Source organism: Solirubrobacter soli DSM 22325 (assembly GCF_000423665.1).
In the GTDB taxonomy this organism is placed as follows: Bacteria; Actinomycetota; Thermoleophilia; order Solirubrobacterales; family Solirubrobacteraceae; genus Solirubrobacter; species Solirubrobacter soli.
The window spans coordinates 1-56644 of the sequence record NZ_AUIK01000034.1; the positions used below are offsets into that span (position 1 = coordinate 1).

The following is a 56644-nucleotide window of genomic DNA, read 5'->3' on the forward strand; positions in this document are numbered from 1 at the left end:
CGGTGTTGAGGAGTGAGAATCCCTGTGCCCGGGTTGACGCCGTCGAGGCTTGGTGCGCGGAGAGCCCGTGCGACAGCGTGGCGTGGGGACCTGTGGAAGTGTTGATTGCTGCTTCGAGCGCGTAGGCCAGACTCATGCTGGGAGGTCTCCTCCGGGCGATCGGTATCCGGCGTCCTGAAAGGAGCGGGCGATGGATGTGGTGGTACAGCGGTGCGCGGGTCTTGATGTGCACCGTGACAATGTCGTGGCGACCGTGCGCGTGCCCGGCACAGGGCGGCGGCGAGTCGACCAGCAGACGCAGACGTTCAGCGCGACGCTGACCGGCCTAGCGGCGCTCGCCGAGTGGCTGGCGCAGTTCGGGGTCACGCTGGTCGGGATGGAGGCGACCGGCGTGTATTGGAAGACCGTCTTTCAGGCGCTGGAAGACCGCTTCGAGTGCTGGCTGCTCAACGCGCATCACCTGCGCAACGTGCCCGGGCGCAAGACCGACGTCAAGGACTCCGAATGGATCTGCCAGCTCGTCCAGCACGGGCTCGTGCGTCCGAGCTTCGTGCCGCCTCCGGAGATCCGCCGGCTACGCGATCTGACGCGGCTGCGCAAGGCCCAGGCCAACGAGCGAGCGCGTTCGATCCAGCGGCTGGAGAAGGTTCTCCAAGACGCGGGGATCAAGCTCTCCAGCGTCGCGTCGACGACCTACTCCAAGTCGGCGCGGGCGATGCTCGACGCTCTGCTGGGTGGCATCAACGATCCCGAGCAGCTCGCCGAGCTGGCCAAGGCCCGGATGCGCCAGAAGATCCCGCAGCTGCGCGAGGCGCTCGCCAGCCGCTTCCAGATCGAGCACCACGGTGTCATGGTCGCGCAGCTGCTCGCGCACATCGACACGCTCGACAGCGCGATCGCCAACCTCAGCGACCGGATCGCCGCCGTGCTCGCCCCGCACCAAGACGTGATCGAGCGCCTCTGCACGATCCCCGGGGTGCACGTCCACGCTGCCCAGGTCCTGATCGCCGAATGCGGCCTGGACATGACGCGCTTTCCGACGGTCAAGCACTTCGCGTCCTGGGCCGGCGCCTGCCCGGGACATCACGAGTCTGCCGGCCGCCGGCGCTCGGGCCGCACCCGTCCTGGGCCGCGCTGGCTCACCGACATGCTGACCGAGTGCGCCAGAGCCGCCGTGCGGACCAAGGGCACATACGTCGCCGCGCACTATGTCCAGCTACGCGGCCGCCGCGGCGAACCGATCGCGCTCGGCGCGATCCGCCACGACCTGCTCGTCGCCTACTACCACGTCGTCCGCGACCGCGTTCCCTACCAGGACCTCGGAGCCGACTGGCAACACAAGCGCTACTCGCCCGAACACCGCGCTCGCCGCCTCCAACGCCAACTCGAAGCGCTCGGCTACAAGGTCGAACTCGAGCAACTCGAACCCGCCGCCTAACCACACACCCCCGCCGCCCCCGACAGCCGGCCGAACCCCGGCCCGAACACCGCTGCCCTAAACCGCTCTCCTATTCGGGGATTCACAGGCCAGCCCCGTGGAATAGGGACATTCTCGGCGGGGACGCAGTCGGCCGCGGGGCACAGAGTCGCCGGCAGCGAGCTGAGAGCCGAGAGAGACATTCTTTGCCCGAATCGGGGTCTCGACGGCTTGAACGCCGATGACTGCTGACCCCGGACCACTCGACGAGCCGCTCCTGACCGCGCGCGAGGTCAGCAAGCTGCTTGGCGACATCCCGCCGAAGACCGTGTTGCAGTACGCGCGCGAGGGCCGCCTGCCTTGCTTGAAGATCGGCCGGCACGTGCGGTTCGTGCGGAGTGAGCTCGATCGCGCATTGCGCACGCAGCGCCGGCCCGCGACGCGCGTGTAGAGATCCGATTGCCCAAATCGGCCTCTCGGCGGCTTGAGCCGCCGATATGGCCGCTGCTGACCCCTTGCCGCCGCCGCGAGGCGACGAAGCTGAGCTCTTCCGCCAGTTCAACGGGCCTCTGATGGCGCACATCTCCGAGGTCGTGCGATTCACCACGACGCACACGGTGGAAGACGCGTGTGCTTACGCCTGGTCGCAGTTCATGCGCTACCAGCCCGAGCGCGATCATTGGCAAGGCTGGTTGGTTAAGACCGCGCAGCGCCAGGCGTGGGCGTTGGAGCGCGATGTCATCCGCGAGTGGGTGAAGGCGAAGAGTCTCGGGGTGCGACATGCCTCCAAGGACCATTCCGAGCCCGACGAGTACGAGCTGCAAACCGACATGCATGACGCGATTGCGATCGTGGGCGGCCTACCTCAGCGGTTGCGAGAGGTCGCGCTGCTTCGCGCGTTCGGGCTGTCGCACCCCGAGATCGTCGAGGCGACTGGCCTTACCGCCCGCCGTGTGCAGAAGCTGATCACCCAGGCCAACTATTTGATGGACGAGCACGTGGCCGATCGACGGCATTCGGAGAATCCGTCGTCGCCACGGGCCGAGCGGCTGTACCGACTTGAGCGAGACACCCCGGCATGGCTCGTCGCCGAGATCGGTCCGCCTGTCCGTCCAACTGTCAGAAGGGGCGGGACCGAGGCACGGCGAGATTGGCGACGAGCCGCGCTTGCGTTGGACGACTACCGATCCGCGATCGGACCTGAGCGATTCGGGATGGAGCGTCTTGCGCCGCCGGCAAACCGTTCTCTGCGGCATGTCTACGCCGCCGCGCTATTTGCCGTGCGTGACATGGCTCGGCATCGGGACGCCAGTCTCGAGCGCTGACGCAAGAACTTTGCCCAGATCGGTGTCTCGGCGGCTTGAGCCGCCGAGATGGCCGATTCACATCGCTTCCCGCCAGCCCGCGGTGACGAGGCCGAGCTGTTCCGAGCTTTCAACGACCGGCTCATGCGCACGGTTGCTCGAGCCACGCTGTTGACGACGCCGCACACCATCGAAGCATCCCATCGACGAGATCGAGCTTGCGAGCGACGCGCCCTCGCCCGTCGAAGAGGTCGAGATCCAGCACGATGTCGACGAGGCGTTGGGCGTGATCACGCAGCTTCGGCCACGGCTACAGCGTGTCGCGCTGCTCAGAGCGCTGCAGTTCTCCAAGAGTGAGATCGCGGACCTCACTGGAGACAGCGTCGGGCGCGTGGACAAGCTCGTGTCCACAGCCAGCCAACAGATCCAGGAGATCCTGAGCGCACGACTCCCAAGTCGGCAGCAGCTCTCCCCGCGCGCCGAGCGGCTCTGGGACCTCGAGCACGAATCTCCGCGGTGGCTCGTCGACCAGATAGGTCGTCCCCCGCGGCCGTCGCGGAAGGGTTCGGGCTCCGTCGAGCTTCGTCGCGCGTGGCGTCGTGCGGCGATTGCCCTCGACGACTACCGCCGTGCAGTCGGCGCGGAGATCTTCGCGTCCTCCGGGCTCTCGCAGCCTGCTGATCGCGCGCTCGAACCTGCGCACGCCAAAGCGCTCTGTGCCGTTGATGACCACGCACTGCTGCGAGGCTCTGGACGAGAGCGCGAGCATGAGCGCTAAAGGGGGCCAGTTTCGCGTACCCGTCACTTCTCCGGGGCATGGATCTGCCCACGCTGGTTCCGATCGAGTACCACGGGGAGCTGGTTGCGCTCGTGTCCCTGCGGCGCACCCACATCATCTCACCGCGGCTTCTCAGCGCCCAGGTCGGCGACAAGGACCTGCAGTTCGTCGCGCTCATGTGCGCGTGCTGCGCCGAAGTCTTGGCCGGTGGCATTCCTGGCCCGTATACGGACGCTCTCGGCGCGGAGTGGGCGGAACGCGTGCTCCGGGCCTCAGCTGCCAGCGAGCTATGAGTCCGTCGGTCCGTTTCCTCGGTGACGAGCTTGACCTCTACGGCGAGTTCAACCACCTGCTCGTCCAGGAGTTGATGCGCGACGTCCGCTTCACCAGGGAGATCGCCGAGGACGCTGCCGCCGAGGCATGGATCTATTTCTTTAGGACCCAACCCGACCGTGGCGACGGCCGATGGCGAGGCTGGCTCATCCAGCGAGCGGAGCGCGAAGCTATCCACCTGGCGGCGCTCGAACCTGGTGTCGGATCTCGTATCGAGAGAAGGGCCGAACCGGTCGATCCTCACGATCTACATGAAGAGCGCCTCGACTTCGTGGCCGCCATGCAAGAACTCCGACGGCTGCCACCCCACGCGCGCGCCGCGGTCCTGCTCTCCTCGCAGGTCTCGACTCAATCGGACGTCGCGAGGCTGATGCGGATCAGTCGATCGCGCGTCGCGCAGCTTCTCGCGGGTGCCGCACGACGAGTGGCGAGTCGTGGCGATGTCACCGACGACGACACACGGCCTCCGACGCCGCGAGCAGCCACGCTTCGGGATCTGCAGGAGGCTCCTCCGCCGTGGCTGACGAATGCCATCGGCCCTTGCCCGCAACGGGGAACGAACGACGCAGTGCTCGTTCTTGCCTGGCGACGCGCAGCGCTCGCGATCCATGACTACCGGTCCAGCCATCGGCACTGTTCGGCTACTGAAGCGATCGGCGAGCTGCCGGCCGCGCAGGACGCGCGTGCAGACTACCTCCGCGCCGAGCGGGCATTCGTCTCGTCGAGCAGGAACGCTCGCTCACGAACCGGCCGTTCGGCCGTGGCTGCTGAGGCGCCGCCCCCGATGCCCTGGGTCAGTGAACGGCTTCGTCCTGTGCCGAGGCGAGTCCGAACAGAAACTGGATGCTGCTGGCGACGTCGAGCGCCGGACCGGCACCGGCCGGCGGCTCCGAGCCTGTGATGGCGAGGTCTTGCTCGAGGACGAGCCAGCGGTCGTATCCGGAGCGCCGGAGGGCTTCGACGACCTCGGCGATCCGGGCATCGCCGGTGCCGAGCGGTTGGAACAGGCCGGCTTGAACCGCCTGTACGAGTGAGAGCTCGCCTGACCGGAGACGTTCGACGATGTCCAGGCGGACGTCCTTGAAGTGGACGTGGCCGATTCGATCGCCATGCGCGCCGACGAACTCGACCGGATCGACGCCTCCGATCAGCAGGTGCCCCGTGTCGAAGCACCAGGGCACGTTTGTGTGCTCCAACGCAAGTTCCACGTCCGCGGCGGTTTCGAGGACCGTGCCGGCGTGCGGGTGCAGCACGAGTTCGACGCCCTCGGCCGAGGCGACGTCGGCGAGGTTCGTAACGTGCTCGCCGGCGCGGGCCCAGCTGTCCGCGTCCAAGGGCGCAGGGGCGGACCACCGAAGGTCTTGCACGGTTGCCGCAACGAACAGCTCGCCGCCTGTACTCGCGAGATGTGCGGCTGCTCGGCGCGCGTACTCGACGTCTACGGCGCGTTCGTGCACCACCACGGGCACGAAGCCGCCGACCAGCTGCAGCGCGTAGCGGTCGAGGAGCGCACGAGCCGCCGCGCTGTCTTCGGGGAGCCAGCCCAGCGCCCCGAGTTCGGTCGCCGCGATCCCGAGATCGGCCATCTCGGCGAGGACGCGGTCTGGTGGCAGTTGCAAGCCCCAGCCGGGCACCTCGCAGACGCCCCAGGAGATCGGGGCCGCCGCGAGTCGGCCTGGCAGGCCGCCGTCGATTTGTTCCTCCATGGTCCGTTCCTCTCCCGCTCTCTTGCGGCACTACGCTAGCACGTGCTAATAGTACGTGCTAGGAGCCGTTCAGCGAGAGAGGAGGGTCCGCAATGAAGCCATCGATCGGCGTTGCGGTCATCGGTGCCGGCATGGCCGGACGCGCGCATGCACAGGGGTATCGCAGTGCACAATCGGTCTACTCGCTGGCGCCGTACGACGTGCGCCTGGTGGCCGTCACGGATCTCGACGAGGCGCTGGCGACCGACGCGGCGCGTCGTTACGGCTACGAACGAGCGGAGACCGCGTGGCAGGCGATCGCGGAGGCCCCCGACATCGAGGCGGTCAGCGTGGTCGTGGCCAACCCGGTCCACCGGGAGGTCGTCACCGGCCTGCTGGAGGCGGGAAAGCACGTGCTCTGCGAGAAGCCGCTTGCGCCGGACACGGCGGACGCAGCCGCGATGGTCGCGGCGGCCGATCGTGCGTCGTCGATCGCTCGCGTGGGGTACACGTTCCGTTTCACCCCGGGCGTACGCGCGATCGCCGAGCTCGTGCAGTCGGGCAGCCTGGGCAAGCCGCTGCACTTTGCCGGCCAGTACTGGACCGACTACGGGTGTGACCCGCTGGCGCCGCTGACTTGGCGCTACAAGGGCGGTCTCGGCTCAGGCGTGCTGGCCGATATCGGCTCGCACATCGTCGACGCCGGTGAATTCGTCTGTGGTTCGGTCCTCTCGGTCGGAGGCGCGAACCTGAGCACACACGTCACGCGGCGGCCGTTGCCGCTCGGTCGCGTGACGGGGCACGACCACGGTGCGGTGAGTGGCGAGACCGGTGCGGTCGAAAATGAGGACGACGCGAACTACTCCGTGCGCTTCGCAGGTGGCGCTACGGGCTCGATCGGCATCTCGCGGATGGCTTACGGGCACCCGAACACGCTGCACTTCGAGGTCTTCTGTGAGCGTGGCGCCGCCGTCTATGACGCGCGTACGCCCGCAGAGATCCTCTTGGCCGACGAGCGGTCGGCCGGGGCAGACAACGGCTTCCGCCGCGTGCTGCTCGGCCCGAGCCACGCCCTGGTCGGCCAAGGGCTGCCGTTCGACGGTGCCGGGATCGGCTTCGGCCACAACGACGCCTTCGTGTTCCAAGCCCGCTCGTTCTTGGACGAGATCGCCGGAATCCGCGAGCTCCCAGGCTGCCCGTCACTGGCACACGGCCTGCACAACCTCGAGATCCAGGAAGCGGTTGTCGACGCGGCTGCGACGGGCGCGCGCATCAACCTCGACGCCGAGGCGGTGCTGTCGTGAAGTTCGGGTTCAACACGGACAGTCTCGGCGCGCTGCCGCTGGAAGGAGCACTGGATCTGGCCGCCGGGCTCGGTCTTGACTGCGTGGAGTTCGCCACCGGTAACTGGTCGTCCGCGCCGCACGTCGATGTCGACGAGCTGCTAAACAGCGCGTCCGCTCGCGACCGGCTGAACGGCCTGCTGCGCGAACGCGGCCTGCAGATCAGCGCGCTCACCTGCTCGGGCAACCAGCTCGCTCCCGGCGAGTCCGGAGCAGCGCACGACGACGTCACCCGCAAGACGATCCAGCTCGCCGCCGAGCTCTGCGTCTCGCGCGTGATCCTGATGTCGGGTCTTCCCGCCGGGCCGGGCGACACCAACCCGAACTGGGTCGTGGTCTCGTGGCCCCCTGAGGCGTACACGCTGCTGGAGTGGCAGTGGAACGCGATCGCCGTGCCCTATTGGCGCGATCTCGTGGCCTTCACGCACAACACCGGCGACATCCGCCTCTGTGTCGAGCCGCACGCCGGCCAACTCGTCTACAACGCGCCGACGCTGCTGCGCCTGCGCGACGCGGTAGGCGACACCGTGGGCGCGAACCTGGACCCGAGCCATCTCTTCTGGATGGGCGCTGACCCACTGGCAACGGTGCGCGAGCTGGGCGAGGCGATCTATCACGTGCATGCCAAGGATGCGCGGATCGAGCCGGCGGCGGCCGTGCGCACGCTGCTGGAGACGATCCCGCTGTTCGACCCGGATCGGGCGGCACGAGCGTGGAACTACGTGACGCTCGGCGATGGTCACGGCGAGGCGTTCTGGCGCGCGTTCGTCGACGAGCTCCTCGCTTCCGGGTATGACGACGTCCTCAGCGTCGAGCACGAGGATGCTGCGTTGCCGCCGGAGGACGGGATCCGCAGGTCGGTCGAAGTGCTACGGCAGACGGCGAGCCAGGGCGGTCGAGCCGCGGACGATCAGGTGCGGCGGTAGGACGATCTCGCGACCGTCGACGGGGCGCTCCTCGAGCCGTGCGATCGCCCGCTCGACGGCGAGGCGAGCCATCTCACGCGCGTCCTGGGCCACGGTGGTGAGGTTGACGTGGGCGAGCCGCGACAGGCGGTCGTCGTCGTAGCCCACGAGTGAGACATCGTCGGGGACGTTCACGCCGGAGCGGATCAGGGTGTCGAGCACGCCGACGGCGCAGCGGTCGTTGAAGGCGAGGACGGCCGTGGGCAACGTGTCGCCGGCGAGCAGGGTCTGGGCGGCCGCGTCGCCGTGCTCCTCTGTGAGTCCGCCGGGGAGGATCCGGACGTGCTCGGCGAGGCCGTGGCGGCGCATCGCGGCGCGGTAGCCGCGGCGTCGCTCGGTGCTGCTTGGTGCCTGACCACCGTCGATGTGGGCGATGTCGCGGTGCCCGAGTTCGACGAGGTGGTCGATCGCCTGTCGGATGCCACGCTCGTCCGCGGTGTGCACGAGGTCGACGGGCACGTCACGAACCTTGCGTGCGACCACCACGACCGGGAGCCGGCGCGCGAGTTCCGCGAGGCGGGCCGGCGGCAGCTCGGGGCCGAGCAACAGCAGGGCTTCACAGCGGTCAGCTAGCAGCGTCTGGAGTGCGTGCTCCTCGTCCCGCCGCGGCGTCCTGGCGCTGAGGACCACGTCGTAGCCGTCGCTCTCGGCGGCTGCGTAGATCCCTTCCACGAGGTCTGCGTGGAACGTGTGCTGGACGCCGAACATCACGCCGAGGAGCTGGGAACGCGTGCTGCGCAGGACGGCGGCGCGGGTGTCGCGCTGGTAGCCGAGCTCGGCGGCGGCTTGGAGGACGCGTTCGCGCGTCGCGGCGCTGGCGCCGGGCTGGTCGCGGATGACCAGGGAGACCAGCTGCCGCGAGACGCCGGCGCGTGCCGCGACGTCGGCGGCGGTCGGGCGCTTGTTGGCCTGCGGGCGGCTCACGACTTCATCGTCGCACTCGCGGTCGATGGGTGAATCCTCTAGCACGTGCCAAAAGAGTACTTGACAGGCGCGACGTGACTCTCTACCTTCTCGACCTAGCACGTGCTAATGGCTCGTGCCAGAGAGAGCGGATTCAAAGTCTGCGCCGAGGAGAGGCTGGTCGTTGTGAACGCCTGGCGACGTGTTCGTCGCCCGAGCGGCCGCTTCCGTGTGCAGTGGAGTTGCGGAGGAGCTATGCCCGAACCCGAAACGCCGGCGTTCCCGTTGGCGGTGTGCGCCGAGATGGTGTTCCAGGACCTGCCGTTCATCGAGCGCGTCCGGCGCATCGACGAACTCGGATTCCAGGTCGAGATCTGGGACTGGACCGTCAAGGACATCGACGCGCTGGTCGCGACCGGCGCGACGTTCTCGTCCATGACCGGCTACACCGAAGGCAGCCTGGCTGACGCAGCCGGAGGCGAAGCGCTGCTGCGGACCGCCGAGCAGACGATCGAGATCGCACGCCGGCTCGGATGCACGCGGCTCGTCGTCCACGGCACGCAGCTCGATTCCCGCGGGCTGCCCGTCGCCCCGGTCGAGAACGTCACCCCGACGATGTGGCTGACCGCCTATCGCACGCTCTCGCGGCTGGCAGAGCTCGGCGAGCGCGCCGGCGTGACCTTCTGCCTGGAGAACCTGAATCTCGCCGTCGATCACCCCGGCGTGCCGTTCGCGCGCGCGGAGGACACGCTCGCGCTGGTGGAAGCAGTCGGCAGCCCCGGCGTACGGATGATGCTCGACCTCTACCACGCGCAGATCGGCGAGGGCAACCTGATCGAGCTGCTGCGCCGCGCGGACGGGCTGATCGGCGAGGTGCAGGTCGCCGACGTCCCGGGCCGTTGCGAGCCGGGCACCGGCGAGGTCAACTACCCCGCGATTGCGCAGGCCCTCGAGCAGCTCGGCTACACGGGCACGGTCGGCCTGGAGGCATGGGCCTCGGGTGACGACGAGCTGGCCCTCGAGCGCTTCCGCGCGGCATTCACACCGTCCATCGTCGAAGCAGGAGCAACCCGATGAACCCCGTCCCACGCCCTGTCGGCGTCGGGCTGATCGGCGCCGGCGCGATCGGCTCGTTCCACGCGGAAAGCCTCGCGCGCCGGATCCCGGAAGCCGAGCTGGTCGCGATCGCCGACCCGGCGCCCGGCGCCGCCGAGCGCCTGGCGAGCTCCCTCGGTGTCACCGGCTTCACGACCGACTCCGCCGAGTTGCTCGCCGATCCGGTGGTCGAGGCCGTGGTGATCGCGGCTCCCGCGCGCTTCCACGCGGACCTCATCGAGGCGGCTGCAGCGGCTGGCAAGGCCGTGTTCTGTGAGAAGCCGACGGCGCTGACGCTCGCCGACGCCGATCGCGCGATCGCCGCGGCACGGGTCGCCGGGGTGCCGCTGCAGGCCGGGTTCAACCGCCGCTTCGATCGCGCGTTCCGCGCCGGGCGCGAGGCAGTGATGTCAGGGCGCCTCGGGACGCCGCAGCTGCTGCGTTCGCTGACGCGAGATCCGGGCTTGGGCGATCCGTCGCCGATTCCGCCGTGGACGATCTTCCTGGAGACGCTGATCCACGACTTCGACGCGCTGCGCTACCTGAACCCGGGCGCCGAGGCGGTCAGCGTCTACGCCGTCGCTGATGCGCTCGTTCGCCCCGACTTCAAGGAGCGCGGGCTGCTCGACACGGCGACGGTTGTCGTGCGCTTTGACAATGGCGCGATCGCCACGGCTGAGGCCAGCTTCCATGCCGTCTATGGCTACGACATTCGCGGCGAGGTATTCGGCTCGGAAGGCATGGCGCGGATGGGTGACGCCCGTCGCAGCAGCACGGCGATCTACGACGCCAGCGGGATCGCCGCGGACACGGTCCGCAGCAACGTCGAGCTCTTCCACGACGCGTACACCGAGCAGCTCGCGCACTTCGCGCGCTGCGTGCGCACCGGTGAGGAGCCCGAGGTCACCGGCGAGGACGCACGTGCCGCACTGGCCATCGCGCTGGCCGCGATCCGCTCGGTGCAGAGCGGGCAAGCGGTGAACGTGGCCGAGACGTCTGTCGCCACGGTCGGCTAGCTCAGATCAACAAGAGGAGAGAGAAGAGATGAAGCGCATGATCAAGGCCCCGCTGCTGCTGATCGCGGCGGTGTTCGCCATCGTCGTCGCCGGGTGTGGGGAGCAGAAGGACGCCAACGGCAACGCGGTCAATTCGACGAACACGAGCAACGCCTCGACGGCTGGCTCGTCACAGGACAGCGGCCTGACGATCGCGATGGTCACCCACTCCGACGAGGGCACGTTCTGGACCACGGTCAAGAACGGCGCCGAAGCGGGCGCCAAGCAGGAGGGGGTCAAGCTGATCTGGAGCCCGTCCAACAACGACCCGCAGAAGCAGGCGCAGCTGATCGACGCCGCGGTGTCACAGAAGGTGGACGGCTTGGCGGTCTCGGTGCCCAACGTGGATGCCATCAAGGGGTCCCTGGAGAAGGCCAAGTCGGCCGGGATCCCGATCATCACGCTCAACTCGGGCATCAACGACTACAAGACGCTCGGCGCGATCACGCACGTCGGCTCGGCCGAGCTCATCGCCGGCAACGCCGTCGGCACGCGGCTCAAGACCGAGGGCTACAAGAAGGTCCTCTGCGTTATCCAGGAGCAGAACAACATCGCGCTGCAGCAGCGCTGCCAGGGCGTGAAAGAGGGCTTCGGCGGCTCGGTGACCAACATGCAGGTCAAGGGCACGTCGGACCTCGCGACCACGCAGACCGAGATCAAGTCCAAGCTGCAGGCCGACAAGTCCTTTGACGCCGTCGTCGCGCTCGAGACGACCGTGGCCGAGACGGCCAAGACCGCGATCAAGGGCTCTAACTCGAGCGCCAAGCTGGCCACGTTCGACCTCAGCGCCGACGTCCTCAAGGACATCGCGGCCGGCAACATCCTGTTCGCGGTCGACCAGCAGCCCTACCTGCAGGGCTACCTGCCGATCGTGTTCCTGAAGCTCTTCAAGACCAACGCCAACAGCGTCGGCGGCGGCCAGCCCGTGCTCACCGGTCCCAGCTTCGTGGACAAGAGCAACGCGGCGACCGTCGAAAAGCTAGCCGCGGCGGGCACGCGATGAGCCCGAAGGTCGCTCCCGCTCCCGCCGCCGTCGCGGCGCAGGAAGCCAAGCCGGTCGGCGACGAACGACTGGCCAACATCAGCCTGCTGCACCGCGCACTGCGCCGCCCGGAGATCGGCGCACTGCTGGCAGCGATCGTCGTCGCGATCTTCTTCTGGAGCCAGAACAGCCTGTTCCTGCAACTGGACGGGATCGCCAACTGGACCGACGTCGCCGCCACCATCGGCATCCCGGCCGTGGCCGTGGCGCTGCTGATGATCGGCGGCGAGTTCGACCTCTCGGCCGGCGTGATCACCGGCTCGGCGGGCTTGTGCGTGGGCATCCTGGCCACCGAGGTCGGCATGAACATCTGGCTGGCCATCGTTATCACGCTGATCGCCGCCGCGGGCATCGGGTTCCTGAACGGCTATATGGTCATGCGGACCAAGCTGCCGAGCTTCATCGTCACTCTGGCGACGTTCTTCATCCTGCAGGGCGTCAACCTCGGCGTGACCAAGGCCATCACCAACCAGGTCTCGGTCACCGGACTCGACACCGCGGCGGGCTACGACGGCGCCAAGAAGATCTTCGGCGGCACCTTCTGGGCTCCGCACGACTTCCAGATCACGCTGATCTGGTGGCTCGCGATCACCGCGATCGCGACCTGGACGCTGACGCGCACCCGGGTCGGCAACTGGATCTTCGGCGTCGGCGGCGACGCCAACGCCGCCCGCAACGTCGGCGTGCCGGTGGTGCAGGTCAAGGTCACGCTGTTCGTGATGACCTCGTTCGTGTCGGCGCTGACGGGCATCATGATCGCGCTACGCCTCGCGTCGACCCAGGCTGGCCAGGGCGTCGGCGAAGAGTTCCAATACATCATCGCCGCGGTCGTCGGCGGCTGCGTGCTCACCGGCGGCTTCGGCTCGGCGGTCGGCGCGGCGCTCGGCGCGACGATCATCGGCATGGCCTTCATCGGCATCCAGTTCTCGGGCTGGAACACCGACTGGCGGTTCCTCTTCCTGGGCGTGATCCTGCTGATCGCGGTCCTGGTGAACACGTACATCCGCAAGCGCGCCGAGGGGGTGCGGGGATGAGCACGCTGCTCGAGGTCCGCGACGTCTGCAAGTACTTCGGCAACGTCGTCGCCCTGAAGGACATCACCGTCGGCGTCGAGTCAGGCGAGGTCACCTGCGTGCTTGGCGACAACGGCGCCGGCAAGTCGACCTTCATCAAGATCCTCTCCGGCGTGCACCAGCACTCTGAGGGCGAGCTTCGGGTCTACGGCGAACCGACCCACTTCCACTCCCCGCGCGAAGCGAAGGAGCAGGGCATCGCGACGGTCTTCCAGGACCTGGCCACGGTCCCGCTGATGTCGATCTGGCGCAACTTCTTCCTCGGCTCGGAGCCGACGAAGGGCAGCGGCCCGTTCAAGCGGATCGACGTCAAGAACGCCAAGCGGATCATGCACGAGGAGATGCGCAAGATGGGCATCGACGTCCGCGACCCGGACCAGCCCGTCGGCACGCTCTCGGGCGGCGAGCGCCAGGCGGTCTCGATCGCCCGCGCCGTTTACTTCGGCGCCAAGGTGCTGATCCTGGACGAGCCGACCGCCGCGCTCGGCGTCAAGCAGTCCGGCGTGGTGCTGCGCTACGTCGCCCAGGCCCGCGACCGCGGGCTCGGCGTGATCTTCATCACCCACAACCCGCACCACGCCTACCCGGTCGGCGATCGCTTCGTGATCCTCAACCGCGGCCGCCTCATGGGCGACTGGCGCAAGAACCAGATCACCCGCGAGGAACTCGTGCTGCAGATGTCCGGCGGCGCCGAGCTCGACGCGCTCGAGCACGAGCTGAAGCGCAACCTCGACGCCGAGGGGTCAGTCGCGTGAGCCCGGACTCCCGACTCGACGTGCTGACGATGGGCCGGATCGGCGTCGACGTCTATCCCCAACAGATCGGCGTCTCCCTGCGTGAGGTCCAGTCCTTCGGCAAGTACCTCGGCGGGAGCCCGAGCAACGTTGCCGTCGCTGCGGCGCGCTACGGCCGCCGCAGCGCCGTCATCACCCGCACCGGCGCCGACCCGTTCGGCGAGTTCCTGCACGACGCGCTGCGCGCCTTCGGCGTCGACGACCGCTACGTGACCGCCGTGCCAGAGCTTCCGACGCCGGTCACGTTCTGCGAGATCTTCCCGCCCGACCATTTCCCGTTGTACTTCTACCGCCAGCCGAAGGCGCCGGATCTCGAGATCCGCGCCGATGAGCTCGACCTGGACGCGATTCGCGAGGCCCGCGTGTTCTGGGCGACCGTCACCGGGCTCTCGCAAGAGCCGAGCCGCTCGGCGACCTTGGCCGCCCTGGAGGCGGCCAAGGGCGTCGCCGTGCTCGATCTCGACTACCGGCCGATGTTCTGGGAATCGCGCGAGGAGGCTCGTCGCTGGGTGCAGGAAGCCCTGAAGCGGGTCGACGTCGCCGTCGGCAACCTCGACGAGTGGGAAACCGCGACCGGGAAGCGGGATCCATACGCCGCCGCCGGAACACCGGGTCTCGACCTGGCCGTGGTCAAAATGGGGCCCGCCGGTGTACTCGCCCGCCGCGGACGCGAACGAGTTCAGGTGTCTCCCGTCCCCGTGGACGTCGTCAACGGGCTCGGCGCCGGCGACGCGTTCGGCGGCGCGTTGTGTCACGCACTGCTCTCGGACTGGTCGCTGGAGCGCTCGATGCGTTTCTGCAACGCGGCGGGCGCGATCGTGGCTTCTCGCCTGTCATGCGCTGATGCCATGCCGAACGAGACCGAGGTGCTCGAGCGGATCGGGGAGCCCGTCAATGCTTGACGAGCTGATCCGGACCAGGATCCGGCACCCGGAGGCGATCGCCGAAGCGGCGGCTACCCGTCGTCGCCCAGCCGCGCCCGTTGACGAGGACGGCCGGGTGTTCGTGATCGCCGCGGACCATCCAGCGCGCGGCGCGCTCAGCGCCGGCAGACGCCCGGACGCGATGGCTGACCGCGGCGAGCTCCTCGAACGCCTGTGCCTTGCGCTCTCACGCCCAGGGGTCACCGGCGTCCTGGGCACCCCCGACGTCCTGGAGGACCTCCTTCTGCTCGGCGCCTTGGACGGCAAGGCCGTCTTCGGGTCGATGAACCGCGGCGGCCTGAACCGGGCCAAGTGGGAGATCGACGATCGCTTCACCGCCTACGACGCCGCCTCGATCGAAGCGATGGGCTTCGAAGGCGGAAAGATGCTGACCCGCATCGACCTCCAAGATCCCGCAACCGCGAGCACCGTGGCGGCCTGCGCCAAGGCGGTGAGCGAGCTCGCCGAACGACAACTCGTGGCCATGGTCGAACCGTTCATGGCCACGCGCGTGGACGGGCGGGTCAGGACCACACTGACGACGGCCGCTGCCATCAAGGCGTCCGCGATCGCCGCGGGGCTCGGCCGCTCCAGCGCATACACGTGGCTCAAGGTGCCTGTGGTCCCGGACATGGAACGCGTCGTCGCCGCGACGACACTGCCCACCGTCCTCCTCGGAGGCGAGGTCAACGACGACCAGGCCGCCGCGTTTGACTCGTGGCGCAACGCGCTGACGTTGCCCAACGCGATCGGACTCGTCGTCGGGCGATCGCTGCTCTACCCGCCCGACGATGACGTTGCCGCAGCCGTCGACGGCGCGCTGTCGCTGTTCCCGGACCCGGTGGCGGGATGAGCTACGCGGTCGACATCACGCCGGAGTCCGCCGGCTGGGGCTTCAGCGGCCTGCGCGTCCTCGAACTCGCGCCCGGCCAGACCCACGCGTTCGACACCGGCGCCGACGAACTGATCGTGCTGCCGCTCAACGGCGGTTGCACGGTGACGGTCGATGAGCAGGCCTACACCCTTCTCGGTCGCGACGACGTCTTCTCCGGCGTCACGGACTTCCTCTACGTGCCACACGACGCACACGTGGAGGTCGCCTCACCGGGCGGCGGTCGGTTCGCCATTCCCTCCTCCCGAACCGACCGCCGTCTCGAGGTCCGCTACGTGCCCGCCGAAGACGTGCCGATCGAGGTGCGCGGCGCCGGCCACGCGACCCGACAGGTGAACAACTTCTGCGCTCCAGACGCCTTCGAGGCCGATCGGTTGATCGCCGTCGAGGTGCTCACCCCGGGCGGGAACTGGTCCTCGTATCCACCACACAAACACGACGAGGACATCCCTGGCGTCGAGACCGCCCTCGAGGAGATCTACTACTTCGAGGTCGCCGACGGTGGCTTTGGCTATCAGCGCGTCTACGGCTCGGGCCCGGGCCGCGAGATCGACATCACCGCCGAGGTGCGAAGTGGCGACACGATCGTGATGCCACACGGCTACCACGGCCCGTCGATGGCCGCACCCGGCTACGACCTCTACTACCTCAACGTGATGGCCGGGCCCGGTGAGCGCGCGTGGCGCTTCACCGACGACCCCGCACACGCCTGGATCCGCTCCTCGTGGGCCGACCAGGCACTGGATCCGCGAGTGCCGATGACCTCGGCGAGGAGACACCCATGAGGCTCACCGTGGCACAGGCGCTCGTCCGCTTCCTGAGCGTCCAATACAGCGAGCGCGACGGCGAACAGCAGCGCCTGATCCCAGGCTGCTTCGGCATCTTCGGCCACGGCAACGTCGCCGGTGTCGGGCAGGCCCTGCTCGAGCAGACCGACGAGATGCCCTACTACCTCGCCCGCAACGAGCAAGGCATGGTGCATGCTGCTGCAGGCTTCGCACGGCAGAAGAACCGGCTAGCAACGTTGGCCTGCACGTCGAGTATCGGGCCAGGCGCCACCAACATGGTCACCGGCGCCGCGCTGGCGACGATCAACCGCCTCCCCGTGCTCCTCCTGCCCGGCGACGTGTTCGCCACCCGCGCGTCGGGCACGGTGTTGCAGGAGCTCGAAGACCCGACAACGCACGCGGTTACGGTCAACGACACGCTCAAGCCGGTCTCGCGCTACTGGGACCGGATCGAGCGGCCGGAACAGCTCGTCCCGTCGTTGCTGCGCGCGATGCGCGTGCTCACCGACCCGGTGGAGACCGGAGCGGTCACGCTGTGCCTGCCGCAGGACGTCCAGGCCGAGGCCTTCGATTGGCCGGAGGAGCTGTTCGAGAAGCGGGTCTGGCGCGTGCGCCGCCCGCTGCCCGAGCCCGAGGTGCTCGCGCAAGCCGCGCAGCTGCTGCGCAACGCCCAGCGCCCTCTGATCGTGGCCGGCGGCGGGACCATCTACGCCGAGGCGACCGACGCGCTTGCTGCGCTTGCCGAGGCGACGGGTGCCCCGGTCGCTGAAACGCAGGCCGGCAAGGGCTCGCTGCCCTACGACCACCCGCAGGCGCTCGGCGCGATCGGGCACACCGGCACGACCGCGGCCAATGCCTCCGCGCGTGAGGCCGATGTGATCCTCGGGGTCGGGACACGCTGGAGCGACTTCACCACCGCCTCGCGCACGCTGTTCGCGCCGGATGCCGCGTTCGTGAACCTCAACGTCGCGCCGATCGACTCGACCAAGCACGCCGGCGTACCGCTGCTCGCCGATGCCCGTCTCGGGCTCGAAGCGCTCGCCGAGGCGCTGGACGGTGCGCACTGGGTCACGCCACCCAACGACTGGGACGCCGTCGTCGAAGCGGCGTACACGACCCGCCACGAACCGCCCGCGCAGACAGAGGTCCTCGGCGTCGTCAACCGCGTCTCCGGCCCGCGCGACGTCGTCGTCTGCGCCGCCGGCTCGATGCCCGGCGACCTGCACAAACTGTGGCGCACGCGCGATCCGAAGGGCTACCACGTCGAGTACGGCTACTCGACGATGGGCTACGAGATCGCCGGCGGCCTCGGCGTCAAGCTGGCCGCACCGGACCGCGAGGTGTTCGTGCTCGTCGGCGACGGCTCGTATTTGATGATGGCCCAGGAGCTCGTGACCGCGGTGGCGGAGGGCATCAAGCTCACGGTCGTCGTGGTCCAGAACCACGGCTATCAGTCGATCGGCGCGCTCTCGGAGTCGCTCGGCTCCCAGCGCTTCGGCACCAAGTACCGCTATCGGGGGACCGACCAGACGCTGCCGATCGACCTGGCCGCGAACGCCGCCTCGCTCGGCGCGCGCGTCTTCGACGTCGGCGCGATCGACGAGTTCGAGAGCGCGCTGCGGGAGGCGGCCGCCGCGGATGTCACGACTGTCGTGCAGGTCCACACCGATCCGCAGGTCGGCGCTCCCGACAGCGAGGCCTGGTGGGACGTCCCGGTCGCCGAGGTGGCGGCCCTGCAGACCACCCGCGACGCGCGCGAGACCTACGAACGCCACAAGGCGACCCAGAACCCTTACCTCAGAACCCCTGACACCGCGAGGAGCCTCCCGTGAGCACCACCCTGCTCGAAACCATCGACCACGTCATCGCCGGCGCGCCGACCGCCGGCGCTTCGACTCGCACCGCACCGGTCTACGACCCCGCCACCGGCCGCGTCCAGCGCAACGTGCTGCTCGCCGAGTCGGCCGACGTCGACGCCGCCGTCCAAGCCGCCAAGGCCGCGTTCGCCAAGTGGAGCGATGTGTCCGTCACGCGCCGTGCTCGGGTGATGTTCGCCTTCCGCGAGCTCGTTCACCAGCACACCGACGAGCTGGCGCGGATCATCTCCGCCGAGCACGGCAAGACATTCGACGACGCCCGCGGTGAGGTCGTGCGGGGCATGGAGGTCGTGGAGTTCGCGTGTGGCATCGCCGAGCTGACCAAGGGCGAGTTCTCCGATCAGGTCTCCACCGGCGTCGACCTGCACTCGTTCCGGCAGCCACTCGGCGTGTGCGCGGGGATCACGCCGTTCAATTTCCCGATCATGGTCCCGATGTGGATGCACCCGATCGCGATCGCGACCGGGAACACGTTCGTGCTCAAGCCCTCAGAGCGCGATCCGAGCGTCTCGAACCTGATCGCTGAGCTCTACGCGGAAGCCGGGCTCCCGGACGGCGTGTTCAACGTGGTGCACGGGGACAAGGTCGCCGTCGACGCGCTCCTGGACCACCCTGACGTCGCCGCGATCAGCTTCGTCGGGTCAACGCCGATCGCCAAGTACATCCACGACCGTGCGTCCGCACAGGGCAAGCGCGTCCAGGCGCTCGGGGGCGCGAAGAACCACGCGGTCGTCATGCCCGACGCGGACCTGGACTTCGCTGCCAATCACCTGACTGCCGCCGGGTACGGGAGCGCCGGCCAGCGGTGCATGGCGATCAGCATCGCCGTGGCCGTCGGCGACGTGGGCGACGAGCTCGTCGAGCGTCTGCGGGCGAAGGCGCTGGAGGTCAAGGTCGGCCCCGGTCTCGAGCCCGATTCCGAGATGGGACCGGTCGTGACCGCGGCCGCCCGCGGACGCATTGCCGGCTACGTCGAGGAGACCACCGCCGACGTCATCGTCGACGGCCGCGACCTGCAGATCGACGGCGACGGGTTCTGGATCGGCCCGACCCTGCTCGACAACGTCACCACCGACATGGCCGCCTACACCGACGAGATCTTCGGCCCCGTGCTGGCCGTCATCCGCGTCCCAACCCTCGACGACGCCATCGAGCTCATCAACGCCAACGCCTACGCCAACGGCACCGCGATCTTCACCGGCTCCGGCCAAGCCGCCCGCGAGTTCCAGCGCCGCATCCAGGTCGGCATGATCGGCATTAACGTCCCGATCCCGGTCCCGCTCGCCTTCTACTCCTTCGGCGGCTGGAAGGACTCGCTCTTCGGCGACCACCACATCCACGGCCCCGAAGGCGTGAAGTTCTACACGCGCGCCAAGGCCGTCACCACCCGCTGGCCCAACCAGGCGCCGGAGAAGACGCACATGCACTTCCCAACCGCCAGCTAAGCGACCGCTGCCTGCGGAGCAGGCGCTCCAACCGCCAGGGCCTCGTTAAGGGCGGCGCGGCCCTGGTCGTTGGCTGCGCCGACCCGGCGTGGACGGCGAACGTAGCCCTCGTGGCCGGACGGCGCGATAGGGGAGCTCGAGCAACGAGCGCTGCGCGTTCTCGTCGGGAAGGGCGTGCAGTGACTCGATCCCGCCAGCCATCTCGGCTAGTTCCAGGTCCGGGACCTCAAGTGCCAGGCGTCCGGCCCAGCGAACCGCGGCTGCTTCGAAACGGTCCTCGTCGCGATCGTCGATGACGATCATCATCGCGAGGGCGTCGCGCAACGCGACCCAGCCGAGCTCGGCAGCAGCGGCGTGAATGAGGGGCAGGTTGCCCGCGCGAATGGCGCGTTGGGACCGTGAGTAGGGCGATCCGTCGCTCGTCATGTACGAACGTATGTTCGCACAGGTAGCGGCGGATTCAGGCGCACCCGGCGGGCCCTTCGCAGCAGCTTTCGACGACCTGACCGCAGGCGCGGCACTGCACGTGCGAGCGCACCCAGAACAGGCTCTCGCGCGCACCGCACCAGGGGCACGGGTCTGACTGGGAGTTCGTGGCCGGCTCAGTCGCTGGGTCTGCGGACATGGTGTCGGGTGTGTCCTCGGTGCCGGACGACGCCGGCGGCGCGTCGAGCGGGCGCGCCGCCGGAGACGGTCGGTCGGCGACCAGGGCGACGGTCGCTTCGACGTTGCGCGCCGTCAACGATCGTGTCCCAGGTCGCGCTCGACCGCACGGACGGTCAGAACGTCGAGGTGGACGCGCTCGTGCTCGGTGCCGTTCTCACGCGCCGGTTCGATGGCCAAGGTCTCCATCAGCGCATCGAGGGCCAACTCGCGCGCCTCGTCTCGCGATGCGCCCGCGGTGATGACGGACGGGACGGCTGGGATGCGCGCCGTCGTCCAGCCGTTCTCGGCCGGCTCGAACGTGATCGTCACCTCCGTCCCAAACAGCTTCCGCGCCACATCTACTCCCTTCGTCGGAATGGACACGATAGGTCCAGCCGCTCGGAACTGGCCCCCTCCTCGCGGACACGACACCGCACGAGTCCTCCGATCGACACTGCATTCTCGAGATTCCAGAACCGGGCACGCAGTTGCACTTCTTCCGAAGATGCTGTGGGCGCTGCGCGATTTGGGTCGTGTGGGAGCCTCGGAGCGGCGAGCTGACCCAGCATTTGCATGTCGCCTTCGGGGCTGACCGCACGCGTTGTGTCGCTCGCCGCGTCCGAGGGTTGCCGACCTGACCTCATAGGAGCGTGGCCTAGACGCCCGGAATGAAGTGCTGTCGGCCGGCGATCCGCTTCAACGCGATGGGAAGGGGATCAGCGGTGATCGTAATCGGCATCGATGCGCACAAGCAGACGCACACGGCGGCGGTCGTCGACGAGGCGGGGCGGTTGCTGGACGAGGTCACGGTGACGGCCGATGCGGCGGGGCATCAGGAGTTGATGCGCTTTGCGGCGCGTAGCGGCCTGGAGCGGGTGTGGGCGGTCGAGGACTGCCGGCACGTGTCCGGCGCGCTGGAGCGGTTCCTGTTGCAGGCGGGGCAGACGGTGGTGCGGGTGCCGCCGAAGTTGATGGCCGGTCAGCGCAAGGCGGCGCGCCGGTTTGGCAAGAGCGACTCGATCGACGCGCTGGCCGTCGGGCGGGCGCTGCTGCGCGAACCGGACCTGCCGCGGGCGCGGATGGCCGGCCCGGAGCGCGAGATCGCGCTGCTGGTCGACTTCCGCGCCGAGCTGGTCGTGGAGTCCACGCAGCTGCAATCGCGGCTGCGCTGGCTGTTGCATGACATCGATCCCGAGCTTGAGCCGTGCGCGCGTGGGCTGGCCAACCACGGCGTGCTGGTCAGGGTCGGGCGCCAGCTGGCCCGCCGGGAGCAGTCAGCCCAGGTCCGGATCGGCCGCCGGCTCGTGCTACGGCTGCGGGAGCTGTGCCGTCAGATCAAAGAGCTCGAGCGCGAGCTCGCGCCGCTGGTCACGGCGCACGCGCCGGGCTCTTGAACATCCCGGGCTGCGGCGTGATCACCGCGGCGCGCATCCTGGCCGAGGTCGCCGGCGTCGAGCGCTTCCGCACCGACGCGCAACTGGCGCTCTACGCCGGGGCGGCGCCGATCGAGGCCTCCTCGGGCAAACGCCGCCGCTACCGGCTCAACCGCCGCGGCAACCGACGCCTGAACAGCGCGCTGTACGTGATCGTGCTCACCCAGGCGCGCATCCACCCGCCCGCTCGCGCCTACCTCGCTCGCCGCCGCCAAGAAGGCAAGACCACCGCGGAAGCCATCCGCGCGCTCAAACGCCACCTGATCCGCCACATCTTCCACGTCCTCATGCAGGCCCGCGCCACCGCGGCCCCGCCCGTCCCAGCCCAGCTCACCCTCCCAGACTTGACATAGGAGCAACTTGATGTATACAGCTGCGCCACAGTCACAACGTGGGGCGCAAGAGTCGATCGAAGCGCGAGCGACGTGGGTCTGAGGTAGGGCAGGCGGTCCCCGCCGTTCCGCCGACGGACGACCAGTATTCGACGCGCGTCGCTGCGGTGGACGCAGCGTCGGCGGCGCCACGCGGGCGGCCGGCGCGGCCGGGCCACGTGGGCGCTCGAGTCGCTCGCGTCGCGGTGGACGATGCGACCTGGGCCGCGTTTCGGGAGCTGTGCGGAGACACGCCGGCGAGTATCCGTCTCGGCCAGCTCGTGGAGGCCGACCTGCGGCGCGCTCGTGCGGCAACGCCCGAGTCCGACGCGGTGGCCGCGGTCCGGGCGATTCGCGCGCACGCCGACCAGTTGGAGGCATTGATTCGACAGCGAGGTCCGGCGGGCGAGAGTGTCGAGGGCTCGCCGAGGACATAATCGAACAGAATGTTCTGTTGCGTCCAGGTTAGACCCTTTGGATGAAATAGAACACTACGTGCTATCTTGTCCACGTGCCCGGCGCCGTCTTCACCGAGCTCGTCGAAGTTGCGAACGAGCAATACGGGTTCCTGACGCCGGAGGACGCTCGCGAGCTGGACATCGACCCGATCAACCTCGTGCGCATGTTTGAACGAGGCCATCTGGAGCGGCGCTCGACGGGCGTGTACCGGATGCGGTTGACGCCGCCGAGCCCCCTGGATGCCTATATGGAGGCGACGCTCTGGCCTGGGCGTGGGGTGCGTGGGGTGTTGTCCGACGAGACGGCGCTCGATCTCTACGGGCTGAGCGACGTCAATCCAGCGAAGATCGATGTCACGGTGCCGCGGGCGCATCGCATCCGTCGCAAGATCCCTTCGGTGTACCGGATTCATCACGAAGACCTGCCGGACAGTGATGTCACGTTGTTCGAGGGGATTCCGATCGTGACTCCTGCGCGTGCGATACGACAGGCTCACGCGTCGCACGTTGGGCCGGCGCTGGTGAGCCAAGCGATCGACCAAGGGGAGCGGAACGGGCGGCTGACGCGCCGCGAGGCGGGCGAGTTGCGGAATGAGCTCGGCGTGAAGCGAGGGACGGGAGTCCGGCGCTGAGCGCTGAATTCAGGCCGCCGCGGCGTCCGCCGGTCCGGCACAACCACCTTGAGCGCCTGATCGACAGCTACGGCAAGGTCCACGGGCTTGCCGTCCAGCGGACCCGGCGGTGGCTCTCGGTGATGGCGCTCATCGGCGCGTTGGATCGGGTGCGCGCCAACGACGGGCCGCGGTTCATCGTCAAGGGCGGTGTCTCGATCGAGCTGCGACTGGGGCTGCGGGTTCGAGCAACCAAAGATGTCGACCTAGTGTTCCGGGGCGATGCCAACGAGATGCTCGACGCGTTGGAGGATGCGTTCGAGCAGCCATATGTGGGCTTCGCGTTCCGGCGCAAGGGCGAGGTCGAGGACATCCGCGACACCGGTAGCCGGCGACTCGAGGTTCAGCTCAGCTTCGGCGGGCCGGAGTGGCAGACGCTGCAGTTGGAGATCGCCAAGCCGGAGGCGGACGAGATCGAGTTGGTGCCGGTTGCGGTCGGGATCGGCGACTTCGGCCTTGACGGACCTGAGGAGGTCGCATGCCTCTCACTTCGATTCCAGGTCGCACAGAAGCTCCATGCCGTGACCGAGCAGCCGCCTGGTCGCGAGAACTTGCGGTTCTGGGACCTGATCGATCTGATGCTGCTCGAAGAGTTGCTCGAGGATGACCTTGCCGAGGTTCGCGAAGCCGCGGAGACTGTCTTCATTGCTCGCCGGACACACGAATGGCCGCCGGATCTTGTCGTCCCGGAATCGTGGCGCGAGCCGTATAACCGCACCGCGAGCAAGCTCGACGCCGAGCTGCCCGTCGAGGTCGATCAAGCGGCGGAGCGAGTCAGAGCGCTCATCGCGCGGATTGAGACGTCCCGAACAGGGTCCCGAACTGAGCACATCTGAGGCACGCTGAGCGCTACTCAGCGCCGGTAGAATCGGTTGAATGAAGCCGAAAAGACCTGCATATCGGCAACTTCTAATCCGCAGGTTCGACTTGCGCGCTTCTCGGGCCACCGTGTCCTTGACGACTGCCAAGCCATCGGGGTCGTTGACGCCCACGTCCCGCGGGCGATCACGCGGACCACCGTGCCGTCCGCGTTGAAGGCGAATTGCTCCGACACGGCAACGCTCGCGTCTTCGCGCACGGCGACGACGATTTGGTCCGCTTGGGCGACGACGGCGGTTCCGGCGGGGACGGCGGGCGTCGGCCAAATCACCAAGCCCGCGATGGTCGCCGCCATGCCGCCTTCGGTGGTGCCGATCAACGGGCGGTCGTCGGCGCCGGTCGCTAGCTGTAGCGCCGTGAGGTCCACGGGGTTGACGTAGACGGCGTTCGGCGTGCCGCCCGCCGCGCGCACCATGCCGGCGCCCGAGACGATGCCCGCGTAGTTGGGCGCGCCGTCGAATCCGAGGCAACGGCGGGGCGATGTTCAGGATGCCCGTGGGTTGCTTGCCGCCCGTGCCGTTGAACATCGCTTTGTCGGCCGCGAGCGCGACCGACCGGACCATCTTCTCGCCCACGCTGTTCAAGACGTTGGCGTTGGAGTCGGCCACCGTCTCATTCGAAAGGGTGCAGAGCGCCGCGACCTTTTGCGGCGTGAGAACCATGTCCACACCGGGCGGGCACCATTCTCCGATGACTTCCAATTCGTCGTACCAGTTCGTGGCGGCGTCGCCCGTGAACTTCGGGACGTGAACCGCCTTGCCGGTCGTGCGGACTTCGGTGGCGCCGGACACGAGAAGCACACTCGCCGCCGACAAGTTATCCAGCACATACGCGGCCCATTCTTCGGGCGCGACCCCGGCGCCAAGACCACCGGCCGGGAATTCGGTGATGGGCATTCGCCCTTCCCTTCATGCGAAGGAAAACGGGCGCGCGTGCCCACCGGGCGGATCGCGCGGGCGTCGCGGACGCCTAGCGGGTGTGAGGCGCGACGGCCGCTGGCCGTGGAGTGCGCTTCTACAACGAAGGCTACCGGGCGCTAGAGCGTCCGCACCATGTTGGAAAATCTCTCCTGGCCCGTATCAAGGCGACAACCGGGCGAAGGAGTGGCCGTTGATTAGGAATCCGCAGAGGTAAAGCGCATGGGAGCCATCGCGCCGCTATGGGCGGTTGCGATTGGCTCAGTTCTCGTCTTCTTGGTCGGCGTCGGCGCCGTAGTCGCGTTGTGCCTCAGGGCGCTACGGGAAGGTGCCGACTTCGAGGGCGAGATAAAAGCGCCATCGTTCAGCCTCAAAATCCGTTCGGGAAGCGCCCGAGAATCGGGCCTGGCACGCCGGAACAACGCGCACGAAGACAAGGGCCCAACCCAAGAGGGACGACCGGAGTTGCGGACCGCCGAGCCGCCCAGCTAAGAGGGCATTGATCGCGGCGGGACCGCACGAATCGGACGACAAACGGTTCTCGGTTTCGGAGGGGTTCTCACGTTCGGTGAGGCCCCTCCACTTTGTCGGCGGCGCGCACGATGGCGGGCGAGTAGACCACGACCGTCCGGGCGACGTGGACGCCGAGCGGCGCCGCCTGTAGCCACGGGCTTCGGTTCGGCCGGACGACGGTCGCTTGGTTCCAGCCGCGTGAGAGGAACGACAACAACGGACTCAGCGATGCCCGCAGTCCAGCGACTGGCGCGCAGCTCCGTCGACGTGTCTGAATGCCCACTCCCGGCGGCGTTGTCGTCGAAGCTGAAGCCCGTTTCGTATTGGCCCGATCGCACGGAAACGATTCCATCGTGAAACGTATTCAGCGGCCTACGACGGGCGGGAGGTGACAACTGGGCGGGTTCCGCGCGCCCGCGGGCTCGACGCCGCCGACGGGCGAGGGTAGGTCGGCTGTGCGCCGTCGGGTCAGCCCTGTGCAGCGATGCCGGCGGAGTCCGCCGGAGTGCAGCCGCAAGAGCGGCGGATCGTGAGCTCAACCGGAAGGCGGATCTCGAGCGACCGCGGCTGAGCGCCGTCACGCAGGGCATCGAGCAACTGCCGCGCGGCCACCCGTCCAAGTTCGCGCTCATCGCGCATCAGGGCGGTGAGTTGGGGCTCGATGAACGCCCCGAAGAACGGGTCGTCGAAGGACACAATCGCGAGGTCGTCGGGGACGCGGAGCCCGTGGTCGCGTGCGGCTTGGATCGCGCCGAGGGCCAACGTGTCGCTAGCAGCCACGACAGCCTGGGGGTGCTCGGCGAGTTCCAGGAGATCACGCATCGCGGCCGTTCCGCTCTCCGGGGACCAGCTGCCGTCTGAGAGGACGATCAGCTCTGGAGGGACGGGCAGCTCGCGTCGCCCCATGGCGTCTCGGTAGCCCTCCAAGCGCTCCACGCCGGAGGTGAGGACCGCCGGTGCCCCAAGGTAGGCGATGCGCCGATACCCGTGGAAGTCGGCGAGGTGGCCGACCAGCACGTCCATGCCTTCCTTGTTGGCCTGTGCCACGTTGGCGTAGCCAAGGCCGGGCTCGAGGCTGTCGAAGAACACGGTGGGAACCGACGGCGCCTCTGAGACGCCTCCCGAACTGGCCATCAGGATTCCCGCGACTTCGTGCGCGAGCAGCGACTTCAGGGCGGCCTGCTCGCGCTTCGGCTGACGCTCGGTGTTCATCACGAGGATCTGATAACCGGCGGCTTCGAGGACGTCCTGCATGGCCTTGGTCGCGCGCCCATAGAACCCGTGGGCGATGTCGGGAACGATGACGCCGATCAGCATCGAGCTGCCGCTGCGCAGCGAGCGGGCCATGCGGTTCGGCACGTAGCCCATACGGCGCGCCGAGGCCTGCACCCGTTTGCGCGTGTCGTCGCGGACGGCTGGGTGGCCCGAGAGCGCGCGCGAGGCTGTGCCGAGCGATACGCCCGCGTCAGCCGCAACTTCAACGATGGTCGGCTTGGCCTTCGCCATGGCGTTGCACGTTATCCCCTTGACACGTCGGAATCAATATGGAATCGTTTCATCCATGGAAACCTTCCCATGGATGGAAGGTGGCCCTGGGCGCCGCGATAGCGCCAAGTACCGACTCGCCCGTTCTGCCTGAATCGCAGTGAGGGCTTGTGAGGAGAGAGGAGATTCGTGTCTGTCATGTTCAGTCCGCGGCGGGCCTCGATCGGGCTAGCCGCCATCGTCGGCTGCGCGCTCGCGGTTTCGGCGTGCGGCTTCACCGCAGTCGAGAAGGAAGCGTCGAGCGGCGACTCGGGTGCGACCAGCAGCGCCACGACCGCTCCTGCGAAGGGTTCTGCCAGCTCCGGCAAGGCTGGACCGAAGATCTTCGTTGTCGGCGGCAAATCCGACGATCCGTTCTGGTCGAGGGTCAAGCGGGGAGCTGACGACGCCGCCAAGGTTGTGAAGGCACAGGGCGGAAGCGTTACGTGGCTGGCGCCCAAGAACTACGACAATCTCGGTCCGGACGCGGCCAAGCTGATCGACACCGCGGTCAGTCAGGGCGCCGACGGCGTCGTTGGACCCGACTGGGTGCCCGAAGCGGAGGATGCATCGTTCAAGAAGGTCGTTGCCGGAAACGCGCCGGTCGTGATCTTCAACGCCGGCGGCCTCGACGCGGCTCAGAAGGTCGGTGCACTGAACTACGTCGGCAGCGAAGAGTCGGCCGCAGGCAAGGCCGGCGGCGAGTTCTTCGGTAAGAGCGGCAAGAAGAACGTCTTGTGCGTGAACACGCTGCCCGGCGCCGCCAACACCGAGGCGCGTTGCAAGGGCATCGCCGACGGCATTCAGGCCAGTGGCGGCAAGAGCACGCAGCTCCCGCTCCCGTCCTCGAAGTTCGGCGACCCGACTGCGGTGTCGCAGGCGATCAAGGCAGCGCTGCTCAAGGACAGCTCGATCGACGGCGTTGTCACGATCTCCGCGCCCGACGCCAACTCTGCCGCCCTCGCGATCAAACAGGGTGACCTGGGACAGAAGGTCAAGCTCGGCACGTTCGATCTCGACCCGACGCAGCTCGGGCGCATCAAGGGCGGCGAGCAGCTCTTCGCGATCGACCAGCAGCCGTACATGCAGGGGTACCTGGCTGTCTCGATGCTCAGCTCCTACATCCAGTGGGGAGTCGACCTGCCGCAGAAGCCGCTGCTGACGGGTCCGGCGATCGTCAGTGCCGAGAACGTCGACGCCGCGATGGCCGGTGCGCAGGCCGGCGTCCGGTAGCAACAGGAATTTCAGGAGAGAGGTTCGAATTCATGGCTGTCCAAGCCGCAAGGCCCGGGACCACGAAGGGCGCCGGCGTGTCGCCGGCGAGTCAACGCCAGTCGCTGAGCACAATGCTGCGGCGGCCGGAGACGGGGGCGCTGATCGCCACCGTCTGCATCTACATCTTCTTCGCGGCGTTCGCGGGGAGCGAGTTCACCTCCAGCAAGGGCACCGCGACGTGGCTGAATCCCGCCGCGGAACTCGGGATCATCGCTCTGCCGGTCGGTCTGCTGATGATCGCCGGCGAGCTCGATCTGTCCGTCGGCTCGGTGCTCGCCGCCAGCTCGATGACACTCGCGATCGTCTCGGGGTATTGGGGCAACCCGATCATCGTCGGGATCTTGGTGGCCCTCGGGCTCGGGCTCCTGGTCGGGTTCGTGAACGGATTGATCGTCACGCGGTCGAAGGTCCCGTCCTTCGTGGTGACGCTGGCGACGAACTTCGCGCTGTCCGGCCTCGCCCTGTGGTTGACGCGACTGCTGACAGGATCCACCAGCGTCGAGATCCAGCCGGAGTCCTGGGCGAAGAGCCTGTTCGGCAGCTACTTCGGCGGCGGTTTTGAGGTCGCGATCTTCTGGTGGATCGGCATCATCGCGGTCGTCGGCTGGATTCTGCATGCGTCACGGATCGGCAACTGGATCTTCGCTGTCGGCGGTGACCTGCAGAGCGCACGGGCGACGGGCATCCCGACCGATCGAGTCAAGATCGGCCTGTTCATGGCGAGCGGGTTCGGCGCCGCCCTCGTCGGAGTCATCCAGACGATCATCTACAACAGCGCGCAGGTCGCCAACGGCCAGGCTTTCGTGTTCAACTCGATCATCGCCGTCGTCATCGGCGGCGTGCTGTTGACGGGTGGCTACGGCTCTGTGGTCGGCGTCACGCTCGGCGCCCTGACCTTCGCGATCGTCGGTCAGGGGATCTACTACACCGGCTGGAATCCGGACCTGGCCAACTTGTTCCTGGGTGTGCTCCTGCTGATCGCGGTGGTGATGAACAACACCTTCCGCCGGATGGCCCTGTCGTACGGACCCCGCAAGAAGAAGGCCTCAACGTCATGACTCAGCCGTTGCTCAAACTGACCAACATCAACAAGTCGTTCGGTACCACGGACGTCTTGATGGACATCAACCTCGAGATCTTCCCGGGCGAAGTCCTGTGCCTGCTCGGCGACAACGGTGCCGGCAAGTCGACGGTGATCAAGGTCCTCTCGGGCTTCCATGAACCGAGCTCCGGGCAGATCGAGGTCAACGGGGAACCGACGGTGTTCAAGTCACCCCGGGACGCCAGCGCCGTGGGGATCGCCACCGTGCACCAGTTCGGCGGCACCTTCCCGCTGATGACGATCGGGCGATCCTTCTTCGTGGGCGCCGAACCGACGAAGGGGTGGGGCCCGTTCAAGCGGCTCGACACGGCCTTCGCCGGCGAAGTGGCGGTGCAGGAGATGCAGAGCCTCGGCATCACGCGGATCACCGAGGGAAGCCGCCTCGTCGGCGGCCTGTCGGGCGGCGAACGGCAGGCGCTCGCCATCGGCCGCGCCGTGTACTTCGGCGCTAACGTCCTGATCCTCGACGAGCCGACCGCTGCGCTCGGCGTCAAAGAGGCCGCGCACGTTCTCCGCATCATCATGCAGGCGCGACAGAAGGGCGTGGCCGTCATCCTCGTCACGCACAACGTCACGCACGCGATGACCGTCGGCGACCACTTCGCGGTCCTCATCCACGGCGTCATCGCCGACGACTTCCGTAAGGGCGAGCGCACCCGCGAGCAGATCACCGACCTGATGGCCGGTGGCGAGGCGATGGCCGAGCTCGAGGCCGAGATCGCGGAATACCAGCGCACGCACGACGGGCAGGTGCCGTCCCCGGCCGACCTCCCCTCGCACAAGACCACCGCCTAACCCCTGGATCAACCTATGCCCGAGAACTCGATCGGCGTCGCCGTCATCGGCGCCGGCATGGTGGGCCGCGCCCACGCGGCCGGCTACCGCGTCGCCAGCCAGCTCTACGACCTCGACCTCCCGGAGATCCGGCTCGTCGCCGTGGCCGACGCCTATGAACCGTTCGCGGTCGACGCAGCGCGGCGCTTCGGCTACTCGCGAGCGGAGACCTCGTGGGAGGCGATCGTCGCGGCCGATGACATCGACGTCGTGTCGGTGGCGATCGCCAACGAGCTGCACCGGCCGGTCGTCGAGGCATTGCTCGCCGCCGGCAAGCACGTGATCTGCGAGAAGCCCCTCGCCCCATCGATCGAGGACGCGGCCGCGATGGTTGCGGCCGCCGAGGCCGCCGACACCCAGTCGGGCGTCGGTTTCACCTTCCGGCGGATGCCAGGGATCAACGCGATTCGCGAGCAGCTCACCAGCAACACGATCGGCGAGGTGCGCCACTTCAACGGTCACTACTGGTGCGACTACGCCCAGAACGCGAACAACCCGATGAGCTGGCGCTACCGAGGCGGCCCGGGCAGCGGCGCGCTGGCCGACATCGGCAGCCACATGATCGACCTGGGGGAGTATCTCTGCGGCCCGATCGCCTCCGTCAGCGGCGGCGTGTTCCAAACGTTCACCACCGAACGCCCGGTGCCCCTCGGCGCCGTCGTCGGTCACTCCGCCGGAGCGGTGGGCGACGTCAAGGAACCCGTGGACAACGAGGACATCGCCACGTTCACCGCGACGTTCGAGTCCGGCGCCGTGGGCACGTTCTCCATCAGTCGCATCTCGCACGGCCTCCCCAACGGCCTCGGCTTCGAGGTCTACGCAGCCGACGGTGCCGCCGCCTTCGACCTCAACCGGCCCGGCGAGTTCATGTTCGCCGACCACGGCCCGGACGGGAAGACCAACGGCTATCGCTCGGTGCTGATCGGCCCGCAGCACCCCGGGATCGAACGTGGCATCGCCATGGACTTCCCGTCGGTCGGACACGGCCAGAACGACCTGTTCGTCTGGCAGGCGCGCGCCTTCCTGGACCAGGTGGCGGGTCTCGACAAGCTCGTCCCGGTGCCGTCCATCGCTCACGGCCTACACAACATGGAAATCCTCGCCGCGGTCACCCAGTCGGCGCTCAACGACGGCCAGGCCGTCGCCATCTCTTCCTCTCTGGCTCCCACGACTCCCTAAGGAACCTCGTCATGAAACTCGGTGCCTACACCGCCTGCCTGCACGACAAGCCCCTGGGGGAGGTGCTGGCGATCCTCCGCGACCTCGGGCTCAACAGCGCCGAGATCAACGCCGGCGGCTTCATCGGTACGCCGCACATCCCGGTCGACGAGCTCCTCGCGAGCGCCGAGGCTCGGGAGGCGTACCTGGCGACGTTCGCCGAGTACGGGATCGAGCTCACGGCGCTCAACTGCAACGGCAACCCGCTGCACCCCGACCCCGAGGTGCACCACGGCGACGACCTCAAGCGAACGATCAGGCTCGCCGGCCTGCTCGGGATCAAGACCGTCATCACGATGTCCGGGCTCCCGGCGGCCGAGGCGGGCGGCACCCGGCCGTCGTGGACGGTGATCCCCTGGGACAGCGTCTACAAGGAGACGCTCGACTACCAGTGGGACGAGGTGGCAGTGCCGTTCTGGAAGGAGATCCAGATCCTCGCCGCCGAGAGCGACGTCGACGTCGCCATCGAGATGCATCCGCACAACCTGGTGTTCAACCCGGCCACGATGAAGCGCCTCGTCGAGCTGACCACGCCCGCGAGTGGCATCAACCGCGTCGGCGCCGAGATGGATCCCAGCCACCTTTTCTGGCAGCACATCGACCCGATCGCGGCGATCGAGGACCTCGGCGAGCTGGTGTTCTTCGCGGCCGCCAAGGACACGCTCATCCATGAGACAGCTGCGATCAACGGAGTCCTGGACGACCGCTTCGAGTGGATCCCCGCGGAGGAGAACCCGGTTGGCCTCGGCGGCCACTACACGGTCACTCGCTGGCCGGCCGTCCCCGGCTGGTCCTTCGTCGCCGTCGGCCGCGGTCACGACGTGGCGTTCTGGACCGCGTTCCTGACCGCGCTGGAGCAGCACACCTCGGTCTCCGCCGTGAACATCGAGCACGAGGACGCGTCGTTCGGCCAGATCGAAGGGCTCGAATTCGCGGCCCGCAACCTGATCGAGGCCGCGCAGACGACCGCGGTCACGTCCTAGAGCGGGCTGACAGGAGCGGAGCGATGTTCGACGTGGTGACGATGGGCCGGATCGGCGTGGACGTCTATCCGTTGCAGATCGGCTTCTCGCTGCGCGAGGTGTCCTCGTTCGGCAAGTACCTGGGCGGCAGCTCCACCAACGTCGCCGTGGCGGCAGCGCGTTACGGCCGCACGGTGGCGACCATCACCCGAACGGGTCGTGACCCGTTCGGCGAGTTCCTGCACGACGCGCTCCAAGGCTTCGGCGTGGATGACCGCTGGGTTACGCCGGTCGATGGGCTGCCGACTCCGGTCACGTTCTGCGAGATCTTCCCGCCCGACGACTTCCCGTTGTACTTCTACCGCCAGCCAAAGGCGCCGGACCTCGAGATCCGGCCCGAGGAGCTCGACTATGCCGCGATCCGGGCGGCGAAGGTCTTCTGGGTCACGGTCACCGGCCTCTCGCAGGAGCCGTCACGCAGCGCGACGCTGGCTGCGCTGCAGGCGCGTGACGGCGGCACGACCGTCCTCGACCTCGACTACCGGCCGATGTTCTGGTCCTCGCGCGCCGAGGCGCGCCATTGGGTGCAGCAGGCGCTCCCGTACGTCGATGTCGCCGTGGGCAACCTCGACGAGTGGGAGACCGCAGGCGAGGCCGAAGTCGAGTTCACGATCGTCAAGCGGGGCCCGCTCGGCGTGCTGGCACGACGTGGCGATGAGGTCGTCGAGGTGCCGCCGGTCCCTGTCGACGTCGTCAACGGGCTCGGCGCCGGCGACGCGTTCGGCGGCGCGCTGTGTCATGCGCTGCTCGGTGACTGGCCACTGGAGCGGGCGATGCGGTTCTGCAACGCCGCCGGCGCGCTGGTGGCCTCGCGGCTTGCCTGCGCGGACGCGATGCCAACCGAGGACGAGGTCGAAGGGATGCTCGCCCATGCTTGACCTGACCGAGATCCGCGCGCGGCGCCCGAGGGCCATCTCCGAGGCGGCGGCATCTCGCGTGCGGCCGGCCGAACTGCCCGAGCGGCTGATGGTGATCGCCGCCGACCATCCCGCGCGCGGGATGCTGCTCGGGGGCGAGCGGCGCGACCTCCTCGATCGACTCGTGCTCGCGCTTTCGCGGCCAGGGGTCAACGGTGTGCTCGGCACGCCCGATGTCCTCGAGGACCTGTTGCTGCTCGGCGCCCTCGACGGCAAGGTCGTGTTCGGCTCGATGAATCGTGGCGGTCTCGCGGGCGCGACCTGGACGCTCGACGATCGCTTCACCGCCTACGACGCGGAGAGCATCGACCGTTCGGGCTTCGAGGGCGGCAAGATGCTGCTCCGTATCGACCTCGAGGACGAGCGCACCGCGCCGACGCTCGCGGCGTGCGCGCACGCGGTGTCCGAGCTCGCCGCGCGAGAGCTGATCGCGATCGTCGAGCCGTTCTGGAGCGACACCACCCCCGAGGGCGCGATGAAGGCGACGACGATCGCATCGGGACTCGGCAACACGTCTGCGTACACGTGGTTGAAGGTCCCGATCGTCGAAGAGTTGGACCGTGTCCTCGCGGTCACCACGTTGCCCTGTCTGATCCTCGGCGGCGGCGGGCCCGCGAACTATGAGGCGTGGGACCGCGCGCTCGCATTGCCGACGGTCCGCGGCCTGATGATCGGCCGCTCACTGCTCTACCCGGAGAACGACGATGTCGCCGCGGCCGTCGACATCGCGACTGGGCTGGTGATGGCATGAACTACACCCGCCTACGGGTCATCGAGCTCGACGGCACCGAGCGCTTCACCACCGGCGAGGACGAGCTGATCGTCCTACCGCTCAGCGGCTCGTGCAGCGTGACCATCGACGGTGAGCAGTTCGTGCTGGAGGGCCGCGAGAGCGTGTTCGCCGCCGTGAGCGACTTCGTCTATGCGCCTCGCGACGCGCAGGTCGAGCTGAGCGGCCACGGACGCTTCGCGCTGCCCGCGGCAAAGGCGGAGCGACGCCTGGAGCCGCGCTACATGGCGGCCGAGGACGTGCCCGTCGAGGTCCGCGGCGCGGGCAACGCGTCGCGGCAGGTCAACAACTTCTGTTCGGTGGAGTCCTTCGATGCCGACGCCCTGATCGCCGTCGAGGTGCTGACGCCGAACGGCAACTGGTCGTCATATCCGCCGCACAAGCACGATGACCTCGAGGAGATCTACTACTTCGAGGTCAGCGGTGGCGGGTTCGCCTACCAGCGGGTCTACGGGCGGATGGATCTGCTCCAGGAGGTCCGTACCGGCGACACGATCGACATGCCCTACGGCTACCACGGGCCGTCGATGGCGGCTCCCGGCTACGACCTCTACTACCTGAACGTGATGGCGGGTCCCGTGCGCGCATGGGACTTCGTCGACGACCCCGACCACGCCTGGATTCGCGACTCCTGGGCCGACCAGGCCATCGACCCGCGGGTCCCGATGACCTCGGCGAGGAGACACGCATGCGACTGACCGTCGCCCAGGCGCTGATCCGGTTCCTCAGCGTCCAATACAGCGAGCGCGATGGCGTCGAGCAGCGCCTGATTCCGGGGTGCTTCGGCATCTTCGGCCACGGCAACGTCGCCGGCGTGGGGCAGGCGCTGCTCGAGGCCGAGCTCGGTGACATCGATCTGCCGTACTACCTCGCGCGCAACGAGCAGGGGATGGTCCACGCCGCGGTCGGCTACGCGCGCATGCGCAACCGGCTGCAGACGCTGGCCTGCGCCTCCTCGATCGGCCCGGGCGCGACGAACATGGTCACCGGCGCGGCGCTGGCGACGATCAACCGCCTTCCCGTTCTGTTGCTGCCCGCCGACCAGTTCGCGACGCGTGCCGCGAGCCCGTTGCTGCAGGAGCTCGAGGACCCCACATCGTTGGATGTGTCGGTCAACGACGTCTTCCGTCCCGTGTCGCGGTTCTTCGATCGCATAAATCGTCCGGAACAGTTGATCCCCGGCGCGCTCGCGGCGATGCGGGTGCTCACGGATCCCGTGGAGACCGGCGCGGTGACACTCGCGCTTCCGCAGGACGTCCAGGCCGAGGCATTTGACTGGCCCGAGGAGTTCTTTGCGAAGCGCGTGTGGCGGGTCCGGCGACCGCTTCCGGAGCGCGGGGCGCTTGCCGAGGCCGCGGAGCTGCTCAGAGGCGCGTCGAAGCCACTGATCGTGGCCGGCGGAGGGACCATCTATGCCGAGGCCACGGACGCACTGCGCGAGGTGGTCGAGGCGACTGGCATCGGCGTCGCGGAATCCCAGGCCGGCAAAGGCTCGCTGCCCTACGACCATCCGCAGGCCCTGGGCGCCATCGGGTCGACCGGCACGACCGCGGCCAACGCCGCCGCCCGCGAAGCCGACGTGGTACTCGGCGTGGGGACGCGCTGGAGCGACTTCACCACCGCCTCGCGAACCATCTTCCAGCACCCAGACGTGCGGTTCATCAGTCTCAACGTCGCTCCGGTCGACGCGTTCAAGCACGCGAGCCTGCCGCTGGTGGCGGACGCGCGCCACGGACTCGAGGCGCTGACCCAGGCGCTGGAGGGCGTGAGCTTCGAAACGCCGGCGAACGACTGGGACGCGGTGGTCGAACGCGCCTATACGCTCGGCCACACGCCGCTGCCCGCCCAGAGCGAGGTGATCGGCGCGGTCAACCGGATCAGCGAGCCCCGTGACGTCGTGGTGTGCGCCGCGGGAAGCATGCCGGGCGATCTGCACAAGCTGTGGCGCACGCGGGACCCGAAGGGCTACCACGTCGAATACGGCTACTCGTGCATGGGCTACGAGATCGCCGGGGCACTCGGCGTCAAGATGGCCGCCCCCGACCGCGAGGTGTTCGCGATGGTCGGCGACGGGTCGTTCCTGATGATGAGCCAGGAGATCGTCACCGCCGTCCAAGAGGACATCAAGCTCAACATCGTCCTTGTCCAGAACCACGGCTTCGCATCGATCGGCGCGCTCTCGGACGAGCTCGGCTCGCAACGCTTCGGCACCAAGTACCGCTACCGCGGCACCGACGATGTGCTTCCGGTCGACCTCGGCGCCGCTGCCGCCGCGATGGGCGTCCGCGTGCTCTACGCGCGGACCATCGACGAGTTCGAGTTGGCACTGACCGAGGCGCGCGCGTCGACCGCGACGACCGTCATCCACGTCGAGACCGATCCGCTCGTCTTCGCGCCGGACTCCGACTCCTGGTGGGACGTGCCGGTCTGCGAGGTGGCGGAGCTCGAATCAACGCGGCGTGCCCGCCAGACCTACGACGCCCACAAGGCGACGCAGCGCCTCTACCTGAGAACCCCTGACACCGTGAGGACATCGTGAGCACCGTCGCACTCGAAACGCTCAACCACCAGATCGCCGGTGCGCCGACCGCCGGCGCCGCCGCTCGCAGCGCGCCGATCTTCGATCCCGCCACGGGCCACGAGCAGCGCCGCGTCTGGCTCGCGGAGGCGGCCGACGTCGACGCCGCCGTGCAGGCCGCAAAGGCGGCGTTCGCGCGGTGGGGCGACGTCTCGGTCACGCGCCGCGCGCGCGTGATGTTCAAGTTCCGCGAACTGGTCGCCGCGCACACCGACGAGCTCGCGCGGATCATCTCGACCGAACACGGCAAGACCTTCGACGACGCCAAGGGCGAGGTCGTGCGTGGCATGGAGGTCGTGGAGTTCGCGTGCGGCATCGCGCAGCTCACCAAGGGCGAGTTCTCCGACCAGGTCTCCGGCGGCGTCGACGCGCACTCCTTCCGGCAACCGCTGGGCGTGTGCGCGGGGATCACGCCGTTCAACTTCCCGATCATGGTCCCGATGTGGATGCACCCGATCGCGATCGCGACCGGCAACACGTTCGTGCTCAAGCCGTCCGAGCGCGATCCCTCAGTGAGCAACCGCATCGCCGAGCTGTACGCCGAGGCCGGTCTGCCGGCCGGCGTGTTCAACGTCGTGCACGGCGACAAGGTCGCCGTCGACGCGCTGCTCGATCACCCCGACGTGGCGGCGATCTCGTTCGTCGGCTCCACGCCGATTGCCAAGTACATCTACGAGCGCGCGACCGCCGCAGGTAAGCGGGTCCAGGCGCTCGGCGGAGCGAAGAACCACGCCGTCGTGATGCCCGACGCCGACCTCGACTTCGCCACCAATCACCTCACCGCGGCCGGCTACGGGTCCGCGGGGCAGCGCTGCATGGCTATCTCGGTCGCGGTCGCGGTCGGCGACGCGGGCGATGAGCTGGTCGAGCGCCTGCGCCAGAAGGCGCTCGAGGTCAAGGTCGGGCCCGGTCTGGATCCCGCGTCTGAGATGGGTCCGGTGATCACCGCGGCATCGCGGGACCGCATCGTCGACTTCATCGCCACCACCGAGGCCGACACAGTCGTCGACGGGCGTGAGCTGCAGATCGACGGCGACGGCTTCTGGGTCGGCCCAACCCTGCTCGACAACGTCACCCCGGACATGCCTGCCTACACGGAGGAGATCTTCGGGCCCGTGCTGGCCGTCGTGCGCGTCCCGACGCTCGACGCCGCGATCGAGTTGATCAACGCCAACAAGTACGCCAACGGCACCGCGATCTTCACCGGCTCGGGGCAGGCCGCACGCGAGTTCCAGCGCCGCGTGCACGTCGGCATGATCGGCGTCAACGTCCCGATCCCGGTCCCGATGGCCTTCTACTCCTTCGGCGGCTGGAAGGACTCGCTGTTCGGCGACCACCACATCCACGGGCCCGAGGGCGTGAAGTTCTACACGCGCGCGAAGGCCGTCACGACGCGCTGGCCCGACCAGACGCCGGACAAGACCACCCTGCACTTCCCGACCGCGAGCTGAGGAGCCGACGATGAAGATCGCCCTCGACCCCTACATGTTCCGGCACGTGCCGCTACTGGAGCTGCCCGCGCTGGTTGCCGAGCTCGGCTACGAGTACATCGAGCTCTCTCCGCGTCCGGATTTCACCCCGTTCTTCCTGCATCCCCGGACCGACGCCAAGCGGATCTCCGAGTTCCGGCGAGCCTTGGACGACGCGGGCGTGGAGGTGGCGACCGTGCTGCCGCTCTACCACTGGGCCGGCCCGGACGAGGAGGAGCGCCAGAACGCCGTCCGCTACTGGAAGCGGGCGATCGAGATCACGGTCGAGCTCGGCGTGGACACGATGAACACCGAGTTCAACGGACGACCCGAGAACGCGCCGGCGAGCGAGGGGCAGTTCTGGCGCTCCATGGAGGAGCTGCTGCCGATCTTCGAGCGCGAGAACATCCAACTGCGACTCGAGCCACATCCGGACGACTTCATTGAGGACGGTCGCGAGGCCGTGGACATGGTCCGCGGCATCAACCATCCGAACGTGACCTTCCTGTATTGCGCGCCGCACACGTTCCACATGGGCGGTGACCTCGCGGGGATCATGGAGTACGCCGGCGACCTGCTCACCCACCTGCACGTCGCCGACTCGTTCGACCACCGCGCGTCAAGCGGCCTGCGCTACATCGTCAATCCGCCTGGCTCGACCGCGCGCGTGCACCAGCATCTCGACATCGGCCAGGGCGAGGTCGACTGGGACCTCTTCTTCGGCACGCTCGAGCGGCTCGAGTTCAACGGAATCATGACGGCGTGTGTGTTCGCGTGGGAGGAACGGGCGTACGAATCGTCCAAGTTCATGCGCGAGGAGATGGGACGTCGGACGCGCGACTGGAAGCACCTGTCCGCATCCGTCACACGCTGAGGGTGGGGCGCGTGGCCGCGATCGCAGGCCCGGTCGCGGCGACGCGTCGGCGATCCGTGCTGGTTCTCGGCGCGGTCTTCGTCGTCGCCTTCGGGCGCGAGCGGACCCTGCTGGCAGCGCTCGGACTGATCGTCGTCGGCACGCTTTTCCGCGGGGTGCCCGGCCTGCTTTTTGAGGGCACGGCCCTCGCGGGGATCGGGCTCGCCACCGCGGGTGTGATCCTGCCTGCCATCGTCAAGGACCGCTTCTCCCAGCGGCCTGCGGCGGCGACCGCTGCTTACAGCGTCCCGATGATGCTCGGCGCGGCGGTGTCACCCGTGCCGGCCGTGCCCATTCGCGACGCCGTCGGTAGTTGGCAAGGCTCGCTCGCGATGTGGGCGATCCCCGCGGCGCTTGCGGCGCTCGTATGGATACCGATCACCCGTGTGCGCCGGCTCGACGAGCGTGCAGTGGCCCGTGGACGCCTGCCATGGAAGTCCAAACCCGCGTGGTTGCTCGCGGGCTTCATGAGCGCGCAGTCGGCGCTCGCGTACGCGTACATCGGGTGGCTGCTGGCGGCCGGTCTCTGCACCGTCACCGGCGCACTCTTGCTTGTCGCGACTCCGCAGCTCGCATGGCCCGCGACCGTCATCCTCGGACTCGGCCTGGGCGGCGGCTTCACCCTCGGACTCGTGGTCATGACCGACCTCGCCGCCTCGCCGGCAGCCGCCAGTCGCCTCGCGGCAATGACGTTCCTCGTGTCCTAATGGCTTCACCGTGCTCTGGACGGCAGCTCATCTGCTCGTGACGATGATTTCAGCCAACCGGGGCCGCTGACCCGCGGGAGGGAGGTTCGCTGCTGCGCCGCGGCGCCGGTCGTGGTACACGGTGGACATGCGGATCACCGACGTCTTGACCTTCTTGGTGCCCGACGTGGGCGGCAGCGCCCTGCTCGTCGTGGTCGACACGGACGAGGGGGTGACCGGGATCGGCGAGGCGGGCATCCGTGCCCGGGCGCGGGCGGTGATCGGCGCGGTGGAGGATCTCAAGCCGTTGCTGGTGGGCGAGGACCCGATGCGGACGGAGCACCTGTGGCAGGTCATGTTTCGTGCCGGGTTCTTTCCCGGCGACCGGATTGTTGGAGCGGCGATCGCGGCGGTAGACATTGCTCTCTGGGACATCAAAGGACGGGCGCTCGGCGTCCCCGTGCACGCGCTGCTGGGTGGGGCGGTGCGCGAGCGCGTTGCGTGTTACGCGCACGTCGGGCCGGAGACCGGCGACACGGAGGCGGTCTTGGAGAGCGGCCGGGCGCGGCTGGCGGAGGGGTTCCGCCACCTGCGTGTCGTCGTCCCGGAGGGCGCCGGCCACCGGCTGGAGCCGCGGCGCGCGGCGCGCGGCGCGGTAGCGCAGTTCGCGGCGATGCGCGAGGCGTTCGGCGACGACGTCGAGCTGCTGCTCGACGTCCACACACGGCTCGACCCGCCCGACGCGGCGATGCTCTGCCGCGAGCTCGAGCCGCTGCGGCCGTTCTTCGTCGAGGACCCGCTGCGCTCCGAAGGGCCGGAGGCCTACGCTGCCTTACGCGCCCGGACCGGCGTGCCGCTGGCCGCGGGGGAGCAGTACGGCTCCAAGTGGGAGTTTCGCGCCTTGTTGGACCGCGACCTGATCGACTACTGTCGCGCCGACCTCTGCATCGCGGGCGGCTTCACCGACGTTCACAAACTCGCGGGCTGGTGCGAGGCACACCACGTGCTGGTGGCGACGCACAACCCATTCGGCACGGTGGCGACCGCCGCCGCGCGCGAGTTCAACCTCGCATGCACGAACTTCGGGATCTGCGAGCTCGCGTTCCCGCCCGACGCCGCGTCACCGTTCTTCGACGGCGCGCCGGTCGTGAGCGAGGGCGCACTCGTGCCGAGCGACCACCCCGGGCTGGGAGTCGAGCTCGACCGCGACGCCGCGCGCACCGCCGACGCCGCGCGCTACAGCGCGCCCCAGCTGCGGCGGGCCGACGGCGCCTTCACCAACTGGTGAACGACGGCGGGGCTGCGACCTTGTCTGCACAAGTCGCGCGAAACGCGTCAAGCATCGGCGAATCGGCGGTCCACTACGTAGGCCGAGCGCATCGCTCAACGTGCGGTCCGGACGAGCTCAAAGGTCACCTCGACGTCCGCGAGCCGGGGCGCCGGAATACCCATAGCTGGCGGCCATCGAGCAGGACCGTGGTCCGCTCGGCTGGCTTCAGATCACGATGAAGCCAGCCCACGAGGATCTCGCCGACCGCATCACCACTCGAAAGGATCTGGCGACGTTTCTCGACGTCCTGACCGCGGGTGGAATCGAACACGACTCACAGTGAGAGAATCTGCAGATCTTCGACATGCTCGAAGCGATGCCGCGCGGCTACTACGAGTAAGGCGCGGAGGTCGCGATTTCGTGGCGGCGGTCGAGCGGTGCGCACCGCGCTGCAGCGGCTTGGTCGTCCGCTCGGCAAACCGGCGCTCGACGGGGTTCAGCCACGAGCTCGAGGTCGGCGTGAAGTGCAGCACGAACCGCGGGTGCGCTTCCGGGCACCGTTGGCTCGCCGGGGTCTTGCGCGAGCGCCGAGTGATCGGTCGCCGCAGTCACGGTACACGCGGGCACCTACCGCGCTCCCAGGGGCACCGAGTTCCTCGACGTCGTGCGTATGGGGGTCTATTGCCGTCTCGACCGCACCCGCGCGCAGGACGGCCGCGCATGGCGCACCGTCGACGCAGTTTCAACTGGTGATGACCGCGATGTGGTCGACGGTGTACATCTCGAAGCGCCCGATGAATTTGTCGTTGTCTTCGGCGATGGCAACCATCTGCGCGCTGCCGAGGAATGTCTCGAAGTCCTCAACGGAGTCGAACGTCATCAAGGTGAATGCGTCCGGCGTTCGGTCGTCGGCGTCGGGTCCCGGCTGGACCGGGAAGATGTCGTACTGCCGCAGCTTCGGGAGCTCGCGGGCCATCGGGACGTGGACGTCGCGATAGTGCGTCAGGAACTCGTTGAACGTGAGCTCTGGCTTGCGGTAGATGGCGAACAGCACTTGATGCATCGGGTCTCCTGTGGTCTGTCACAGACCATTGATGGGTTTTCCGCAGGAACGCGGGCGGCGGCCGTCCAGCGGGCAAAAGACCGCCAAGTGCTGACAGCGGTGGGATCGGCGTTGTCGGCGTGACCGCGAGCGCATCCGGCAGAGAGGCGGCTGACTCCCGCGCCGCCGAAGCGTTGATGTCGTCCACGACGACCTCGACCCCCTCGACCTCATCGTCTTGACTATGCCCATGAACCGAACTCACGTCAAATGCCTTTGGCCGCGGGATCGATCGCGCCTATGAGCGACGACCGAGGTCAGGCTGCAAGTCTGCTCGCCCACGAGGTCGTTGCGTCGATGTGGTCAAGCGCAACCGCCGCTTCGCCGAGGCCGCGCTCCGGTCTTGGACGCCGGTGTTCACGCACGGCGAGCTGCACCTGATCGGCGTGTGGCGGTCATGGCGGTGCCTGGTGGCCATTCGCTGGCTCTTCGAGGACGGGTACGGCGCGCCGGCGCACTGCCCCGAGGTCGCGGTGTCGCGATCGCTGTCCTGAATGGGGCCGAGTGCGTCACCTCCTCAACGGCGGCGGCACCTTCAAGCCGCCGGTGGCGTTGGGAGGAACGAAACCGTCGAGAACCGATACATCTGCCGCGCTGCCCGCTGGCGCGATCGCTGTACCGATCGTTCGCGTTCGCCGCGGTGGGGTTCTACCCCGGGACTGGACGCGGGCTGGATGATCGTGGCGAGGCTCGGCGCCGGGGGTCCGGCGCCGGGCCTGCACGGTTGATCGGGGTTGGTCAGTGGATGCGGACGTCATCGCTGGCGGGCAGGGAGCGGGAGGAGTTGCCGACGTAGATGCGGTAGGTGCCGTCGTGCAGCACAAAGCCGCTATCGGGGTTGTCCCAGGCGGCCAGCGATTCGAGGCCTACGTCGAGGTTGACCTTCCGGCTCTCGCCGGCCGCGAGGCTGACCTTGGTGTAGGCCTTGAGCTGGCGCGGCGGCTCCTTCGCGGAGGCCGGGGATTGCACATAGAGCTGGACGACCTCGGCGCCCGCCCGCTGACCAGTGTTGGTCACGGTCACCGTCGCCTTGAGTTGGTCCTTGTGCTCGTTCACGTTGAGGTGGCTGAACCGGAACGTGGTGTAGGACAGCCCGTAGCCGAAGGGGAACAGCGGCTGCTGTGCCATCGCGTCGTACCAGCGGTAGCCGATGAGGATGCCCTCGGCGTAGTAGACGTCGTCGCCGTCCCCGGGGTACTCGACGGTGGGGAGGGCCGGCCGTTGGCTGTCGCTCGTCGGGAAGGTCACCGGCAGCTTGCCGGACGGGTTGACGTCCCCGAACAGCACCTGGGCCAGCGCGGTGCCCGAGGTCTGACCGGGGTACCAGGCCTCCACGACGGCGCCGACCTGGTTGAGCCAGGGCATCGTGACCGCGCTGGAGGTGTTGAGCACCACCACCGTGCGCGGGTTGGCGCCGGCCACCGCGGAGATCAGCTTGTCCTGGTCGGCGGGCAGGGCGAGCGTGCTGCGGTCCATGCCCTCGCTGGCCGGCGCGGACACCACGACAACGGCCACGTCGGCGGCGTGCGCCGCGGTCGCGGCCTGCGCGATCATCAGATCCTCCTGCGGCTGCCAGCCGAGGTGCAGCCCGGGGGTGATCGCGAACGCGTCGACCGTGACCAGGGTGCCCTGGAACGGCGTGATCTCGACCCGGATCGAATGTGCGCCCGCGCCCAGATGGATCAACCCGTTCGCAACGGGCTCATGGAACGGCGCGTAGTTGACCACCGGCGTGCCGTCGATCCACACGCTGACGAACCCGCCGCCGGACAGCGAGAACCGGTAATCGCCGGTCGCGGGCGCCGTGAGCGTGCCGCTGTAGCGGCCCGACCAGACCGCCTGCCCGGCGACGGCGGCCGGGACGCCGGTGTAGTCCAGGTTCGGCACCGTGCCGGTGGCGAGCGGCGGGCCGGACAGGTCGCTGCTCGCGTAGTAGGTCACCGCCAGGCCGCTGTCGAAGGCGCTCGCCGGGACGGCGGGCAGCGGGCCGGCCACACCGAGGGTGCCCCGGGCGTGGGTGACCTGGACGCCGCCGCCGGCGCGGGCGGTGATGCCGGCCAGCGGGGTGACGATCGTCTGCAACGGCAGCACGGCCGCCGACCCGCCGGCGGCGGTCTGCGGGTTCTCGCTGGCGGCGTCGCCGATGACGGCGATCGACCGCACCGAGCGCGTGCTCAGCGGCAGCAACGAGTTTGCGTTCTTGAGCAGGACGGTCCCGTCGGCCGCGATCTTGGTCGAGAGGGCGAGGTGCGCCGGCGTGCTCACCACCGCGTCCTTGACCGTCGCCGGGTTGGGCAGCGGGTGGTCGAACAACCCGATCCGGAACATCGCGGTCAGGATGTGCGTGACCATCCCGTCCAGCGTCGCCTGTGACACCGAACCGTTGAGCACGGCGGTCTTGAGCTTGCTGGCGAAGAACGACGGCCAGATCTGGTCGATGAAGTTGGGGTTGGTCTCGCTGCTCACCCCGGGCATCTCGAGGTCGAGCCCGGCTCGCGCGGACTTCACGGTGCTGTGCACCGCTCCCCAGTCCGACATCACGAGGCCGTCGAACCCCCACGCATCTCGCAGCGCGTCGGTCAGCTCCTGCCCGTTCTCGCAGGCGTAGGTGCCGTTGATCCGGTTATAGGAACACATGACCGCACCGACGCCGGCGTCCTGGACGGCCATCTTGAAGGCGGGATCGTAGATCTCGTGCAACGCGCGCTGGCCGGCCACCACGTTGATGTGGCTGCGCAGCACCTCCTGGTTGTTGGCCACGAAATGCTTGACCGTGGCGATCACGTGCTGGCTTTGCGCGCCCTCGATCTCAGCCGCCGCCTGGCTCCCGGTCAGGTACGGGTCCTCGCTGAAGGTCTCCGGGGCGCGGCCCCACAGCGGCAGCCGCAGGATGTTCACTGTGGGCATCAGCGCGATGTTGTGGCCCTTTCCCGCCTGCTCGGCGCCGTAGGCGCTGCCATACGCGGAGGCCAGCCCGGTGTCCCACGTCGAAGCGAGGGCCGACGTGTCGGCCCACTGGGTGACCCCGGTCGAGCCGTTGCCCACCCCGACCGGGGAGTCCGCCAGATAGAGCGCGGGGATGCCGAGCCGGGTGTTGGCCGGCACGACCCCGGCGAAGCCGGCGGCGTTCAACGGCAGCGGATAGCCCGCCCCGTGCACCATCGCGATCTTCTCATCCAGCGTCATCTGCGCGACGAGCAGCGCAGCCCGCTGCTGTGGAGCAAGCCCAGTGCGCATCCACGCACTCGCCTTGGCGCCTCGGCCCGCACCGACACTCCGAGCGGGCGACGCGGCCGGGGCCGCGACGAGTGTTGCCCCGCTGAGCGCAAGCGCGCCGAGGACAACGACCGACTTGACCTTCATGGTGGCTCCTTCAACCGAGGGACCGCACCGCGCCAGGCCAGCACATCAACGCCGCGACGGCGCGTTCGACCACTTGTGCCTTCGCGATCACGATACGCCCCGCTCGCTACCCGGACAACCGCGCGAACCGCAAGGTCTCCGACACTACGGTGGCCTCGATCCCAGCAGGCGCCGCTCTCATCCAGGTGCGATCGCCAACACTCGCTGCGGCGCTAACGAGGTTGAACGGTCCCGCGTCTATGCCGCGTCGAACCAAATTACGCCTCCGACGAGGCGAGACTCCTCGAAATCGACGGCTTCGAACGAGCCGCTTCCGCGGATTCTCAGACCCGCGAGGGATACGGAACCGTCGAGGAAAGAGACTCTGCGCGAGAGGGCCGATCAGCGGTCGTTGAGCACGCCCTCCAGCTCGGCGGCGTCCTCCTCATCGAGCTCGATGGTCATGATGTTCCACCGGTTCGGGCAGCGATGGTCGGCGTGCGGCGGATGTGGACATATCAGCCGCTCGACCTCGTCGGTGAGCTGTTCGACTCGTTGGGCGTCTTCGGTCTCGAAGTGGACCCTGATCTCATAGAGCGCCATAGGCGAGGACCGTACGCGCGGTGATACTCGCTGGCTAGCGAAATGCCCGCCTCCGTCGAGAAAGAGCACACTTGCCAGGTTGCGATCGACGCCGAGATGTGAGTGATCGGTCAGCGGGTGATCGTCACCGAGCGGCGCACCGCGGAGCTCGTCCCGCGCACCGAGACCCTGAGCGTGACGCGGACACGGCGCGTGTGCGCCAGCGCTGAGCGGACGCGGCGCGAGCCGATCGGGACCGCCACCGTCGTCGCGCGGCCGCTCTGGAGGACGCCTCCGACGTGCCCGACCCGCAGTGCACGGCGCTGGGTGCTGTCGGCTGGGAGCAGCTTCAGGCGGCGCGCCTGACGGGCCGAGATGCTCAGGTCGACACCGAGCGTGCACGTCCGCGCGCATGACAGGACCGCCCGGAACCCGCCGCGCCGGACGCTGGCGAGTGTGTTGCGCGGGAGTGTGATCAGCAGGCCGAGACCACTTGCAGAGTTCGTCGTCACTTCGAGCCGCACATCGCCCGCGACGGCGACGGAAGTACTCACCCGCAGGTAGTACGTGTGGCCCGTGAGCGCGTTGAAGGACACCGTCGACCCGAGCGCCAACCGCCGCAACGCGTTGATCGAGGCGCTGCGGGCCTCAAAGACGGTGACCATCGCGTTGAACGGGTTGTTGGCGAGTTGCACCGTGTACGGCTCACTGCGCGCCGGGTTGAGCCGGTACCAGACCGAGCCGGTGTCAGGGCCGAGGCTCGGCTCTCCGAACTCGATCGTCGAGAAGGCGAGCGGCGCGGCGTAGCTCCCGGGGCCCGGCAGGACCGCGGCGCGCGTGAACGCGTCGTTCGCCGCCGGCTCCTGCGAGACGAGCGACAGGTGGAACGTGCCCCCGTCGGGGACTCGCGTAGGCGGGCGATCCGCGCTGACCCGCAGCAGCACGCGCTCCCCGGCCGTCACGGCGAATGTCCGCCGCTCGCCGAGGCACCCGGAGTAGTCGTCGCTCGTCGTGGGCAGCGGCGTGAGCGCCCCGATCGGGCCGACGTAGACATCGAGGTGGTTGTCGAAATTCGCGTCGCACGTGTCCGCAAGCACGTTTCGGTTCGCGTCGGGAAGATAGGAGAACCAGACCGAGCGATCCAGGCCGGAGCCGTTGCTCGTCAGCGGCGCGGGCTCGTCGAGATCGAGGGTCGCCTCGGTGGTGCGCCCGGGCACGATGGCCGGCAGCGCGGGGATCGCAGTGGCACCCGCCGGCGAGTCGTTAGGCGGGGGAGCGGCGTCGGCGACGGACGGTGAGCCCACGGCCAGCAGCGCAACCACGCCAGCGACGATGAGATGATGGCGCATCGCGATCCTTTCTCTGCGGTCCTCACGATGCTCCACTGAGGAGCCGGCGCGGTCATCCGCAATCGACCGCGCGGGGACTCCGGAGTTGTCACGGATCACCCGGCGTCCGCGGCCTGGGACATGCGATGCACCAGCGACCCCTGGCCGGCCGCAGTAGCGGAATCGTCGAAACTCGACACTTTGCGGCGCCAGCATCGCTGCTCCGTTTGCTGCTCCTTTGTCAAGAGACTGCTGGGTGGGGCGTCTTGCCTTCGGCCTTCTTGCGCGCGATGAACTCGATCGTCTCGGGGTGGCAGCGGGCGCGGGTGACAGCGATGCGGTGGATGGCGGCGTTGATCTGGCGGTTGCCGCCGCGATCGAGACGGTGGCGGTCGGTTCGGCCTGAGCTGACGGGGATCGGCGCCAGGCCGGCGGCGCGGCCGAGTTTGGCGTCGCTGGCGATCTCACCGACGGGCCTGGCGGCGGTCAGCGGCCCGAACCCGGGCTCGGTGAGCAGTTGCGGCGCGACCTGGCCGACGAGCTTGGCGATCCCGGCCTCGAGCGTCTTGATGGTTTGCGAGAGCTCGCGGATGCGGCGGAGCTCGTCGCGGGCGATCCGCACACGCATCGTCTGCTCGGCGCGCGCCAGTCGCCGGGCGATGCGCGAACCCCAGTTGCCGTAGAACAGCGAACTGCCCGGCAGCCTGAGTTCGGGCCACAGGTCGTGCAGATGCCACTGCAGCGTGTTATTGAGCCCGACGCGCTGGCGGACGAGCCGTCGCAGTGGTCGACCAGCAGCCGAATGTCGAGCTCGGGGCCGGCAAGCGCAGCCGTCGGCAACGCCTCCAGGCCCTCGGCCAACGCCGCGCGCGCGTTGGCCAGCGCGTCGACGCGGTCGGACTTTCCGCGCTCGCGGCTCGAGCGCCGCGAGTTCGCCATCAGCCGCGTCGAGACCCGGATCACGCGCTCACCGCGCGCGATCAGAAACCGCTCGAACGGGCCCGAGACGTGCCGGCGTCCTCCAGCGCCCACACCCGCTCGCGATCGAGACCACGCGCCCACTGCAGCACCTGATCGAACCCGCGGGCACCGACGGCAATCGTCTTGTCCCCGAGCGCCTCACCCCTTTTGAGTCACGCCGGACATCCCGACCGGCGACGAGCGACACAACTGAAGAAGGTCAGGCCAACCGGCCGACAGCCTCAAAGAGAGTCAGCTCGCCGCCGGTCAGGACCATCTCCTCGGCGTCGGACGTCACCGACCAACCGAATCGAACCAGCAAGCCTCAGATGAGCAGCTGGAGCTTTCCCGTGACGTCGGCGTGGCATCTCCATGAGGCGTGCGGCGCTTCTGTCGGCGCCGGGTGAAACTGGTCCACCTGCGGCGGGTGAGATGTGGGCCACCGGCCGCGGGCTCGGCCGATTTGTCGGCCGTCCATCTAAAAGGCATTGGTGCACTAGGGTGCGTCGATGGCTGATCTGCTGCGAGTCCAGGGAGCTGCGATCGTCGACGAGAGCGGAGCGTCCGTGCGCCTGAAGGGCACGAACATCGGCGGCTGGCTGAACATGGAGAACTTCATCACCGGCTACTCCGGGAACGAGTCGATGATGCGCGGCGAGGTCCGGAAGGTCCTCGGCGACGACAGCTACGAGCTGTTCTTCGACCGGCTGTTGACGGCCTTCTACGGCGATGCCGACGCGGCGTTCCTGGCCGAGCTCGGACTCAACTGCGTCCGGATCCCGGTCAACTATCGGCATCTGGAGTCCGACCTGCGTCCGCTCGAGATCATCGAGGACGGTTTCCGCCACCTCGACCGGGCGGTGGAGGCCGGCGCGGCGCATGGCGTGTATTCGATCATCGATCTGCATGCGTTGCCGGGCTCGCAGAACCAGCACTGGCACTCGGACAACCCGACGCACCGGGCGCTGTTCTGGGAGCACCGTCATTTCCAGGACCGGGTCGTGAACCTGTGGGAGGCGATCGCCGACCGCTACAAGGGCAACCCGTGGGTCGCCGGGTACAACCTGATGAACGAACCGGCCGACGAGTCGCGCGCGGTCGTCGGTCCGTTCTACGAGCGTCTATCGGCCGCCATCCGGGCCGTCGATCCGGACCACATCCTGCTGTTCGACGGCAACACCTACTCGACCGAGTTCGGCTTCTTCGGCGACCCGCTCGACAATGCGATTTACACCCTGCACGACTACGTGCCGGCGGGCCTGGGACGCGCGGACCACTACGACCCCGAGGCGGCTGAGCAGAAGTTCCTCGAGCGTTCGGCGTACGCGCGCGAGACCGGCACCCCGATCTACGTGGGCGAGTTCGCGCCGATCTACACGGGCGACCCCGCCACCGACGAGGTGCGCGTGCAAATCCTCGAGGACCAGCTCGAGCGCTACCGCCGTTACGACGCCGGCTTCGCGACCTGGATGTACAAGGACCTCGGCCGCCAGGGGCTCACGTTCGCCACGCCGGACTCGCCGTACGGGCGGTTCGTCGCCGACTTCGTCGCCAAGAAGATCCGCCTCGGCGTGGACCAGTGGGGCAGCACCGGACGCGAGAATCCGGAGATCACGCAGCCGTTCCAGGACCTCGTCGAGCGCGAGGCGCCCGACTACGACCCGTATCCCTGGGGGCGCTTCGATTTCGTGCGCACGCTCGTGCTCAATCTCGCGCTCGCCCAGCCGCTGGTGCACGAGTACGCGGAGCTCTTCCGCGGGCTCGGCGATGACGACCTGCGCGCGCTGGCCGACTCGTTCGCGTTCGAGCACTGCGGCGTCCGCGAGACCCTCCGCGACCAGTTCGTGCGCAGCTGAGATGCGCGCGGCCGTCCTGCACGAGACCGGCGCGCCGCTCGCGCTCGAGGAGCTCGAGCTCGAGCCGCCGCGCGCCGGGGAGCTGCTGGTCCGGGTGGAGGCGGGCGGCGTCTGCCACAGCGACCACCACTACATGACGGGCGACCTGCGCGTCCCGCTGCCGGTGGTCGTCGGACACGAGGGCTGCGGCGTCGTGGAGGCCGTGGGGCCCGGCGTCGAGAGCGTCCAGCCGGGTGAGCGCGTGGCGCTGCTGTGGCGCCCGCGCTGCGGGCGCTGCCTCCACTGCCTGGCGGGGCAGCCCGTGATGTGCGTGCTCGGGCGCGTGCAGGCGGCGACCGGGGGCCTGCCCGATGACGGGACGACCCGGCTGCGCCTCGGCGGGCGTGAGGTGCATCACCTGATGGGCGTGTCGTGCTTCGCCGAGCGCGCGGTGGTCTCGGAGAAGTCCGTGGTCAAGGTGCCCGACGCGATCCCGTCGTCGATCGCAGCGATCACAGGCTGCGCGGTGATCACCGGCGTCGGCGCCGTCCTCAACGTCGTGGGCCAGTGCGCCGGGCGCCCGCTGCTGATCGTCGGCGCCGGCGGCGTCGGCCTCTCGGCGGTGATGGGCGCCCGGCTGGCAGGCGCCGAGCCGATCATCGTCGCCGACCTCGACGAGGCCAAGCTCGAGCGCGCCCGCGTGCTCGGCGCCACCGCGGTCGTGCACGCCGGCCGCGAGGACCTCGTCGAGGCCGTGCTCGAGGCGGTGCCCGGCGGCGTGGACTGGGCGATCGAAGCCGTCGGCCGCGCGCAGACGCTCCAGCAGGCCGTCGCCTGCGTCGGCCCCGGTGGCACCGTCGTGGCCCTCGGCATCGGACGCGTCGGAGCCACGTTCGAGGTGCCGATCAATGAGCTCGTGCAGCAGCAGAAGCGCATCGTGGGCAGCCTCTACGGTTCGGCCAATCCGCCGCTCGATCTGCCGCGCCTGTGGGCGCTGTACACGGCCGGCCGCCTCCCGCTGGACACGCTGCTGGGCGCGGAGTACCCGCTCGCAGCCGTCAACGAGGCCTACGACGCCCTCGTCTCGGGCGCGGTGGGCCGGGCGGTGCTGCGACCGTGAGCGGCCAGTTCGCCACCTACCCGAGCCTGCGCGGTCAGGTCGCCTTCGTCAGCGGCGGTGCAACAGGCCTCGGGGCGGAGTTCGTCGCCCAGCTCGCGGCGCAGGGCGTCCGTGTCGCGTTCGTCGACGTGCAGGACGACGCCGGCCAAGCGCTCGCCACGACCGTGGCCGACCTCGGCCACCCGCCGCCGTCGTATCGGCACTGCGACGTCCGCGACATCGAGGCGTTGCGGACGGCGATCGCCGAGGCGGCCGAGGAGCTCGGCCCCGTCACGATCCTGGTCAACAACGCCGCGAACGACCAGCGCCACACCGTGAGCGAGCTGACCGTCGACGAGTGGGACGAGCGGCTGAACGTCAACCTGCGCCACCACTTCTTCGCCGCCCAGGCGGTCGCGCCCATGATGCGAGCGGCCGGCCGCGGCTCGATCATCAACCTCGGCTCGATCAGCGCCCACATCGACCTCCTCGACCTGCCGGTCTACATCGCCGCCAAGTCGGCGATCGAAGGACTGACGCGCACCCTGGCGCGCGAGCTCGGCCCCGACGGCATCCGCGTGAACTGCGTGATCCCCGGGTGGATCATGACCGAGCGCCAGCTCACGCACTGGATCACCCCGGACGCCGAGGCGACGATCGAGCGCAACCAATCGCTACCGCAGAAGCTCTACCCGGCCGACGTCGCGCGCATGGTCCTCTGGCTGGCGGCGGACGACAGCCGCTCCTGCACCGCACAAATGTGGATCGTCGACGGAGGATGGATGTGATCGAGCCCTTCAGCGAGCCGATCGTTGCGCTCGAGCGCGGTTTCGCCCCTCATTGCTCCCGACTACCACCATCAACCCGACCGACGACGAGGACAAGCTGCCTCAGCGACCAGGGCCGAGCATGCCGCTGCCGTCGAAGAACACCACTTTGCTTCTGCCTCCAAAGCGCTAGCGCGTGGTCTCGCAGACCGGGGCGTCGCGACGCGCCGCGAAGGTGCGGCGCAGGAACCTCGATGGAAGGCACGCGGCCGCGAACGACCTCTGCGCCTCGAATGCGCGGCAGGTCGAGTCGGTAGATTCCGGGATTCTGTGAGCCTCGTGAAGTGTGTCGATCTTGGCGCTGTCGTGGTGGATGTGCTCTGTGACGCGGTCGCGGATCACCCGCGCGCGTTGGCTGACACGTTTCCCGGTACGCCCGCGGCCGGCTGGGACGGTGTCTCGTCTCGGTTCCCGGCGACCGTCGGCGCCGATGGTCGCTGGCGGTTCGGCACGCACGTCGTGCTGGTCCGCACCGCCGACGCATGCGTACTGATCGACACCGGCGTCGGGCCACCGGGGACGGCCGCGGCCCGTTGGTTGAACGTGGCCGGCACGCTCGACGCGGACCTCGCCGGACTCGGGGTCGGGCCGGGTGACGTTGACGTCGTCGTCCTCACTCACCTCCATCAGGACCACGTCGGTTGGCTGGTGGCGACCGGGGCAACGTCCTCGGTTCGCGCGTGCTCGGCACGTCGTCAGTGGCATCGAGTGCAAGGGCGGCGTCTCGATCGAACACCGGTAGCCGGCGACTCGAAGTTCAGTTGAGCTTCGGTGGGCGAGACTGGCAGACGCTGCAAGTGGAGATCGCAAAGCCCGAGGCCGATGAGATCCAGATGGTGCCGGTTGCGGTCGGGATCGGGGACTTCGGACTCGACGGACCAGCGGAGGTCGGCCGCCTCTCGCTTCGCTTCCAGGTGGCGCAGAAGCTCCATGCAGTGACCGAGCAGCCGCCCGGTCGTGACAATCTGCGGTTCTGGGACCTCATCGACCTGATGCTGCTCGAAGAACTGCTCGGGGGTGACCTTGCCCAGGTCCGCGAAGCCGCAGGAGCGATCTTCATCGCCCGCGGTACACACGAATGGCCGCCGGAGCTCGGGGTCCCGGAAGCGTGGCGCGAGCCCTACGCCCGCACCGCTCGTGAGGTCGGCGCCGACCTGCCGCCTGACGTCGATCAAGCCGCCGAAAGGATCCGGACGCTCATCGCGCGCATCGAGGCGTCCCGAGCGGAGTCCCGAACTGAGCACAACTGACGATGATCCAGCACACCTCAGAGCCACTAGCTCGAGTCAATGAAGCCGCAAAGACCTGCATATTGGCAACTTCTAATCCGCAGGTCGTTGGTTCGAATCCAACCGGGGGCGTTTCAAGTCCGTTGTGGCCACGACTGGACACGTCGGGCCAAAGCGAATCGGGATGGCGCATTCCGAAGCGGTTTGCGCCACTTCCGACGGCGAATTCCGCGTCGCCGCGCGAAGCCCGTTTCGGGCGTCGTGAGTCACGCCGCGAGTCACGCGCCCGGTCGTGACTCAGTGGTCGTCCGGGGCGTCTACGGTGGCCGTGCGGCGCGGGTTAGCTCCGCGCGGCCACGCCCCCGGACGTTTGCGGCGTCGCGGGGGCAACTCTTCGCCCCGAACGCGTCCGGCGCGCAAGCGATCCTCATCGGACCATGGAGCCGATCATTTGGGGCGCGCTAATCGCCGGGGGCGTGTCGTTGGTGGGTAACGCCGCGACGGTGACCGTCGCGCTATTCGGCCGTAATACACAGCGCGAACAAATCGCGTCGGCGGCGAACGTCGAAGTGGCCAAGATCGGCGCCGACAGCGCGCGCACACGCGAAGACCGCCGTGAACATGCGCGCCGCGAACGGCGCGACCTTTACGCCCGCTTCCTCACGGTGGTCAGTCGCTTGCAGGGGTACGGGGGTGACGATCCACCGCCGACCGACGAAGAACTAGATCGAACGAACCGCGAGTTCGAATCGCTGTTCAGCGAAGTCCTGTTGGCAGGCACGGACGACGTGGGCAACCAAGCGTCGGCCATCCTGGCAGCGCTGCACCGCGTGGGCGAGCATATGGACCGATTCGAAGGGGGATCGGCCGCACGCTTTCGCGCCGCCTATTGCGAGCACGATCCAGACGTGCCGTTCCCGCGCCGTGGCGATGCCGTAGTCGGGGCGAAGGGCGGGCTTCTATGGGTGATGCGCCAAGACGTGACGATGCCTCACCTTCCTGAGTCGGCAACCGACTAGGCCGGGCCGTCCGTGGCCCGACCCTTCGCGGTCTACTTCTTCGTCTCGCGCGCTGCCACGGCGGCGACGATGCAAAGCCCGTCCATGTCGCCCACGCCCACGTCGGCGCGAGCGATGACCCGAACGCCCGTGCCGTCCGCGTTGAACGCCCATTGGTCGCTGACAGCAACGCTTGCGTCTTCCCTCACGGCGACGATCACTTGGTCGCTTTGCGCGATAAGCGCCGACGCGGCGGGCACGGCGGGCGTCGGGTAGACGGCCAAGCCCGCGATGACGGGCGGCGCGCCTTGCGTCGGGTCGCCCGAGATCAGCGGCCGGTCGTTGGCGTCGGTCGCCAACTGCAAGGTCACGTAGTCGGCCGGGTTGACGTAGAGCGCGTTCGGCGCGCCGCCCGCCGTCGCGACCTTGCCGGCGGCCGTGACGATGTTCGTGTAGTCCACGGCGCCCGTCACCTTCGGCAAGCCGGGAAGCGTCAAGATGCCGGTCGGTTGGTCGTTGGCCGCGCCCGTGCCGACGAACAGCGCGCGGTCAACTTCCAGCGCCACCGAACGCATCATCTTCGTGCCGACCGCGTTCAGCGTGTTGGCGTTCGAGTCGGCCACGACTTCGTTGGAAAGCGTGACCAACGCCGCGCACTTTCTCGGCGTCAGGATGAGTTCATCGCCGGGCGGTGCGCCTTCGGCGATGGGGTCCAATTCGCCGTACCAACCGACCGTGCCGTTGCCCGTGAATCTCGGCGCGTGGACGGACTTCGCGGTCGTGCGAATTTCGGTCGCGCCGGACGCCAGAATTACGGACGCGGCGCTGAGGTTGTCCAAGACGAATTGCGACCATTCGTCGGGCGCGAACCCGGCGCCCAAGCCGCCGCTTGGAAACTCCGTGATGGGCACGGTGGCCCTTCCCTTCTTGCGAAGGAACAGGCACGCGTGTCTTGTCGGGGCGACTACGCGGGCGCCGCTGACGTGGTCAACCGGGAACGGACGAAGGCATTCGCGGACGCCTACGCGGACCGGCCGTTGCGTGCCATCGACGCGTTGGTGGTGGCCGAGTGGCTGAGAGGCGGACGCAACATCGGGACCGTGAAGTACCTGTGCACGATGTTCAACGATGCGCGTCGGCCGGAAGCCGGGACGCTCATCACGACCAACCCGTTCGCCGGACTCGGCTTGAAGCGCTCGAAGGGGCGTAAGCACGTCCAGCCGCCCGCGCCGGGCGAAGTCGCGCGGCTGACCGGCGCCGCCGACGAACTCACGCCGCCATCGTTTGCCGCATACCTGTTCACGGCGTGCTACTCCGCGATGCGACCGGGCGAGTTGGACGCGCTGACGTGGGATGACTTGGACTTCACGCCGGGCGCCGAGACGATCCGCGTCGAACGCCAGTGGAACGTGAAGGCGAAGAAGATCACGCCGCCCAAGCACGGGTCCGCGGGCACCATTGCAATGGTCGAACCGCTCCGCGACCGCCTGTTGGCGTTGCCGCGCGAATCGGAATGGGTGTTCACGACGTTGCGCGGGCACCACTACGTGCCGTCCACGCGTAGCCACCACTGGAATCGCGTCCGGTGTGGCATCGGACTCGGGGCCACGGCGCTCTACAGCGCCACGCGCCACTACTTCGCGTGGTACTTGCTGAACGTCGCCGAGTTGCCCGATCACGTTGTGGCATCACAACTACGGCACACGGACGGCGGAACCTTGGTCCGCGAGTTGTACGGGCACCCCGACGCGGCCATGGCGCGCGAGCGAATCCGCGCCGCGTTCCGCACCGTGGCGCCCGTCGTGGCGCTGCCCGTGAGTCACGAGACTAGGCACGACGCCGCGCAACGCACGGCGTAGCGCCAAACCTGTCCAACCGGGGGCGCCTCAAACGCTGCTGCAGAGCCAAAGTTGCGACGATGTAACTCTTTGTGCATCGACAATGCCAGTGGGCCCGATGGCCGTGTGCGGTCGCCGCGTCATCAAGTGAGCGACCTCGCCGACGGCTCGGCTGAATGCGAAATGATCCGCCGTCACGCACCGCACCAAGCTGATCGACGCCGGCGTCCGCCCGCACGTCGTGCGCGAGATCGGCTCCTTGGTGGCCGGCATCGACGGCGCGACTGACTGCCGATCGTCGCGCAAA

General features: G+C 68.5%; 55 protein-coding genes and 2 pseudogenes. 42 read left to right on the forward strand and 15 right to left on the reverse strand.

Annotated features, from left to right (window positions below):
* Positions 1–190: 190 nt before the first annotated feature.
* From G569_RS0125935 to G569_RS0125955, 5 genes are all read left to right on the forward strand, one after another.
* A complete protein-coding gene (locus tag G569_RS0125935) occupies positions 191–1438 on the forward strand; it encodes an IS110 family RNA-guided transposase (RefSeq protein ID WP_028065592.1) in 1248 nt (415 codons plus the stop codon).
* Positions 1439–1658: 220 nt separating this feature from the next.
* Positions 1659–1868, forward strand: a complete 210-nt coding sequence (locus G569_RS0125940; protein WP_028065593.1) for a helix-turn-helix domain-containing protein — start codon at positions 1659–1661, stop codon at positions 1866–1868.
* A 46-nt stretch (positions 1869–1914) separates the two neighbouring features.
* Positions 1915–2742 carry an RNA polymerase sigma factor gene (locus G569_RS0125945; protein ID WP_037499209.1) on the forward strand — a complete coding sequence of 276 codons (828 nt, stop codon included), beginning with the start codon at positions 1915–1917 and terminating at the stop codon, positions 2740–2742.
* A gap of 265 nt (positions 2743–3007) precedes the next feature.
* Positions 3008–3499 carry a hypothetical protein gene (locus tag G569_RS0125950; RefSeq protein WP_028065595.1) on the forward strand — a complete coding sequence of 164 codons (492 nt, stop codon included), beginning with the start codon at positions 3008–3010 and terminating at the stop codon, positions 3497–3499.
* 38 nt (positions 3500–3537) lie between these two features.
* Positions 3538–3792 carry a hypothetical protein gene (locus tag G569_RS0125955; RefSeq protein WP_028065596.1) on the forward strand — a complete coding sequence of 85 codons (255 nt, stop codon included), beginning with the start codon at positions 3538–3540 and terminating at the stop codon, positions 3790–3792.
* An 834-nt stretch (positions 3793–4626) separates the two neighbouring features.
* Here G569_RS0125955 and G569_RS51620 read toward each other — a convergent pair.
* Positions 4627–5538, reverse strand: coding sequence for a TIM barrel protein (locus G569_RS51620; protein ID WP_037499213.1), 912 nt, complete (start codon positions 5536–5538; stop codon positions 4627–4629).
* 92 nt (positions 5539–5630) lie between these two features.
* On the opposite strand from G569_RS51620, the gene G569_RS0125980 reads away from it, so the two are divergent.
* Both G569_RS0125980 and G569_RS0125985 read left to right on the forward strand, forming a co-directional pair.
* Complete coding sequence (locus tag G569_RS0125980) at positions 5631–6821, forward strand: Gfo/Idh/MocA family protein (protein ID WP_028065599.1); 1191 nt, start codon at positions 5631–5633, stop codon at positions 6819–6821.
* Positions 6818–7786 carry a sugar phosphate isomerase/epimerase family protein gene (locus G569_RS0125985; protein WP_028065600.1) on the forward strand — a complete coding sequence of 323 codons (969 nt, stop codon included), beginning with the start codon at positions 6818–6820 and terminating at the stop codon, positions 7784–7786. The genes G569_RS0125980 and G569_RS0125985 overlap by 4 nt, the downstream gene beginning before the upstream one ends.
* Here the strand turns inward: G569_RS0125985 and G569_RS0125990 are convergent.
* Positions 7730–8749 carry a LacI family DNA-binding transcriptional regulator gene (locus G569_RS0125990; RefSeq protein ID WP_028065601.1) on the reverse strand — a complete coding sequence of 340 codons (1020 nt, stop codon included), beginning with the start codon at positions 8747–8749 and terminating at the stop codon, positions 7730–7732. The genes G569_RS0125985 and G569_RS0125990 overlap by 57 nt on opposite strands.
* A 234-nt stretch (positions 8750–8983) precedes the next feature.
* On the opposite strand from G569_RS0125990, the gene G569_RS0125995 reads away from it, so the two are divergent.
* The 10 genes from G569_RS0125995 to G569_RS0126040 are packed head-to-tail and all read left to right on the forward strand — an operon-like array spanning position 8984 to position 19712.
* A complete protein-coding gene (locus tag G569_RS0125995; RefSeq protein WP_028065602.1) occupies positions 8984–9805 on the forward strand; it encodes a TIM barrel protein in 822 nt (273 codons plus the stop codon).
* On the forward strand, positions 9802–10839 hold the full coding sequence (locus G569_RS0126000) for a Gfo/Idh/MocA family oxidoreductase (RefSeq protein ID WP_028065603.1): 1038 nt from the start codon (positions 9802–9804) through the stop codon (positions 10837–10839). Before G569_RS0125995 ends, G569_RS0126000 begins: the two co-directional genes overlap by 4 nt.
* A gap of 28 nt (positions 10840–10867) precedes the next feature.
* Positions 10868–11881 (forward strand): substrate-binding domain-containing protein, encoded by a 1014-nt coding sequence (locus G569_RS0126005; RefSeq protein ID WP_028065604.1) that lies wholly within the window; start codon positions 10868–10870, stop codon positions 11879–11881.
* On the forward strand, positions 11878–12954 hold the full coding sequence (locus G569_RS0126010) for an ABC transporter permease (protein WP_084285571.1): 1077 nt from the start codon (positions 11878–11880) through the stop codon (positions 12952–12954). Before G569_RS0126005 ends, G569_RS0126010 begins: the two co-directional genes overlap by 4 nt.
* Positions 12951–13748 carry an ATP-binding cassette domain-containing protein gene (locus tag G569_RS0126015; protein WP_028065606.1) on the forward strand — a complete coding sequence of 266 codons (798 nt, stop codon included), beginning with the start codon at positions 12951–12953 and terminating at the stop codon, positions 13746–13748. The genes G569_RS0126010 and G569_RS0126015 overlap by 4 nt, the downstream gene beginning before the upstream one ends.
* Positions 13745–14689: a 5-dehydro-2-deoxygluconokinase gene (iolC, locus tag G569_RS0126020; RefSeq protein ID WP_028065607.1), complete on the forward strand. Its 945-nt coding sequence runs from the start codon at positions 13745–13747 to the stop codon at positions 14687–14689. The genes G569_RS0126015 and iolC (G569_RS0126020) overlap by 4 nt, the downstream gene beginning before the upstream one ends.
* On the forward strand, positions 14682–15563 hold the full coding sequence (locus G569_RS0126025) for a Cgl0159 family (beta/alpha)8-fold protein (protein ID WP_028065608.1): 882 nt from the start codon (positions 14682–14684) through the stop codon (positions 15561–15563). The genes iolC (G569_RS0126020) and G569_RS0126025 overlap by 8 nt, the downstream gene beginning before the upstream one ends.
* Entirely contained in the window at positions 15560–16387 is an 828-nt protein-coding gene (iolB, locus tag G569_RS51625; RefSeq protein WP_053227003.1) for a 5-deoxy-glucuronate isomerase, read from the forward strand. Before G569_RS0126025 ends, iolB (G569_RS51625) begins: the two co-directional genes overlap by 4 nt.
* Positions 16384–18222: a 3D-(3,5/4)-trihydroxycyclohexane-1,2-dione acylhydrolase (decyclizing) gene (iolD, locus tag G569_RS0126035; RefSeq protein ID WP_037499218.1), complete on the forward strand. Its 1839-nt coding sequence runs from the start codon at positions 16384–16386 to the stop codon at positions 18220–18222. The genes iolB (G569_RS51625) and iolD (G569_RS0126035) overlap by 4 nt, the downstream gene beginning before the upstream one ends.
* Entirely contained in the window at positions 18219–19712 is a 1494-nt protein-coding gene (locus tag G569_RS0126040; RefSeq protein ID WP_028065610.1) for a CoA-acylating methylmalonate-semialdehyde dehydrogenase, read from the forward strand. The genes iolD (G569_RS0126035) and G569_RS0126040 overlap by 4 nt, the downstream gene beginning before the upstream one ends.
* A gap of 45 nt (positions 19713–19757) precedes the next feature.
* Here the strand turns inward: G569_RS0126040 and G569_RS0126045 are convergent, their stop codons facing one another.
* Together G569_RS0126045 and G569_RS0126055 are read right to left on the reverse strand one after the other, a co-directional pair.
* Complete coding sequence (locus G569_RS0126045; protein WP_028065611.1) at positions 19758–20138, reverse strand: hypothetical protein; 381 nt, start codon at positions 20136–20138, stop codon at positions 19758–19760.
* Between the two features lie 312 nt (positions 20139–20450).
* Positions 20451–20714: a type II toxin-antitoxin system HicB family antitoxin gene (locus G569_RS0126055; protein ID WP_028065612.1), complete on the reverse strand. Its 264-nt coding sequence runs from the start codon at positions 20712–20714 to the stop codon at positions 20451–20453.
* A gap of 365 nt (positions 20715–21079) precedes the next feature.
* Between G569_RS0126055 and G569_RS51635 the strand changes: the two genes are divergently transcribed.
* The 4 genes from G569_RS51635 (at position 21080) to G569_RS0126075 (ending at position 24126) form a co-directional block, all read left to right on the forward strand.
* Complete coding sequence (locus tag G569_RS51635) at positions 21080–21751, forward strand: IS110 family transposase (RefSeq protein WP_211233077.1); 672 nt, start codon at positions 21080–21082, stop codon at positions 21749–21751.
* Positions 21748–22143 carry a transposase gene (locus G569_RS64730; RefSeq protein WP_211233078.1) on the forward strand — a complete coding sequence of 132 codons (396 nt, stop codon included), beginning with the start codon at positions 21748–21750 and terminating at the stop codon, positions 22141–22143. The genes G569_RS51635 and G569_RS64730 overlap by 4 nt, the downstream gene beginning before the upstream one ends.
* Before the next feature lie 529 nt (positions 22144–22672).
* Complete coding sequence (locus tag G569_RS0126070; protein ID WP_028065614.1) at positions 22673–23251, forward strand: type IV toxin-antitoxin system AbiEi family antitoxin domain-containing protein; 579 nt, start codon at positions 22673–22675, stop codon at positions 23249–23251.
* Positions 23252–23373: 122 nt separating this feature from the next.
* Complete coding sequence (locus tag G569_RS0126075; RefSeq protein ID WP_028065615.1) at positions 23374–24126, forward strand: nucleotidyl transferase AbiEii/AbiGii toxin family protein; 753 nt, start codon at positions 23374–23376, stop codon at positions 24124–24126.
* Positions 24127–24143: 17 nt separating this feature from the next.
* Here the strand turns inward: G569_RS0126075 and G569_RS66070 are convergent, their stop codons facing one another.
* The 3 genes and pseudogenes from G569_RS66070 to G569_RS0126095 form a co-directional block, all read right to left on the reverse strand.
* A complete protein-coding gene (locus G569_RS66070) occupies positions 24144–24602 on the reverse strand; it encodes a hypothetical protein (RefSeq protein ID WP_306765231.1) in 459 nt (152 codons plus the stop codon).
* Between the two features lie 109 nt (positions 24603–24711).
* Positions 24712–25065 (reverse strand): annotated as a pseudogene (locus G569_RS66460) (phage major capsid protein); the annotation flags it as partial.
* 1002 nt (positions 25066–26067) lie between these two features.
* A complete protein-coding gene (locus G569_RS0126095) occupies positions 26068–27105 on the reverse strand; it encodes a LacI family DNA-binding transcriptional regulator (RefSeq protein ID WP_028065618.1) in 1038 nt (345 codons plus the stop codon).
* A gap of 177 nt (positions 27106–27282) precedes the next feature.
* Between G569_RS0126095 and G569_RS0126100 the strand changes: the two genes are divergently transcribed.
* The 13 genes from G569_RS0126100 (at position 27283) to G569_RS0126160 (ending at position 41215) form a co-directional block, all read left to right on the forward strand.
* Positions 27283–28356, forward strand: a complete 1074-nt coding sequence (locus tag G569_RS0126100) for a sugar ABC transporter substrate-binding protein (RefSeq protein ID WP_037499224.1) — start codon at positions 27283–27285, stop codon at positions 28354–28356.
* Positions 28357–28388: 32 nt separating this feature from the next.
* Positions 28389–29456 carry an ABC transporter permease gene (locus G569_RS0126105; RefSeq protein WP_028065620.1) on the forward strand — a complete coding sequence of 356 codons (1068 nt, stop codon included), beginning with the start codon at positions 28389–28391 and terminating at the stop codon, positions 29454–29456.
* Positions 29453–30295 carry an ATP-binding cassette domain-containing protein gene (locus tag G569_RS0126110; protein WP_028065621.1) on the forward strand — a complete coding sequence of 281 codons (843 nt, stop codon included), beginning with the start codon at positions 29453–29455 and terminating at the stop codon, positions 30293–30295. Before G569_RS0126105 ends, G569_RS0126110 begins: the two co-directional genes overlap by 4 nt.
* A gap of 15 nt (positions 30296–30310) precedes the next feature.
* Positions 30311–31513, forward strand: coding sequence for a Gfo/Idh/MocA family protein (locus G569_RS0126115; protein WP_028065622.1), 1203 nt, complete (start codon positions 30311–30313; stop codon positions 31511–31513).
* A gap of 11 nt (positions 31514–31524) precedes the next feature.
* On the forward strand, positions 31525–32535 hold the full coding sequence (locus G569_RS0126120) for a sugar phosphate isomerase/epimerase family protein (RefSeq protein ID WP_028065623.1): 1011 nt from the start codon (positions 31525–31527) through the stop codon (positions 32533–32535).
* A gap of 23 nt (positions 32536–32558) precedes the next feature.
* On the forward strand, positions 32559–33452 hold the full coding sequence (gene iolC / locus G569_RS0126125) for a 5-dehydro-2-deoxygluconokinase (protein WP_028065624.1): 894 nt from the start codon (positions 32559–32561) through the stop codon (positions 33450–33452).
* The gene (locus G569_RS0126130; protein ID WP_028065625.1) at positions 33445–34242 is read left to right on the forward strand and encodes a Cgl0159 family (beta/alpha)8-fold protein; all 798 of its coding nucleotides are present in this window, start codon (positions 33445–33447) and stop codon (positions 34240–34242) included. The genes iolC (G569_RS0126125) and G569_RS0126130 overlap by 8 nt, the downstream gene beginning before the upstream one ends.
* A complete protein-coding gene (gene iolB, locus G569_RS51640) occupies positions 34239–34979 on the forward strand; it encodes a 5-deoxy-glucuronate isomerase (protein WP_053226995.1) in 741 nt (246 codons plus the stop codon). Before G569_RS0126130 ends, iolB (G569_RS51640) begins: the two co-directional genes overlap by 4 nt.
* On the forward strand, positions 34970–36820 hold the full coding sequence (gene iolD / locus G569_RS51645; RefSeq protein ID WP_037499233.1) for a 3D-(3,5/4)-trihydroxycyclohexane-1,2-dione acylhydrolase (decyclizing): 1851 nt from the start codon (positions 34970–34972) through the stop codon (positions 36818–36820). Before iolB (G569_RS51640) ends, iolD (G569_RS51645) begins: the two co-directional genes overlap by 10 nt.
* Positions 36817–38310 (forward strand): CoA-acylating methylmalonate-semialdehyde dehydrogenase, encoded by a 1494-nt coding sequence (locus tag G569_RS0126145; RefSeq protein ID WP_037499236.1) that lies wholly within the window; start codon positions 36817–36819, stop codon positions 38308–38310. The genes iolD (G569_RS51645) and G569_RS0126145 overlap by 4 nt, the downstream gene beginning before the upstream one ends.
* Positions 38311–38320: 10 nt before the next feature.
* Positions 38321–39202, forward strand: a complete 882-nt coding sequence (locus tag G569_RS0126150; RefSeq protein ID WP_028065627.1) for a sugar phosphate isomerase/epimerase family protein — start codon at positions 38321–38323, stop codon at positions 39200–39202.
* 11 nt (positions 39203–39213) lie between these two features.
* The gene (locus G569_RS0126155; protein WP_157592317.1) at positions 39214–39948 is read left to right on the forward strand and encodes an MFS transporter; all 735 of its coding nucleotides are present in this window, start codon (positions 39214–39216) and stop codon (positions 39946–39948) included.
* Between the two features lie 127 nt (positions 39949–40075).
* Entirely contained in the window at positions 40076–41215 is a 1140-nt protein-coding gene (locus G569_RS0126160) for a mandelate racemase/muconate lactonizing enzyme family protein (RefSeq protein ID WP_028065629.1), read from the forward strand.
* Positions 41216–41339: 124 nt separating this feature from the next.
* Here the strand turns inward: G569_RS0126160 and G569_RS63000 are convergent, their stop codons facing one another.
* From G569_RS63000 to G569_RS0126170, 3 genes and pseudogenes are all read right to left on the reverse strand, one after another.
* Positions 41340–41528 carry a hypothetical protein gene (locus G569_RS63000; RefSeq protein WP_028065630.1) on the reverse strand — a complete coding sequence of 63 codons (189 nt, stop codon included), beginning with the start codon at positions 41526–41528 and terminating at the stop codon, positions 41340–41342.
* A 100-nt stretch (positions 41529–41628) separates the two neighbouring features.
* A pseudogene (locus G569_RS63005) lies at positions 41629–41748 on the reverse strand (IS630 family transposase); the annotation flags it as partial.
* Positions 41749–41939: 191 nt separating this feature from the next.
* On the reverse strand, positions 41940–42260 hold the full coding sequence (locus tag G569_RS0126170) for an EthD family reductase (protein WP_037499241.1): 321 nt from the start codon (positions 42258–42260) through the stop codon (positions 41940–41942).
* Between the two features lie 338 nt (positions 42261–42598).
* Between G569_RS0126170 and G569_RS0126175 the strand changes: the two genes are divergently transcribed.
* On the forward strand, positions 42599–42793 hold the full coding sequence (locus G569_RS0126175; RefSeq protein ID WP_028065632.1) for a hypothetical protein: 195 nt from the start codon (positions 42599–42601) through the stop codon (positions 42791–42793).
* 244 nt (positions 42794–43037) lie between these two features.
* Here G569_RS0126175 and G569_RS51650 read toward each other — a convergent pair whose 3' ends face one another.
* From G569_RS51650 to G569_RS58925, 4 genes are all read right to left on the reverse strand, one after another.
* Entirely contained in the window at positions 43038–45536 is a 2499-nt protein-coding gene (locus tag G569_RS51650; protein WP_169542241.1) for a glycoside hydrolase family 3 C-terminal domain-containing protein, read from the reverse strand.
* 507 nt (positions 45537–46043) lie between these two features.
* Positions 46044–46244 (reverse strand): hypothetical protein, encoded by a 201-nt coding sequence (locus G569_RS0126185; protein WP_028065633.1) that lies wholly within the window; start codon positions 46242–46244, stop codon positions 46044–46046.
* A 110-nt stretch (positions 46245–46354) separates the two neighbouring features.
* On the reverse strand, positions 46355–47572 hold the full coding sequence (locus G569_RS0126190; RefSeq protein ID WP_028065634.1) for a hypothetical protein: 1218 nt from the start codon (positions 47570–47572) through the stop codon (positions 46355–46357).
* A gap of 220 nt (positions 47573–47792) precedes the next feature.
* The gene (locus G569_RS58925; RefSeq protein ID WP_053226998.1) at positions 47793–48179 is read right to left on the reverse strand and encodes an IS110 family transposase; all 387 of its coding nucleotides are present in this window, start codon (positions 48177–48179) and stop codon (positions 47793–47795) included.
* Between the two features lie 841 nt (positions 48180–49020).
* Between G569_RS58925 and G569_RS0126205 the strand changes: the two genes are divergently transcribed.
* The 6 genes from G569_RS0126205 (at position 49021) to G569_RS0126230 (ending at position 54520) form a co-directional block, all read left to right on the forward strand.
* Positions 49021–50367 (forward strand): glycoside hydrolase family 5 protein, encoded by a 1347-nt coding sequence (locus G569_RS0126205; protein ID WP_037499244.1) that lies wholly within the window; start codon positions 49021–49023, stop codon positions 50365–50367.
* Between the two features lies 1 nt (position 50368).
* Positions 50369–51466 carry a zinc-binding dehydrogenase gene (locus G569_RS0126210; protein ID WP_028065636.1) on the forward strand — a complete coding sequence of 366 codons (1098 nt, stop codon included), beginning with the start codon at positions 50369–50371 and terminating at the stop codon, positions 51464–51466.
* On the forward strand, positions 51463–52233 hold the full coding sequence (locus G569_RS0126215; protein ID WP_028065637.1) for an SDR family NAD(P)-dependent oxidoreductase: 771 nt from the start codon (positions 51463–51465) through the stop codon (positions 52231–52233). Before G569_RS0126210 ends, G569_RS0126215 begins: the two co-directional genes overlap by 4 nt.
* Before the next feature lie 309 nt (positions 52234–52542).
* Positions 52543–53037 carry an MBL fold metallo-hydrolase gene (locus tag G569_RS63010; RefSeq protein WP_211233079.1) on the forward strand — a complete coding sequence of 165 codons (495 nt, stop codon included), beginning with the start codon at positions 52543–52545 and terminating at the stop codon, positions 53035–53037.
* Positions 53034–53522 (forward strand): nucleotidyl transferase AbiEii/AbiGii toxin family protein, encoded by a 489-nt coding sequence (locus G569_RS58930; RefSeq protein WP_028065639.1) that lies wholly within the window; start codon positions 53034–53036, stop codon positions 53520–53522. Before G569_RS63010 ends, G569_RS58930 begins: the two co-directional genes overlap by 4 nt.
* Positions 53523–53938: 416 nt before the next feature.
* Positions 53939–54520 carry a hypothetical protein gene (locus G569_RS0126230; protein ID WP_028065640.1) on the forward strand — a complete coding sequence of 194 codons (582 nt, stop codon included), beginning with the start codon at positions 53939–53941 and terminating at the stop codon, positions 54518–54520.
* Between the two features lie 32 nt (positions 54521–54552).
* Here the strand turns inward: G569_RS0126230 and G569_RS64050 are convergent, their stop codons facing one another.
* On the reverse strand, positions 54553–55410 hold the full coding sequence (locus tag G569_RS64050; protein WP_169542242.1) for a phage major capsid protein: 858 nt from the start codon (positions 55408–55410) through the stop codon (positions 54553–54555).
* Positions 55411–55482: 72 nt separating this feature from the next.
* Between G569_RS64050 and G569_RS0126240 the strand changes: the two genes are divergently transcribed.
* Positions 55483–56358: a tyrosine-type recombinase/integrase gene (locus tag G569_RS0126240; protein WP_037499248.1), complete on the forward strand. Its 876-nt coding sequence runs from the start codon at positions 55483–55485 to the stop codon at positions 56356–56358.
* The last annotated feature ends 286 nt before the right edge of the window (positions 56359–56644 follow it).

Bases quoted from the DNA above. Each gene is read 5' to 3' on its own strand.
- G569_RS0125955 (WP_028065596.1), top strand. From the start codon at position 3,538: ATGGATCTGCCCACGCTGGTTCCGATCGAGTACCACGGGGAGCTGGTT.
- G569_RS51620 (WP_037499213.1), bottom strand. From the start codon at position 5,538: ATGGAGGAACAAATCGACGGCGGCCTGCCAGGCCGACTCGCGGCGGCC.
- G569_RS0126100 (WP_037499224.1), top strand. From the start codon at position 27,283: ATGTTCAGTCCGCGGCGGGCCTCGATCGGGCTAGCCGCCATCGTCGGC.
- G569_RS0126115 (WP_028065622.1), top strand. From the start codon at position 30,311: ATGCCCGAGAACTCGATCGGCGTCGCCGTCATCGGCGCCGGCATGGTG.
- G569_RS0126150 (WP_028065627.1), top strand. From the start codon at position 38,321: ATGAAGATCGCCCTCGACCCCTACATGTTCCGGCACGTGCCGCTACTG.
- G569_RS0126105 (WP_028065620.1), top strand. From the start codon at position 28,389: ATGGCTGTCCAAGCCGCAAGGCCCGGGACCACGAAGGGCGCCGGCGTG.
- G569_RS0126075 (WP_028065615.1), top strand. From the start codon at position 23,374: ATGGCGCTCATCGGCGCGTTGGATCGGGTGCGCGCCAACGACGGGCCG.
- iolC (WP_028065624.1), top strand. From the start codon at position 32,559: ATGTTCGACGTGGTGACGATGGGCCGGATCGGCGTGGACGTCTATCCG.
- G569_RS0126230 (WP_028065640.1), top strand. From the start codon at position 53,939: ATGGAGCCGATCATTTGGGGCGCGCTAATCGCCGGGGGCGTGTCGTTG.
- G569_RS0126190 (WP_028065634.1), bottom strand. From the start codon at position 47,572: ATGCGCCATCATCTCATCGTCGCTGGCGTGGTTGCGCTGCTGGCCGTG.
- G569_RS58925 (WP_053226998.1), bottom strand. From the start codon at position 48,179: ATGCGTGTGCGGATCGCCCGCGACGAGCTCCGCCGCATCCGCGAGCTC.
- G569_RS0125935 (WP_028065592.1), top strand. From the start codon at position 191: ATGGATGTGGTGGTACAGCGGTGCGCGGGTCTTGATGTGCACCGTGAC.
- G569_RS0125945 (WP_037499209.1), top strand. From the start codon at position 1,915: ATGGCCGCTGCTGACCCCTTGCCGCCGCCGCGAGGCGACGAAGCTGAG.
- G569_RS0126025 (WP_028065608.1), top strand. From the start codon at position 14,682: ATGCTTGACGAGCTGATCCGGACCAGGATCCGGCACCCGGAGGCGATC.
- G569_RS0126160 (WP_028065629.1), top strand. From the start codon at position 40,076: ATGCGGATCACCGACGTCTTGACCTTCTTGGTGCCCGACGTGGGCGGC.
- G569_RS0125980 (WP_028065599.1), top strand. From the start codon at position 5,631: ATGAAGCCATCGATCGGCGTTGCGGTCATCGGTGCCGGCATGGCCGGA.
- G569_RS0126205 (WP_037499244.1), top strand. From the start codon at position 49,021: ATGGCTGATCTGCTGCGAGTCCAGGGAGCTGCGATCGTCGACGAGAGC.
- G569_RS0126010 (WP_084285571.1), top strand. From the start codon at position 11,878: ATGAGCCCGAAGGTCGCTCCCGCTCCCGCCGCCGTCGCGGCGCAGGAA.
- G569_RS0126110 (WP_028065621.1), top strand. From the start codon at position 29,453: ATGACTCAGCCGTTGCTCAAACTGACCAACATCAACAAGTCGTTCGGT.
- G569_RS51650 (WP_169542241.1), bottom strand. From the start codon at position 45,536: ATGCGCACTGGGCTTGCTCCACAGCAGCGGGCTGCGCTGCTCGTCGCG.
- G569_RS0126130 (WP_028065625.1), top strand. From the start codon at position 33,445: ATGCTTGACCTGACCGAGATCCGCGCGCGGCGCCCGAGGGCCATCTCC.
- G569_RS0125940 (WP_028065593.1), top strand. From the start codon at position 1,659: ATGACTGCTGACCCCGGACCACTCGACGAGCCGCTCCTGACCGCGCGC.
- iolB (WP_053227003.1), top strand. From the start codon at position 15,560: ATGAGCTACGCGGTCGACATCACGCCGGAGTCCGCCGGCTGGGGCTTC.
- G569_RS0126185 (WP_028065633.1), bottom strand. From the start codon at position 46,244: ATGGCGCTCTATGAGATCAGGGTCCACTTCGAGACCGAAGACGCCCAA.
- G569_RS0126000 (WP_028065603.1), top strand. From the start codon at position 9,802: ATGAACCCCGTCCCACGCCCTGTCGGCGTCGGGCTGATCGGCGCCGGC.
- G569_RS0126210 (WP_028065636.1), top strand. From the start codon at position 50,369: ATGCGCGCGGCCGTCCTGCACGAGACCGGCGCGCCGCTCGCGCTCGAG.
- G569_RS0126120 (WP_028065623.1), top strand. From the start codon at position 31,525: ATGAAACTCGGTGCCTACACCGCCTGCCTGCACGACAAGCCCCTGGGG.
- iolD (WP_037499233.1), top strand. From the start codon at position 34,970: ATGCGACTGACCGTCGCCCAGGCGCTGATCCGGTTCCTCAGCGTCCAA.
- G569_RS0125995 (WP_028065602.1), top strand. From the start codon at position 8,984: ATGCCCGAACCCGAAACGCCGGCGTTCCCGTTGGCGGTGTGCGCCGAG.
- G569_RS0126170 (WP_037499241.1), bottom strand. From the start codon at position 42,260: ATGCATCAAGTGCTGTTCGCCATCTACCGCAAGCCAGAGCTCACGTTC.
- G569_RS0126005 (WP_028065604.1), top strand. From the start codon at position 10,868: ATGAAGCGCATGATCAAGGCCCCGCTGCTGCTGATCGCGGCGGTGTTC.
- G569_RS0126095 (WP_028065618.1), bottom strand. From the start codon at position 27,105: ATGGCGAAGGCCAAGCCGACCATCGTTGAAGTTGCGGCTGACGCGGGC.
- iolD (WP_037499218.1), top strand. From the start codon at position 16,384: ATGAGGCTCACCGTGGCACAGGCGCTCGTCCGCTTCCTGAGCGTCCAA.
- G569_RS0126045 (WP_028065611.1), bottom strand. From the start codon at position 20,138: ATGACGAGCGACGGATCGCCCTACTCACGGTCCCAACGCGCCATTCGC.
- G569_RS0126015 (WP_028065606.1), top strand. From the start codon at position 12,951: ATGAGCACGCTGCTCGAGGTCCGCGACGTCTGCAAGTACTTCGGCAAC.
- iolB (WP_053226995.1), top strand. From the start codon at position 34,239: ATGAACTACACCCGCCTACGGGTCATCGAGCTCGACGGCACCGAGCGC.